This window comes from Flavobacterium nitrogenifigens (assembly GCF_003254565.1).
Taxonomy (GTDB): Bacteria; Bacteroidota; Bacteroidia; order Flavobacteriales; family Flavobacteriaceae; genus Flavobacterium; species Flavobacterium nitrogenifigens.
The window spans coordinates 1-57,671 of record NZ_QJRI01000163.1 but is presented as its reverse complement, the minus strand read 5'-3'; the positions used below and the strand labels follow the sequence as shown (position 1 = coordinate 57,671).

Annotated in this window: 52 protein-coding genes, 2 tRNA genes and 1 pseudogene; 29 read left to right on the top strand and 26 right to left on the bottom strand. The window is 32.5% G+C overall.

The annotated features are described in order from the left end of the window. The first annotated feature begins 152 nt into the window (after positions 1–152). From DM397_RS04300 to DM397_RS04240, 13 genes are all read left to right on the top strand, one after another. The gene (locus DM397_RS04300; protein WP_111376360.1) at positions 153–914 is read left to right on the top strand and encodes a Rossmann-like and DUF2520 domain-containing protein; all 762 of its coding nucleotides are present in this window, start codon (positions 153–155) and stop codon (positions 912–914) included. Beyond that, positions 898–1,425 (top strand): KdsC family phosphatase, encoded by a 528-nt coding sequence (locus tag DM397_RS04295; RefSeq protein WP_111376359.1) that lies wholly within the window; start codon positions 898–900, stop codon positions 1,423–1,425. The genes DM397_RS04300 and DM397_RS04295 overlap by 17 nt, the downstream gene beginning before the upstream one ends. Before the next feature lie 82 nt (positions 1,426–1,507). Next, positions 1,508–2,434 carry a geranylgeranylglycerol-phosphate geranylgeranyltransferase gene (locus DM397_RS04290; protein WP_111376358.1) on the top strand — a complete coding sequence of 309 codons (927 nt, stop codon included), beginning with the start codon at positions 1,508–1,510 and terminating at the stop codon, positions 2,432–2,434. Then, positions 2,427–3,011 carry a Maf-like protein gene (locus tag DM397_RS04285; RefSeq protein WP_111376357.1) on the top strand — a complete coding sequence of 195 codons (585 nt, stop codon included), beginning with the start codon at positions 2,427–2,429 and terminating at the stop codon, positions 3,009–3,011. The genes DM397_RS04290 and DM397_RS04285 overlap by 8 nt, the downstream gene beginning before the upstream one ends. Positions 3,012–3,021: 10 nt before the next feature. Further along, complete coding sequence (locus tag DM397_RS04280; RefSeq protein ID WP_111376356.1) at positions 3,022–3,552, top strand: mechanosensitive ion channel domain-containing protein; 531 nt, start codon at positions 3,022–3,024, stop codon at positions 3,550–3,552. A gap of 102 nt (positions 3,553–3,654) precedes the next feature. After that, positions 3,655–4,755 carry an AI-2E family transporter gene (locus tag DM397_RS04275; protein WP_111376355.1) on the top strand — a complete coding sequence of 367 codons (1,101 nt, stop codon included), beginning with the start codon at positions 3,655–3,657 and terminating at the stop codon, positions 4,753–4,755. Positions 4,756–4,833: 78 nt separating this feature from the next. Further along, positions 4,834–6,666, top strand: coding sequence for a hypothetical protein (locus DM397_RS04270; protein ID WP_111376354.1), 1,833 nt, complete (start codon positions 4,834–4,836; stop codon positions 6,664–6,666). A 190-nt stretch (positions 6,667–6,856) separates the two neighbouring features. After that, on the top strand, positions 6,857–7,369 hold the full coding sequence (locus DM397_RS04265) for a hypothetical protein (RefSeq protein ID WP_111376353.1): 513 nt from the start codon (positions 6,857–6,859) through the stop codon (positions 7,367–7,369). Between the two features lie 207 nt (positions 7,370–7,576). Next, positions 7,577–9,202, top strand: coding sequence for an LVIVD repeat-containing protein (locus DM397_RS04260; RefSeq protein ID WP_111376352.1), 1,626 nt, complete (start codon positions 7,577–7,579; stop codon positions 9,200–9,202). Positions 9,203–9,373: 171 nt separating this feature from the next. Next, a complete protein-coding gene (locus DM397_RS04255) occupies positions 9,374–11,905 on the top strand; it encodes a PIG-L family deacetylase (RefSeq protein ID WP_111376351.1) in 2,532 nt (843 codons plus the stop codon). Between the two features lie 115 nt (positions 11,906–12,020). Further along, a complete protein-coding gene (locus DM397_RS04250; protein ID WP_111376350.1) occupies positions 12,021–13,745 on the top strand; it encodes a sodium:solute symporter in 1,725 nt (574 codons plus the stop codon). 252 nt (positions 13,746–13,997) lie between these two features. Continuing rightward, entirely contained in the window at positions 13,998–14,600 is a 603-nt protein-coding gene (locus DM397_RS04245; RefSeq protein ID WP_142479068.1) for a hypothetical protein, read from the top strand. A 22-nt stretch (positions 14,601–14,622) separates the two neighbouring features. Beyond that, positions 14,623–15,252, top strand: a complete 630-nt coding sequence (locus DM397_RS04240; protein WP_111376348.1) for an MCP four helix bundle domain-containing protein — start codon at positions 14,623–14,625, stop codon at positions 15,250–15,252. Between the two features lie 9 nt (positions 15,253–15,261). On the opposite strand, the gene DM397_RS04235 is transcribed toward DM397_RS04240, so the two are convergent. From DM397_RS04235 to DM397_RS04205, 7 genes are all read right to left on the bottom strand, one after another. Further along, entirely contained in the window at positions 15,262–15,675 is a 414-nt protein-coding gene (locus DM397_RS04235; RefSeq protein ID WP_111376347.1) for a nuclear transport factor 2 family protein, read from the bottom strand. Between the two features lie 5 nt (positions 15,676–15,680). Beyond that, complete coding sequence (locus DM397_RS04230) at positions 15,681–16,202, bottom strand: TetR/AcrR family transcriptional regulator (RefSeq protein WP_111376346.1); 522 nt, start codon at positions 16,200–16,202, stop codon at positions 15,681–15,683. Positions 16,203–16,338: 136 nt separating this feature from the next. Next, positions 16,339–17,181 (bottom strand): DUF2911 domain-containing protein, encoded by an 843-nt coding sequence (locus DM397_RS04225; protein WP_111376345.1) that lies wholly within the window; start codon positions 17,179–17,181, stop codon positions 16,339–16,341. Positions 17,182–17,250: 69 nt separating this feature from the next. Further along, a complete protein-coding gene (locus tag DM397_RS04220; RefSeq protein WP_111376344.1) occupies positions 17,251–17,913 on the bottom strand; it encodes an HAD family hydrolase in 663 nt (220 codons plus the stop codon). A 190-nt stretch (positions 17,914–18,103) separates the two neighbouring features. Beyond that, complete coding sequence (locus DM397_RS04215) at positions 18,104–18,817, bottom strand: tRNA threonylcarbamoyladenosine dehydratase (protein WP_111376343.1); 714 nt, start codon at positions 18,815–18,817, stop codon at positions 18,104–18,106. A 98-nt stretch (positions 18,818–18,915) separates the two neighbouring features. Further along, positions 18,916–19,563, bottom strand: coding sequence for a TatD family hydrolase (locus DM397_RS04210; protein ID WP_111376342.1), 648 nt, complete (start codon positions 19,561–19,563; stop codon positions 18,916–18,918). Continuing rightward, positions 19,563–20,162, bottom strand: coding sequence for a DUF1684 domain-containing protein (locus DM397_RS04205; protein ID WP_111376341.1), 600 nt, complete (start codon positions 20,160–20,162; stop codon positions 19,563–19,565). The genes DM397_RS04210 and DM397_RS04205 overlap by 1 nt, the downstream gene beginning before the upstream one ends. Before the next feature lie 99 nt (positions 20,163–20,261). Between DM397_RS04205 and DM397_RS04200 the strand changes: the two genes are divergently transcribed. The 7 genes from DM397_RS04200 (at position 20,262) to DM397_RS04170 (ending at position 27,076) form a co-directional block, all read left to right on the top strand. Then, positions 20,262–21,479 (top strand): MDR family MFS transporter, encoded by a 1,218-nt coding sequence (locus tag DM397_RS04200; protein WP_111376340.1) that lies wholly within the window; start codon positions 20,262–20,264, stop codon positions 21,477–21,479. Between the two features lie 166 nt (positions 21,480–21,645). Beyond that, complete coding sequence (locus DM397_RS04195; RefSeq protein ID WP_066034576.1) at positions 21,646–22,014, top strand: BlaI/MecI/CopY family transcriptional regulator; 369 nt, start codon at positions 21,646–21,648, stop codon at positions 22,012–22,014. Positions 22,015–22,022: 8 nt separating this feature from the next. Further along, positions 22,023–23,624, top strand: a complete 1,602-nt coding sequence (locus tag DM397_RS04190; RefSeq protein ID WP_111376339.1) for a M56 family metallopeptidase — start codon at positions 22,023–22,025, stop codon at positions 23,622–23,624. Positions 23,625–23,651: 27 nt separating this feature from the next. Continuing rightward, positions 23,652–24,020: a BlaI/MecI/CopY family transcriptional regulator gene (locus tag DM397_RS04185; RefSeq protein ID WP_008468912.1), complete on the top strand. Its 369-nt coding sequence runs from the start codon at positions 23,652–23,654 to the stop codon at positions 24,018–24,020. 10 nt (positions 24,021–24,030) lie between these two features. Further along, positions 24,031–25,881, top strand: a complete 1,851-nt coding sequence (locus tag DM397_RS04180; RefSeq protein WP_111376338.1) for a M56 family metallopeptidase — start codon at positions 24,031–24,033, stop codon at positions 25,879–25,881. 142 nt (positions 25,882–26,023) lie between these two features. Beyond that, positions 26,024–26,167 (top strand): SsrA-binding protein, encoded by a 144-nt coding sequence (locus DM397_RS04175; RefSeq protein WP_111368963.1) that lies wholly within the window; start codon positions 26,024–26,026, stop codon positions 26,165–26,167. 63 nt (positions 26,168–26,230) lie between these two features. Then, positions 26,231–27,076 (top strand): EamA family transporter, encoded by an 846-nt coding sequence (locus DM397_RS04170; protein ID WP_111376337.1) that lies wholly within the window; start codon positions 26,231–26,233, stop codon positions 27,074–27,076. An 84-nt stretch (positions 27,077–27,160) separates the two neighbouring features. Here the strand turns inward: DM397_RS04170 and DM397_RS04165 are convergent, their stop codons facing one another. Further along, the gene (locus DM397_RS04165) at positions 27,161–27,715 is read right to left on the bottom strand and encodes a fasciclin domain-containing protein (RefSeq protein WP_111376336.1); all 555 of its coding nucleotides are present in this window, start codon (positions 27,713–27,715) and stop codon (positions 27,161–27,163) included. Positions 27,716–27,930: 215 nt separating this feature from the next. On the opposite strand from DM397_RS04165, the gene DM397_RS04160 reads away from it, so the two are divergent. The 3 genes and pseudogenes from DM397_RS04160 to DM397_RS24210 all read left to right on the top strand — a co-directional run bounded on the left by DM397_RS04160 (position 27,931) and on the right by DM397_RS24210 (position 29,555). Continuing rightward, on the top strand, positions 27,931–28,455 hold the full coding sequence (locus tag DM397_RS04160) for an ExbD/TolR family protein (RefSeq protein WP_111376335.1): 525 nt from the start codon (positions 27,931–27,933) through the stop codon (positions 28,453–28,455). A 34-nt stretch (positions 28,456–28,489) separates the two neighbouring features. Next, positions 28,490–29,014 (top strand): ExbD/TolR family protein, encoded by a 525-nt coding sequence (locus DM397_RS04155; RefSeq protein WP_111376334.1) that lies wholly within the window; start codon positions 28,490–28,492, stop codon positions 29,012–29,014. Between the two features lie 12 nt (positions 29,015–29,026). Continuing rightward, positions 29,027–29,555 (top strand): annotated as a pseudogene (locus DM397_RS24210) (ExbD/TolR family protein). Positions 29,556–29,675: 120 nt separating this feature from the next. Here DM397_RS24210 and DM397_RS04145 read toward each other — a convergent pair. The 8 genes from DM397_RS04145 to lon all read right to left on the bottom strand — a co-directional run bounded on the left by DM397_RS04145 (position 29,676) and on the right by lon (position 41,811). Further along, a complete protein-coding gene (locus DM397_RS04145; RefSeq protein WP_111376333.1) occupies positions 29,676–32,369 on the bottom strand; it encodes a DUF7619 domain-containing protein in 2,694 nt (897 codons plus the stop codon). 141 nt (positions 32,370–32,510) lie between these two features. Beyond that, a complete protein-coding gene (rpsA, locus tag DM397_RS04140; protein WP_111376332.1) occupies positions 32,511–34,286 on the bottom strand; it encodes a 30S ribosomal protein S1 in 1,776 nt (591 codons plus the stop codon). Positions 34,287–34,686: 400 nt separating this feature from the next. After that, positions 34,687–35,214, bottom strand: a complete 528-nt coding sequence (locus DM397_RS04135; RefSeq protein WP_142479069.1) for a hypothetical protein — start codon at positions 35,212–35,214, stop codon at positions 34,687–34,689. 65 nt (positions 35,215–35,279) lie between these two features. Next, the gene (locus DM397_RS04130; protein ID WP_111376330.1) at positions 35,280–36,656 is read right to left on the bottom strand and encodes a nucleoside permease; all 1,377 of its coding nucleotides are present in this window, start codon (positions 36,654–36,656) and stop codon (positions 35,280–35,282) included. A 70-nt stretch (positions 36,657–36,726) separates the two neighbouring features. Next, a complete protein-coding gene (gene cmk / locus DM397_RS04125) occupies positions 36,727–37,419 on the bottom strand; it encodes a (d)CMP kinase (protein WP_111376329.1) in 693 nt (230 codons plus the stop codon). A 42-nt stretch (positions 37,420–37,461) separates the two neighbouring features. Further along, positions 37,462–38,067 (bottom strand): murein L,D-transpeptidase catalytic domain-containing protein, encoded by a 606-nt coding sequence (locus DM397_RS04120; protein ID WP_111376328.1) that lies wholly within the window; start codon positions 38,065–38,067, stop codon positions 37,462–37,464. A 106-nt stretch (positions 38,068–38,173) separates the two neighbouring features. After that, positions 38,174–39,193, bottom strand: a complete 1,020-nt coding sequence (porQ, locus tag DM397_RS04115; RefSeq protein ID WP_111376398.1) for a type IX secretion system protein PorQ — start codon at positions 39,191–39,193, stop codon at positions 38,174–38,176. Positions 39,194–39,357: 164 nt separating this feature from the next. Continuing rightward, positions 39,358–41,811, bottom strand: a complete 2,454-nt coding sequence (lon, locus tag DM397_RS04110) for an endopeptidase La (protein WP_111376327.1) — start codon at positions 41,809–41,811, stop codon at positions 39,358–39,360. 274 nt (positions 41,812–42,085) lie between these two features. Here lon and DM397_RS04105 point away from each other — a divergent pair, with 274 nt between their 5' ends. Genes DM397_RS04105 through DM397_RS04090 form a run of 4 tightly spaced genes read left to right on the top strand, consistent with a single transcriptional unit; the run spans position 42,086 to position 44,972 of the window. Next, positions 42,086–42,640, top strand: a complete 555-nt coding sequence (locus DM397_RS04105) for an RNA polymerase sigma factor (protein WP_111376326.1) — start codon at positions 42,086–42,088, stop codon at positions 42,638–42,640. Positions 42,641–42,654: 14 nt separating this feature from the next. Then, complete coding sequence (locus DM397_RS04100; RefSeq protein WP_111376325.1) at positions 42,655–43,188, top strand: anti-sigma factor; 534 nt, start codon at positions 42,655–42,657, stop codon at positions 43,186–43,188. Continuing rightward, positions 43,172–44,230: a hypothetical protein gene (locus DM397_RS04095; RefSeq protein WP_111376324.1), complete on the top strand. Its 1,059-nt coding sequence runs from the start codon at positions 43,172–43,174 to the stop codon at positions 44,228–44,230. The genes DM397_RS04100 and DM397_RS04095 overlap by 17 nt, the downstream gene beginning before the upstream one ends. 19 nt (positions 44,231–44,249) lie before the next feature. Continuing rightward, positions 44,250–44,972 carry a head GIN domain-containing protein gene (locus DM397_RS04090; RefSeq protein ID WP_111376323.1) on the top strand — a complete coding sequence of 241 codons (723 nt, stop codon included), beginning with the start codon at positions 44,250–44,252 and terminating at the stop codon, positions 44,970–44,972. Between the two features lie 88 nt (positions 44,973–45,060). On the opposite strand, the gene DM397_RS04085 is transcribed toward DM397_RS04090, so the two are convergent. The 6 genes from DM397_RS04085 to DM397_RS04060 all read right to left on the bottom strand — a co-directional run bounded on the left by DM397_RS04085 (position 45,061) and on the right by DM397_RS04060 (position 54,691). Further along, positions 45,061–46,386 (bottom strand): MFS transporter, encoded by a 1,326-nt coding sequence (locus DM397_RS04085; protein ID WP_111376322.1) that lies wholly within the window; start codon positions 46,384–46,386, stop codon positions 45,061–45,063. Between the two features lie 150 nt (positions 46,387–46,536). Further along, positions 46,537–47,346, bottom strand: a complete 810-nt coding sequence (locus DM397_RS04080; protein ID WP_111376321.1) for a M48 family metallopeptidase — start codon at positions 47,344–47,346, stop codon at positions 46,537–46,539. An 84-nt stretch (positions 47,347–47,430) separates the two neighbouring features. Further along, positions 47,431–49,830, bottom strand: a complete 2,400-nt coding sequence (locus DM397_RS04075) for a glycoside hydrolase family 31 protein (protein ID WP_111376320.1) — start codon at positions 49,828–49,830, stop codon at positions 47,431–47,433. A gap of 187 nt (positions 49,831–50,017) precedes the next feature. Next, positions 50,018–51,925, bottom strand: coding sequence for a 1,4-alpha-glucan branching protein GlgB (gene glgB, locus DM397_RS04070; protein ID WP_111376319.1), 1,908 nt, complete (start codon positions 51,923–51,925; stop codon positions 50,018–50,020). Positions 51,926–51,993: 68 nt separating this feature from the next. After that, on the bottom strand, positions 51,994–53,274 hold the full coding sequence (locus DM397_RS04065; protein ID WP_111376318.1) for a glucose-1-phosphate adenylyltransferase: 1,281 nt from the start codon (positions 53,272–53,274) through the stop codon (positions 51,994–51,996). Beyond that, complete coding sequence (locus DM397_RS04060) at positions 53,264–54,691, bottom strand: glycogen synthase (protein WP_111376317.1); 1,428 nt, start codon at positions 54,689–54,691, stop codon at positions 53,264–53,266. Before DM397_RS04060 ends, DM397_RS04065 begins: the two co-directional genes overlap by 11 nt. A 116-nt stretch (positions 54,692–54,807) precedes the next feature. Here DM397_RS04060 and DM397_RS04055 point away from each other — a divergent pair, with 116 nt between their 5' ends. Both DM397_RS04055 and DM397_RS04050 read left to right on the top strand, forming a co-directional pair. Then, positions 54,808–55,674, top strand: a complete 867-nt coding sequence (locus tag DM397_RS04055) for an alpha/beta hydrolase (protein ID WP_111376316.1) — start codon at positions 54,808–54,810, stop codon at positions 55,672–55,674. A 48-nt stretch (positions 55,675–55,722) separates the two neighbouring features. Continuing rightward, the gene (locus DM397_RS04050) at positions 55,723–56,367 is read left to right on the top strand and encodes an endonuclease III domain-containing protein (RefSeq protein ID WP_111376315.1); all 645 of its coding nucleotides are present in this window, start codon (positions 55,723–55,725) and stop codon (positions 56,365–56,367) included. On the opposite strand, the gene DM397_RS04045 is transcribed toward DM397_RS04050, so the two are convergent. From DM397_RS04045 to DM397_RS04030, 4 genes are all read right to left on the bottom strand, one after another. After that, a complete protein-coding gene (locus DM397_RS04045; protein ID WP_111376314.1) occupies positions 56,368–56,802 on the bottom strand; it encodes a nuclear transport factor 2 family protein in 435 nt (144 codons plus the stop codon). Positions 56,803–56,814: 12 nt separating this feature from the next. Beyond that, positions 56,815–57,267, bottom strand: a complete 453-nt coding sequence (locus tag DM397_RS04040; RefSeq protein WP_111376313.1) for a DUF1569 domain-containing protein — start codon at positions 57,265–57,267, stop codon at positions 56,815–56,817. A gap of 106 nt (positions 57,268–57,373) precedes the next feature. Beyond that, positions 57,374–57,459 (bottom strand) — tRNA-Leu (locus DM397_RS04035). Between the two features lie 6 nt (positions 57,460–57,465). Continuing rightward, positions 57,466–57,538: transfer RNA gene (locus DM397_RS04030), tRNA-Phe, on the bottom strand. Positions 57,539–57,671 lie beyond the last annotated feature (133 nt).

Here is a 57,671-nt window from a genome sequence, read left to right as displayed (position 1 = left end):
TACAAAACCAATATGCTTTTTTTTATTAATTGCTTTTATAAAAAAAGTGTTAGAATTCTAACAGAAAATACCAGACAATAAAAACTTCAAAAAAGCATTATCAATATGGATTAGGCTCCCTGCATTAAAAAAATAATACTAATTTTGCTTTCATGATTCAGATAACGATAATTGGTTCCGGCAATGTTGCACAACATTTGATAAAGGCTTTTTCTGCCAGCAAAATTGTTGAAATTAAACAGGTTTTTTCGAGAAAGAAAGAAGCCTTAATCCATTTAATTGATTCTGAAAAGATTGTAACCGATTTTGCAGCATTAGAACCAACCGATTTACATATTATCTCAGTTTCTGACAATGCTATTTCAGAAGTTTCAGAACAGCTACCGTTTAACAATCAGCTAGTGGTTCACACTTCTGGAACATCTTCAATTGAGCTTTTAAACCCTAAAAATAGACGTGGTGTTTTTTATCCGCTTCAAACATTTTCTAAGAATAAGGAAATAAATTATTCGATAGTTCCTTTCTGTTTGGAAGCAGAAAATACAGCCGATTTTAAACTTTTGGAGACAGTTGCTAAAAGTATTTCTACTGCGGTTTATTCTATAAGTTCAGAACAGCGAAAAGCGCTTCATGTAGCAGCTGTTTTCGTTAGTAATTTCACAAATCATTTGTATCAAATAGGACAAGAAGTCTGTGAAGAAAATCAAGTTCCTTTTGCTGTTTTACGACCATTGATTCAGGAAACCGCTGATAAAATCAACACACTCGATCCTATTGATGCACAAACGGGTCCGGCCATTCGCCATGATTCAAATACAATTGACTCGCATTTGGCTTTTTTACAAGACGAAAACAAAAAAAATATCTATAAAATCCTAACACAATCTATACAGCATAATGGCAAAAAGTTATAAAGAATTAATGAATGACATCACAACCTTTGTTTTTGATGTAGACGGCGTACTTACAGACAGCTCAGTTTTTGTTACCAATGAAGGCGAAATGCTAAGAACAATGAATATTCGTGATGGTTTTGCAATGAAAGCTGCAATCGAAAGTGGTTACCATGTTTGCATTATTTCTGGCGGAAGCAATGAAGGCGTTCGCATTCGTCTTCAAAATCTTGGCATTAATGACATTCATTTAGGAACTCCAGATAAAGTGAAAACTTTTAAAGCTTATACCGAAACTCATAATATTAAACCTGAAAATGTGCTGTATATGGGAGACGATATTCCAGATTTTCACGTGATGAAATTAGTTGGACTTCCTACTTGTCCTCAAGATGCAAGTCCAGAAATTAAGAATATCTGCCGCTATATTTCACATGTAAAAGGCGGACGTGGCGCTGCAAGAGACGTTATCGAGCAAGTAATGAAAGTGCAAGGGAAATGGATGGAATACTTTAACGGACAACACGATTAATTTAATTGTGAATTGTTAATTATAAATTGTTAATTAAAAAACTTAGAACCTTAGCATCTTAGCCCCTCAGAACCTTAAAAAAATGAAATTCCTCAAACTCATTCGTTATAAAAACCTTTTAATGCTTGCTTTTATGCAGCTGCTTTTTCGTTATGCCTTTTTAAAACAGCAGGAAATTCCGCTGGCATTATCAGACTGGCAATACGGATTACTTGTATTAAGCACTGTTTTATTGGCTGCTGCAGGTTACGTTATCAATAACATTTACGATGTAGGAACCGACAGCATCAACAAACCAAATGATGTAGTAGTCGGAAAAGGAATTACAGAAACTATGGCCTACAATATTTATATTGGTCTGAATATTTCTGGAGTTGCCCTTGGTTTTATTCTGTCGAATATTATCATGAGGCCAACTTTTGCTTCGCTTTTTATTTTAATCGCATCGTTGCTATATTTTTATGCAACAACGCTAAAACAAATTATGATTTTAGGCAATTTTGCTGTGGCATTGCTTTTGGCTGTGAGCGTTTTAATTATTGGAGTTTTTGACCTTTTTCCTGCTACAACAGGCGAAAACCAGGCACAAATGGCAAGTCTTTTTTCCATTTTAATAGATTATGCTTTATTTGCTTTTATGATTAATTTCATACGCGAAATTGTAAAAGATATTGAAGATGTCAATGGCGATTATAATATGGGGATGAACACATTACCAGTTGCAATTGGAGTTAACCGAGCTGCAAAAATAGCTTTAGGTTTTGCCGTTATTGCCTTCATTCTATCTGGATTGTATTGCAATACTTATTTCATGCAAAATAAGCTTTATATTGCTGTATTTTATGCTTTTGCAACAGTTTTAGCACCTTTACTATATTTTATTGTCAAAATATTTAGTGCAAAATCTCAAAAGGAATTTCATCATTTAAGCAGTATTTTAAAACTTATTTTGTTCTTCGGAATTTTATCAATCTTGGTTATTGCCTTAAACATTAAATACAATGCTTAAAGAAAAATTAAAAAAATATAAAATCATTTTAGCTTCGGGTTCTCCGCGCAGACAGCAATTTTTTAAGGATTTGGATCTTGATTTTGAAATTCGTTTAAAAGACGTTGAAGAAATCTATCCTCCAGAATTAAAGGCCACAGAAATTACCGATTATCTTGCTGAATTAAAGGCTAATGCATTTGAAGGCGAATTGAAAGAAAATGAAATTCTAGTGACAAGCGATACTATTGTATGGCATCAGAATAAAGCTTTAGGAAAGCCAAAAAATGCCGAGGAAGCTTTTGCTATGATCAAATCGATGTCTAATGCAACGCATGAGGTAATTACTTCGGTTTGCTTTAAAACAGCCCACTCTTCTACTCTTTTGCATGATATTACTAAAGTAACTTTTAATGATCTGTCAGACGAAGCTATTTTATACTATATCGAAAACTACAAACCTTACGACAAAGCTGGTGCTTATGGCATACAGGAATGGTTTGGTTTTATGGCAGTTGCAAAAGTAGAAGGCTCTTATACCAATGTAATGGGACTTCCGACAGCTAAAGTTTATGAATTTTTGACTACATTAGTGTAAAAATTTATTTATGTTTTCCTTTAAAGAGTATAGTCGAGAAATAATAGCCACAATCATTCTTATTGGTATTTTGATTGTGCTTCGTATCGTAATTGCAAAATTAATACGACGTTTTGCTGCTACAAGCCAATTATTTGAACATCGTACCAATTTGGTTATTAAGTATATTAATATTTTAATGAATATACTTGTTGTCACAACTTTGATCCTAATTTGGGGCGTTCAAACCGAAGACATTTTTATTACAATTTCTTCTATTGCCACTGTAATTGGAGTTGCGATGTTTGCTCAATGGTCTATATTAAGCAATATTACTTCTGGAATGGTTTTATTCTTTTCTTTTCCTTTTAGAATTGGAGACACCATTAAAATTCATGACAAAGATTTTCCAATCGAAGCCGAAATTGAAGACATTAACACCTTTCATGTAAGCTTAAAAACAAAGGAAGGAGAGAAAATTGTTTTTCCAAATAATCTATTACTTCAAAAAGGAATTTCTATTATTCCTGCAAAGTATGAAGAGCGTGAATTTTTCGACTAAAATTTGATGGGAATTTTATAACGGGCACGAGAAAAGCTAGAACGTAAAAAGACAAATAAATCGTAATATTTGTTATATAAATTCAGCTAAATAAAAATAAAAATGACTCGGCCTATAACATTACCATTTTATGCAAAACTTTCCTTTATTCTTGTTACTTTAATCTGTTTTGCATTTATTTTTTGCATCGGAAAAGATATTCTTACACCCGTTCTAATGGCATTCTTATTTGCTGTTTTATTGCTTCCGATTTTTACTTTTTTAAATACAAAATGTAAGTTTCCAAGACATCTCGCAGCAATTGTTTGTCTTGTCCTTTTTATATCTTGCATTGTCGGAATCTTAGTTTTTATCTCTTACCAAGTCACTTACATAGCAAATGATTTTGAAACTATAAAGAAAAATGCCAACTCCTTTATTGTTGAAATCCATAAATTTATAAGAGAAAATTTTCAGGTAAGTATTGGAGAACAGAAAAAATATCTTGATTCTGTCACAAAAGATTCGGTTAAAACGGGTCAGGCTAAATTAGGCTCGTTTATAATTTCGATAAGCGATGTTCTTTTGGATAGTACCATTATGATTATTTATACGTTTCTGTTTTTAATTTACAAAGAGCATTTTAAATTGTTTTTTGCGAAACTAATCAAACAGGAAAATCATGCTGTTTTGCAAGATATATTATCTCAAATAAAAGTTTCGATCAATAATTATATAGTAAGTTTGATTATCGAAATGATTGTCGTTTCAATACTAACTAGTCTTGGTTTGTGGATTATTGGCGTAAAATATTTTATCCTTCTCGGATTAATCACTGGAATTCTGAATCTTATTCCTTACATTGGAATTTTTATTGCTGGAGTAATTACGGTTCTGGCATCGCTAACAGGATCTGGAGAAATTTCAGTTATTCTCGGAATTCTAATTGTAAATATCATTGTTCAGTTTATCGATAATAATCTGCTCGTGCCTTTAATTATAAATTCAAAAGTAGAAATAAACGCCTTTGTTTCAATAATGGGAATTATCGTGGGAGGAGCTGCTGCTGGAATTTCCGGAATGTTTTTAGCTATTCCGCTTCTTGCTATTTTAAAAATCATTTTTGACCGAGTTGAATCACTCTCAGCTTGGGGTTATCTCATGGGAAATCATGTTCCGAGAAAATTTGTCTGGAGAAAAAGAAAAATTACAACAGAAAATTAAAAATAACGTTATGCTAGCATAGCATTTATTAATTCCTTATATTCATAAAGCTTAAATTTGTTTGAAGAAAACTACCGAATGTCTTTAAATTATAAAATACTTTTTTTTATTCTGCTTTGCTTTTGTTTACAGAGCGGATATGCTCAGGTAGATAAAAGTAAAAAAGAGCCCAAAAAAGAGAAGGACACTACAGAAATCTATACTAAGATTAGAAATTATTCTAAAAAAAATAAGTTTACGCAGACGATGCATAAATTGTTTTTTAAATCTAAAAAGCCAAAGAAAAGAGATGAATTGCTTGTTCCTATAGATTCTACGAATTACGAAGGAAAAATTATTCGAAAAATAAACATTATCACTTTGGATCCTTTTGGTCATTCTGTTGCTGATACAACACAAATGCCTAGAAACTGGGGAGAAAGAATGGGAAATAGACTTCACTTGAAAACTAAAAAGTTTGCGATTTATAATTTATTGCTTTTTAAGAAAAACACACCTTATAATACCTATAAAGTTCTTGAGAGCGAGCGTTTAATTCGTGCACAACGATATGTTACAGCGGTTCGATTTTCCAATCAAAGTGTTGGGCAAGCTTCAGACTCTGTAGATATTACGATTCGTGTTTTAGATTCATGGAGTACCATTCCTAGATTTTCAATTTCAAGTAGCCAAATGTCGATTGGTTTTAAAGAAAAAGACTTTTTTGGAACAGGGCAGCAATTAGAATACCGTTTCACCAATCGTTTTGATGATGGACGAAATGCCAATGAGGCAACCTATACAGTTCCAAATATTAAAAATACTTATATCGGTACTGTCTTTCATTACAATATGGATTTGGACAATAACTATATTAAAAGTATAAATATTAAACGAGACTTCTACTCTCCTTTGACTAAATGGGCAGGTGGATTTTATATTGATGAAAGTTTTAGAAAAGATACACTACAAGCACCTGATCTGACATTTGCCTCTCAGCCAAAAAAATATACGTCACAAGATCTTTGGGCCGGATATGCTTTTAAAATGCATGAAGACCAAAATAAGTCAATAACAAATTTGATCACAACAGCACGTTTTCTGAATGTAAATTACAGCGAAACGCCTTCAGAAATTTATGACCCTGACCATTTTTATTCTTCAGAAAAACTAATCCTCAGCGGAATTGGATTGAATACTCGTAGATTTATAAAAGACAGTTATATTTTTAGAAATGGACAGACAGAAGACGTTCCGATAGGACGGATTTATGGAGTAACTTTTGGCTATCAGTATAAAAACACTTTTTGGAGGCCTTATGTTGGGGCTCAATTCTCTTTTGGAAATTATTATCGATTAGGTTTCTTGAGTATGAATTTTGAGGCGGGAACTTTTTTTCATCAATCCAAAACCTATCAAACCTCGTTCTTGTTTGAATCCAATTATTTTACAAAATTATACAGTATTGGAAATTGGAAAATAAGACAATTCGTAAATCCGAAAGTGGTTATTGGTATAAATCGGGATGATATTATTGGTGACCAGTTAAATATAAATGAAGAAAATGGACTAGCAGGGTTCAATAGCTATTTGTATGGAACCAGCAAAGCCATTCTATCATTACAAACACAGACATATTCACCTCACTCTTTACTTGGATTTCGTTTAAATCCATTTTTTAATTATTCAATTGCAGTACTAGGAAGTCCAGAAATGGCAATGACAAAAAGCAAACCTTATTCTAAACTCACTGTAGGATTATTAATTAGCAATGACTATTTGGTTTTCAGTTCATTCCAGCTTTCACTATCCTATTATCCAAGTATTCCACAGCAGGGAGATAATGTTTTCAAGACAAATACTTTTGAAACTACCGATTATGGACTGCAGAGTTTTGAGTTAGCAAAACCTAGAGTGGTTAATTACAAGTAATTTTTTTTATTTTTTTTAAGAAATTTTTAAAAGCAATAAAAACTCTAAATATCAACAGATTAAAGCTATTGCCGATTTTAATTTATTCGACGAAATGCATTTTTATCCGACAAAATACATCGTAACATTTTTTTTGGCACAGTATATGAATATCCCTATTCAAGATTAACATTTAAAAAAAACAAAAAAGATGAAAACGATAAAATTAGCAATCGCCGGATTATTTCTACTGGTTGCAAACGCCACACAAGCCCAAGTATCGATAAACGTAAATATTGGAAATCCACCAGCTTGGGGTCCAGTGGGATATACAGATATGGAATACTATTATCTGCCAGATATTGAAGCTTACTACGATGTTCGTGCTGCTCAATTTATCTATTTCGGAGGAGGAAGATGGGTAAGAACAACTTACTTACCTAGACAATATAGAAACTATGATTTGTACGGAGGTTATAAAGTAGTTTTGACAGATTATCACGGTAGAACTCCTTATACATACTTTGACCGTCATAGAGTAAAGTACTATAAAGGATATCACGGAGGTCCACAAAGACCATACAGATCAAGACCAGTATATGGTTATGATGATAGAAGAGATTACAAACGTTATGACAAACACTACGATAAGCACCATAACAAACACGATCGTGATGACCACGATGATGATCATGATCATGGTCACGGACATGGAAGAAGATAAATACTAAATTATTAACAATCAAGGCAAGAGAGTATCATTTATTTGATACTCTCTTTTTTTGTGGCAATTTAATTTTGAACTTTTGTTAAAAAACTGTAATTTGTGTATAAATCACTGAAAAACAACTTGTTTTACTAAAATTAACCTTTGTTTAATGTGATTATGATATATATTTGCGCCGAATTTTAAAATCCAAAAAAGAAATTTATGAAAAAGAATGTTTATTTGCTTTCATTTTTAGCAATGTCACTGTTAATAGGATGTGACGATAACAATGACAACAAAAACGATGGACAATCGTCAAATAACATTACTATTACCTCAGATCAATCTGCTTTAAATCAAAGACTTGACTTGACTAATTCGGGGGTAATTTCGATCGAAAATGGTTCTCTAACGGGAAAATCTGCAGAGACAGCTAACACTTCTTTTCCTTTAGTTCAAATTGCTGAAGTAAAACCTCCAGTTGATGCCAACGGAAGAACGCTACAAGCCAGCCACGTTACAGTAAACGGAAATTATGCCTATGTTTCTTATATCACGAGAGGCGATGCCTATTCTGGAGCAATTGATGTAATTGATGTTTCAGATCCTTATAAACCAAAATTGGTTACTTCTGCTTTAATTCCAAACACTGATATTACCTCTCTTACTTTTTCTGGGTCAAATTTAATTATCGGAGCTGCGAAAGATGTAGACAAAGATCCGCTTCTTTCTACAAATCCAGCTATTGTTCTTAACATGGAATTAAGCTCTGGCTTGCTTACGGATAAATTCAAAACCAATTATTTAGAGAATAGAGTTACAACAGATGTGGCAGCAAATACTTCTACATATTTTGCTGTAACTGGAGATAATGGAAGTTTATTCAAACTTAGCGGTTCAACTAAAGAAATTACTGGAAAAACAGCTGTAGCCGATTTGAGATCCATAGCCTTAACAAGTGATAAAGTGGTAACTTTAAGCGGAACGAAAGGTGTTAATGTTTACAATCAGTCAACTCTTGCTTTGCAAAAGAGCTTTACAACCTCTACTGATGTTAGCGGTGCAAAAAGAACAATGGATATTGACGGATCAAAACTTTTTGTTTCTGAAGGTCCAAACGGCCTTGGTGTTTACGATATTAACAGCGGATCTAAATTGCAGAGTATTGCAATTACAACAGCTGGAGAAGATAATGTAACAAATGCTGTTTCTTTTAATGATGGTTATGCTTTTGTGGCAAACGGTGCTCTTGGCTTAAACGTTTATCAATCAACAACACAACTTAATTTGTTAGGTTCTGTTGGAATTGCTGGTTCATCAAACTATGTAAAATCAAGCGGTAACTATATTTATGTTGCGAGCGGAACTGGCGGTTTGAAAATCATTAAAATGGAAAAACCAAATACCACTTTTGCAAACTGTACCTCTTACATTGTATACAATCAAGGTAAAGATTTGATTTTGAATTCTAACGACATAAAATCATACCAAGGAGCAACTGCTATTAATTCGGTAATTATTAATTCTAGTGCTGTTTTAACGCATTGTGGTTCTATTGCAATTCAAAATGGCCTGATTTTAAACAGTGGTGGTACTTTTAATATGACAGGAAGTTTATCACAAGGAAAATATCAGCAATCGAATCCTACAGAGTTAATTATCAATAATAATGCTCTTTTACAGATTGAAGGTTCTGTTGTAATCTGGGGAGATTTAAGATTAAACAGTGGTGCTAAAATTAATTTCATTGGAAGCAATTCTTCTATCACCATTTACGGAAAGGTTACTAAAGGAAGCAATGTAACGATTACAGGAACTTACAAAGACACTGAGAATAAATTGAAATAAACACTTCAAAACTCTTAAAGAAAAGCTGTTAGATTAAGTTCTAACAGCTTTTTTTGTTGCTTTTGTTTACAGAAAGGTATAATTATTGAGCGTTAACAATTCATTTAAATAATCTTACATAAAATAATTACTATTTTTGGAATGATTTCAAAAAAACACCTAACATTTACCATGCGAAAAATACAGATCCAGATCTTTCTTTTATTTTTTATCGGTTTTCAGGTTTCGTTTGCTCAGCAGCCACAAAAACCAAATTCAGTTGAAATTTACAATCAAATCAAAAAGTTAAACTTTTTAGGTTCTGTATTGTATGTTGCCGCACATCCTGATGATGAAAATACCAGAATGATTTCGTATTTAGCCAATGATATGAATGCTAGAACAGGTTATTTGTCATTGACTCGTGGTGATGGAGGACAAAACTTAATCGGACCTCAATTGCGTGAACTTTTAGGTGTAATAAGAACTCAAGAATTGATTGAAGCTCGAAAAATTGATGGAGGAGAACAATTCTTTTCTAGAGCAAATGATTTTGGTTTTTCTAAAAATCCTGATGAAACTTTAGACATTTGGGACAAAAACAAAGTCCTTGCCGATGTGGTTTGGACAATACGAAAATTCCAGCCAGACATTATCATCAATCGTTTTGATCACCGTTCGCCAGGTACAACTCACGGGCATCATACTTCGTCTGCTATGTTAAGCGTTGAAAGTTTCAAACTTACAAACGATCCTAAAATTTATCCTGAACAATTAAAATACGTTTCGCCTTGGCAGGTAAAACGCCAATTCTTTAATCCGTCTTGGTGGTTTTATGGAAGTCAAGAAAAATTTGATGCCGCTGACAAATCAAAGTTTACAAAGCTTGAAACAGGTGTTTATTACACGGGAATCGGAAAATCAAATCAAGAAATCGCAGCTTTAAGCCGAAGCCGTCACCAATCGCAAGGTTTTGGAAGTACGGGTGTTCGAGGTGAAGAAACTGAATATTTGGAACTTATAAATGGAGAAACTCCAAAAGAACGCGATAATTTATTTGACGGAATAGATACAAGTTGGAACCGTGTTAAAAACGGAAAACCAGTTGGCGATTTAATTGCTGCAATTATTTCAAAATACGATTTCAGCCATCCTGCTGCAAGTATTCCAGATTTAGTTAAAGCATATGCCATGATTCAAGCATTAGACGATACACATTGGAAAGAGATTAAATCGGCAGCTATAAAAAACATTATTGCCTCTTGTTCAGGTTTATATCTTGAAGCTGTTGCCAGTGAACAAGAAGCGACTCCAGGAAGTACAATTAAATTAAGCTTAGAAGCTATCAACAGATGTTCTGTAGGAATGGAATTAATGAGTGTAACTACACTTCCAAACAATCAGACAACAGCTCAAAATATTGTTTTAAAAAACAACAATGATCAGAGAATCAATTTGCAATTGCAACTTCCTAACAATATAGAATACACACAACCATATTGGCTAAAAGAAAAAGCTACAGTTGGAATGTATACCGTTTCGAATCAAGAAAACATTGGTATTCCAGATATTATACGAGACACAAAAGTGATTTTTAATGTAAAAGTCAATGATGTCGAAATTCCGTTTGAACGTACTGTTGTGTATAAATACAATGATGGCGTGAAAGGCGAAATGTATAATTTCCTTGATATTGTGCCAGAAGTTACAACTTCAATATTAGAAAGAGTTTTGATTTTTGGAAATACTAAAAGCAAAATGGTCCCAGTAAAAGTTCGTGCAGGAAAAGACGATGTGAAAGGAAACCTACAATTAGAATTACCAAAAAGCTGGACGGTCTCACCAAAAGAAATTCCGTTTGCTTTGGATAAAAAAGGTACAGAACAAATCTTTTATTTTGAAGTAACTCCTCCTGTAAATCCAGAAGAAGTTACTGCAAAAAGTGTAGCAATTGTAGACGGAAAGCGTTTTGACAAAGACGAGACAATTATTGATTTTCCTCATATTACCAAACAAATGGTTTTGAAACCAGCCGAATCAAAATGCATTAGAATTGATTTGAAAATTTCTGGAGATGCCATTGCTTACATTATGGGTGCTGGAGATGAAGTTCCTGAAAGTTTAACCCAAATGGGATATAAAGTTTCTATCTTAAAACCAGAAGAAATTACGCCTCAAAAACTAGATTCTTTCAACACTGTAATTACAGGAATCCGTGCCTATAATACTGTGAATGCTTTAGCAAACAAACAGAATATACTTTTCAATTTTGTCAAAAGCGGTAAAAATATGATTGTTCAATACAATACAAACGGAAAACTGGTTACGGATAAAATTGCACCATATTCGCTAAAATTATCAAATGACCGTGTGACAGAAGAAAATGCTAAAATTACATTCTTAGCGCCAAATCATCCTGTTTTAAATACGCCAAATAAAATCTCTGAAAAAGATTTCCAAGGTTGGACACAAGAGCAAGGTTTGTATTATCCAAATGAATATGATCCTGCCTTCACTCCTATTATTTCATCACATGACAAAGGAGAATCTGCAAAAGATGGCGCTTTATTGGTCGCTCCATACGGAAAAGGATATTATATTTACACTGGTTTGAGTTTCTTTAGAGAATTACCAGAAGGTGTTTCTGGAGCATATAGATTATTATCTAATATTATTTCTCTAAAACAGCCGATTGAAGCTCCAAAACAAGATTTAAAGCAGTAAAAATATGGAAGCCAAAAAGACAAAAAAATGGAAAAAAAGCTACACTTACGTCTTAATCGTTAATGCGATTTACATAGCTATTTTTCTTTTAATCATGCAATTATACTCATAACCTATGCAGCTATTTGACTGGATCGTACTTATTGTAACACTATTATTTATTGTTGGATATGGCTCTTGGAAAACCCGAGGGAGTAAAAACGTTGAAGATTTCATTTTAGGAAACAATGAAACACCTTGGTATACTGTAGGACTTTCTGTAATGGCAACGCAAGCCAGCGCGATTACCTTCTTATCTACACCTGGACAAGCATATCACGACGGAATGGGTTTTGTTCAGTTTTATTTTGGTTTGCCAATTGCCATGATTGTCATTTGTTTGACTTTTATTCCACTTTATCATAAAAGTAAAGTTTTTACTGCATACGAATTTTTAGAACGAAGATTTGATGTCAAAACACGTTCACTAGCCGCCATTTTATTTTTAGTGCAAAGAGGTCTAGGAACCGGCTTAACCATTTATGCTCCAGCTATTATTTTGTCTGCTCTCCTAGGATGGAACTTAACCGGAATGAACATCATTATTGGAGTGATGGTAATTATCTATACTTTTTCTGGTGGTACAAAAGCAGTTAACGTTACGCAAAAACAGCAGATGTTCGTTATCATGTCTGGAATGTTTATTACGTTTTTCTTGATACTGCATTATCTTCCAAACGATATGACTTTCAACAGCGCGTTGCATATTGCAGGCGCAAATGATAAAATGAATATTGTTGATTTTTCTTTTGATCCCGAAGAAAAATATACTTTCTGGAGCGGTATTACAGGAGGTTTCTTCCTTGCCCTAGCCTATTTTGGTACAGACCAGTCTCAAGTTGGACGTTATTTATCTGGTAAATCAGTTCGTGAAAGCCAAATGGGTTTAATAATGAATGGATTGCTGAAAGTGCCAATGCAGTTCTTCATTCTTTTGACAGGAGTTATGGTTTTTGTTTTTTTTCAATTCAATCCAGTACCTTTAAATTTTAATCCGAATAACAAGATTGCTATTGAGAAGTCTCCTTACAAACAGGAATATCATGTCTTAGAAGAAAAATTGGTAAAGCTTTCAGAAGATAAAAAAGTAATAAACTTATTATATATCGATCAGCTAAACCAAGATTACGACAATCCAATTTTGCGTAAAGAATTGGTTGCCTTATCAAACAAAGAAAAAGATCTTCGCGATAAAGCTAAAGAAATCATTTCGAGAGCAGATAGTAATTCAGAAACTAATGATAAAGATTATGTATTCTTTCATTTCATTTTGCATTATTTGCCAAAAGGTCTCATCGGATTGCTATTGGCAGTTATTCTTTCGGCTGCGATGTCTTCTACAGCTTCTGGATTAACCGCTTTGGCTTCAACTACAGCAATTGATATTTACAAACGAAATCAGAAAGAAGAAAAATCAGAAAAACATTATTTGCATGTTACTAAGTTTTTTACTCTTTTCTGGGGAATTGTAGCAATACTTTTTGCTTGTGTCGGAACTTTATTTGAAAATTTAATTCAGCTTGTAAATATTATTGGTTCAATTTTCTACGGAACTGTTCTAGGAATATTCCTTGTGGCTTTTTATACTAAAAAAGTTCAAGCAAAACCAATGTTTATAAGCGCTATCATAAGCCAGCTTACTATTTTTGTGATCTATTATTTTATGATTTATAGCCAGGAAAAATTGGGTTATTTATGGCTTAATTTCATTGGAGCTATTTTGACAATTGTACTGGCACTTTTACTTCAGTTTTTGTTTTTCAGGGGAAAATCAGATGATAATGAATTAATTCTTGAATAAATTATAAATAAGGACATTTGTTAATTAAAATGGATTCTTCCAAAAAAATGCTGATGCCCTAGCCCTGATGGTAGCGGCATCCTTTTGTGGTGGCGTTCACCACAAAAGATATAGCGTACAGCAGGAATTAGCTCCAAAAAATTTATAAATGCAATTTCATTAGAATATAATTCTCCATTTATTGTAAGTAAAAAAGACTATTTTAGTAAGTTGTAAGACTGACCAAAACTAAACCAATCTTAAACTAGATAAATGAAGATTTCAGACGACTTAGAAAAGCTATTGCCTTTTGGATATCTATTTCTGATTTTAATGGGAATACTAAAGGATAGTATATTTTACTACCAATTCGGGATTAATATATTGAGGTATTCTACAATAATGGATATATTAATTAGTCCAATCGCTGAATTTACTTCGAATCCGATTATTTTAGCAGCAATCACGATACTTTTTTTAGCTCATTTTTATCTTCCTTCCTTCTTGGCGAAGAATAAAGATTTGGCATTTGTAAAAAGATCTTTCGAATTAAAATCAACTGACGAATTATCTCCAGAAGAAACTAAAAGCTACTATAATGGTATTGCCATAAAATCTCTTGTAGTTTTTCTATTGTCCTTTTTTTTAGGTTACGGATTAGCTGGCGGATACTTTACTACGAAAAAGCTAAAAGAAAACAAATTAGATTACAGCTATCAGCTGGATTTTAATGAAGGCGAATCTAAAAATGTTTTTATCATTGGAAATAATAGCTTGTATTATTTCTACCTTGTTAAGGGAGACAAAAAAATAAAAATTACTCCTTTAGCATCCATAAAAAACATTGCGCTCAATGAGAACAAAATGATTGACTAAATTTTAGTTTCCTAAAAACGTTATGAAAGATCAAAAAAGATACAGCAACAAAACTAAAGCTGCTTTTATATTACTAATCGTAATGCTTATCATTCTGCTTGGTAACTTTAATACGCTGCGAAATTCCAAAAATGTGAACGATAATATCAATGCGATTTACAAAGACCGATTGGTTGTTGCGCATTATATTTTTCAATATTCAAAAGAACTCCATTTTATAAAGGCTGAAGCTGAAAAGCTGAATTTGAGCGACGTTATCAAAAAAGATGAAATTATTCAAACTCTTGATATTATTCATAACATTGACGATTTATACGCCAAAACAGTTTTAACAGACAAAGAAAAACAGTATTTTGATGCCTTTTTGCTTTCCTGCAAAGAAATAAACAAGCAAGTCGAAAGCAAAAATTGGAATAAAATTGCCTTTTCTAGCGCTGAAGCTTTAAAAACACTTGAATCTCTTTCAGAAATTCAGATTGAAGAAGGAAAAGCAAAACTTGCAGTTGCAAATGCGATGTATAGCAGAAATAATGTACTAGGCCAGCTCCAGATTGCACTTCTTATTATTTTAGGAGGAATTACTTTCTATCTTTTGATTGTAAAGAAAATTAAGCAAAAAATTAAGATTCCAGAACCGCCTAGCATGAATTAGTTTAAGGGTTTATTTAAATTTCCTAGTTTCTTCTGAGATAAGAAGATCGTTTATGCTGGCAAATCTTTTCTGCATTAATCCATTTGCATCAAATTCCCAGTTTTCATTCCCATAGGCTCTAAACCAGTTTCCATCAATATCCTGATATTCGTACTCAAATCGAACAGCAATTCTGTTTTCGGTATGAGCCCAATACTCCTTTTTTAATTTGTAATTTCTCTCTTTTTTCCATTTTTCGGTTAAAAAAAGAATGATTTCATCACGCCCGTTTACAAATTTATCTCTGTTTCTCCATTCGCTGTCTATAGTATACGCTTTTGAAACCCTTTCAGGATCCTGACTGTTCCAAGCATCTTCTGCTAATTGAATTTTTTCTATTGCTGTTTCATGCGAGAAAGGTGGCAATGGCAATTTCTGTTCCATAATAATTAGATTAAAGTTTGAATAATTTTCTTAGTTTGCTCAATAAGTTGATTTGATTTAAAAAGTTGACTTTCTATAATACAACTCTCAAAAAGCAGATACACGTGGTCTGATAAAAGATTATCATTTAAAATTTCATTAAAATAGACACGTAGATCAGCTTTATGATTTTGAATGACATCTAAAATTTTAATATTATCTGATTGAATCTCTGATAGAATATTTAGAAAACTGCAACCTCTATAATTTTCCTTTTTATTCATATAAATTAAGAAATCAAAAGAAGCTAAAATTTTTAGTTTCCTATCCTCTTCTTTTGATGTAAACTTTTGTAATTCTTCAAACCAAAAGAAATGACGCTGATTTAAAAAAGCCACACACAAATCTTCTTTAGATTTAAAGTGCTGATAAAAACTAGCTTTAGCCACTTTTGCCTCTTCAATAATCTGATTTATTCCTGTGGCATTATAACCTTGCGTGTGAAATAAAGTAAATGTTTTTTCTAGTATTCTTTCTTTTGGCAGCATAGCATGGCAATTTATGTTTACAAAGATAAAATATTTTACAAACAAACAGACAAGTCTGTCTATATTTATTCTAAAAAAAATTCCAAAACCCGAAAGTCTTGGAATTTGGAATTTTATATGTTGAAAATTTACAAACTTATCTGCTCCACTCAGCGATACTGTCTTTGTTCAATTTTACGTAATCAGCGTTGTTTGCCGCTTCTGCAGATGCTAAAGAAGCTTTTGCAGTTTCGATTGCGCCTTTTTTATCACCTTGTTTTGCTTGGATTAAAGATTTTAATCTTGAAACATAATAAGGTTTGTCTGAACTCATATCAAGAGCTTTGTCTACATAATTTCTAGCAGTTTCAATGTTTCCGTTTGATTGGAATAAGTATTGAGATGCTGCAAAATAATCATTCCAAGTTGGACCAGCCAAAGCTTTGTCGATACTTGCTGTAGCAATTTTAGCAGTTGGAACTTCAAATTTTAAAGCAACATGAGAGTTTTCCCAAGAAATATCTAAATAACCAAAATTTGGATCTAAACCGTTAATTCCGATTGTAAATGTTTCAACAGGAGTTGGCAAAGCCTCTTCTTTTACAGTAGTTTTTAAAGCTACGTAAGCGTCACTCCAGTTTTCCGGCAACCCCCAGTTGTCTGTAGAAAGATAAAAAATGATATCCCAGCTTTCGATTCTAGGAACTGTATAGATTGCATATTTTCCTTTCTTTAGCGTTTTTCCGTCAATTATAACATCATCGCTAAAGTTAATGATTGTATTCTCGTTAGCTCCAGTTCTCCATAGTTTTCCAAATGGAACTAAATTTCCGAATACAGCTCTTCCTCTTGCTCCCGGTCTTGAATACGTAACTTCAACATCGGTTAAACCAACAGTTTGTTTAATATATCCTTTTGGACTTGCTTGCGGTGTTTTTACTTGTGCTTCTGATGCTAATGGTCCTAAGATCAGGGCTAAAGCAATAAGTATTTTTTTCATTATTTTAAGTTTTATTTTTATTCAAATTTACAAATTCAATCAGGGAACAAATGTTAAATTTTCTATAATTCAACCCTTTAGCTGTGATATTTTTTCAGCATTTAATTCGTTAAAATGTTCTATAACTAAATCAGCTTCAGACAAATCTTGAAGATGAGAATGTTCGCTTTTGTATCCTACACAATAAATTCCGGCACCTTTTGCTGCTTTTACCCCATTTGTACTGTCTTCAATGATAATACATTCTTCTTTTGGAGCAACAGACAATGAAGCTGCGTGAATAAATATAGCTGGATTTGGTTTTGACTGCGGAAAATCTTCACCGCTCACAATATGTGTAAAATATTGATGAAGATTAAATCTCGTAAAAACGCGATCAATAGTAACTTTTGATGCCGATGAAGCTAAAATCAATTGTATGCCATTGTTATACAAATCTTTAATCAGATCTTCCACACCTTCTAAAAGATATAAATCTTCTTTAGTATCAAAAGCATCATTAAAAATGGTTCTTTTTCTCTGAATCAGATCTTCAACTTCCTGCTCTACAGTAGGAAAATAACTTTTTAAAGTCTGAAATGTATTTCGAGTTGAAAATCCTGTAAATGTGGTATACATTTCTTCAGGAACTTCGATATTCAATTCTGAAAATTGTAAATAATAGGCATAACGATGAACGGGTTCCGTGTCAACGATCACGCCATCCATATCAAAAATTACTGTTTTAATCATTTTTTTTTAAAGGTGCTAAGGTTCTAAGAGGCAAAGGCTCTAAGGTTTCTTTCTTTTGTGTTTAACTTTGTCAAAGTTTAAAACTTTGACAAAGTTCGTTTTCAGTTGTATTATTTAAGGTTCAGAAAAATAAGATTCAGTCTAGCTGCTAAAAAACCTTAGCACCTTAGAATCTTAGCATCTCAGAACCTTACTTTTTAAGCAAATATCTAATCACCGTTTCTGCGGCATGCAAACCAAATAATCCTGGCATATAGCTGTTTGTTCCGTAGAATGACTTTTTGAAGTTTTTACCGTCTGTTAATTTTAAGCTTTTCTCGTCTTGAATTTCAGAAGAGAAAACTACTTTCAGTTTATTAATTTTTACTTCTTTTAAACGCTTGCGAATTGTTTTAGAGAAATAGCAATTAATTGTTTTTGAAATATCCGCTACTTTTACTTTTGAAGCCTGCATTTTTCCACCAGCACCCATACTGCTAATGATTTTTACTCTTTTGCGTTTTGCAGCAATAATCAGATTTAATTTTGGAGTAATACTGTCAATGCAATCCAAAACATAATCAAATTCTGGAGAAACAATCTCAAAAGCACGTTCTGGAGAAAGAAATTCTTGAACACGAGTTAGATTTAATTCTGGATTAATATCCATTAAACGATCTCCTACAATTTTAATTTTTGGCTGACCTACTGTTGAATGCAAAGCTGGCAATTGACGGTTAATGTTGGTAATATCCACAACGTCTCCGTCTACAATTGTCATGTTTCCTACTCCTGCTCTTGCTAAAAATTCAGCTGCAAAAGATCCAACTCCTCCTAGTCCAACGACTAAAACATTAGACTTTTGTAAATTTTCTAATCCTTCTTTAGTAAACAAAAGCTCAGCTCTTTCTGTCCATTCTGCCATATATTCTTTTTTGTTGTTTTTATTCTTTTTGTTTCAAGTTTAATGTTTCAAGTTTAATGTTTCAAGTTTTTCTTGTTGTCAGCCTGACAAATCATGTTTTACAATTCGAACACACTTCTATAGTTACTTGAAATAATCTCTTCTAATTCTTTTATTTTTAGTCCTTTATATTCAGAAGTCAATTCGTAAACTTCTTTAATTGATTCTTCAATAGTATCCGTTTCTAAGAAAAAACGATCATTTGGAACATTTTGAAAAACCGACTTCAAATCTGGATTTTTCAATAAATATTTTCCAAATGAAAGATAAAATCCAGCAGCTATTAATTGCTCAGCCAATTGATTATTTTTAGAAAAACCATGAATAATCATGGGAACATTTATCTTCATTTTTTTCTTAATTGCCAAGACTTCCTGAAAAGCGGCAACGCAATGAATCACTACAGGTTTTTTATATTTTTCTGCTAATTCCAATTGTTTTTCAAAAATAGAAACCTGTAACTCAAATGAGACTTCTATTCTTTTATCCAATCCGCATTCGCCAATTGCCAAACAGTTTTTGGTTTGCAGTTTTTCCTCTATAATTTTCAAATCTTCATTAAGCCTATTTTCGTCAATATACCAAGGATGAATTCCTATCGAATAAAATGGAATTGACGCATCAAAATCTTTTGGATATTGATTAACCAATTCTAAAACATCTGATTGATTGGTAAATTGATGCGTATGAAGATTAAAATATTCCATTAATGAAAGGTCTTTACACCAGCTTTAATTTCGATTTTCAGATCATTCTCCTGCGGTACAAGCGGGCAAGAATATTTGTAATTATAAGCGCAATACGGATTATATGCTTGATTAAAGTCTACTGCAATTGTATTTCCTTTTGGAATTTCTAAATCAATATAACGACCGCCTATGTAACTTTCTTTACCAGTTGTTAAATCTGAAAAAGGCAAGAATAAATGATTCTTATATTTTTCCTGAACTATAAGATCTAAACTTTGGTAAACGGCAAGTTGAAACGCTTTTCCGTTTATTTTGAAGTTTAAGGTTCCATATTTAATGTACTTTGGAGTATATTTTCCCGAAGTTTTCATTTCAAAAACTTTTCCCCCTTTAGCTTTTACTAAAGTCGCATTAACAAAATACGTTTCAGAAATAGGAAAAAAATCTAAGCTTTTAAAAGTTTTTAGATCTTCAGCCATCAACGGACTTGTCTTAGGGTCAGCAAATTCCGAATTGATTTTCTTTTGAAATTTTTGTACATCAGCTTTATTAAACTTTTTTTGTGCAAAAGCAAAATTAAAAACCAACAATAAAGCTACGGCGTTTATAGTTTTCATTTTAGAAATTTTATGCAAAAATAGTTCAAAAGTAACAAAACAACAACCACTTAACGAGACAAAGTTTCCTAACTTTGTGACGATAATCTATCACTCAAAATGCTTAAAAACGCCCTAACTCACTACATTAACAACTTTCGAGGTTTTACCAGAGAAGTTTGGATTCTTGCCATCATCACTTTTATCAACCGCGCTGGAACAATGGTTCTTCCTTTTTTATCAAAATATTTGAAAGAAGATCTTCACTTTTCGTACAATCAAGTGGGATGGATTATGGTTGCATTTGGTTTTGGGTCAATGTTGGGATCGTGGCTTGGAGGTAAACTATCAGATAAAATAGGGTTCTATAAGATTATGATTTTTAGCTTATTTACAAGCGGTGTTTCTCTTTTCTTCGTACAATATATTACTACTTTTTGGGCACTTTGCGTAGCAATGTTTGTTCTTATGACCATTGCCGATATGTTTAGACCTGCAATGTTTGTTTCTCTTGGAGCTTATGCTAAACCAGAAAATAGAACTCGCGCTCTAACACTTGTACGCCTTGCTGTAAATTTAGGTTTTGCAGCGGGACCTGCCCTTGGCGGTTTAATTATTATGGGAATGGGATATTCAGGTTTGTTTTGGGTCGACGGTGCTTCTTGTATTATTTCAATCTCTATTTTCGCTCTGCTCGTAAAGGAAAAGAAAAAAGCTACTCACGACGATAAAGCAGAAAGCGCTACCGATGTAAAATCGGTTTTTCATGATAAAATTTTCTGGGTTTTCTTATTCGTTAGTTTTATTACAGCTATGATTTTCTTCCAGTTATTTACTACTCTACCTTTATATCATAATGAAAAATTTGGCTTAAGCGAATTTCAAACAGGTCTTTTAATGACTTTAAACGGTCTTTTGATCTTCTCTCTAGAAATGCCAACTGTTGGATTTTTAGAGCGAAAAGCTTTTCCTAAAATTAGAATTATAATAGTTGGCTCTTTTGTAATGGCATCGAGTTTCTTTTTACTTCTTATTAATTTCTGGGCAGGAATATTGGTTGTCAGCATGGTTTGTATTTCTATTGGTGAAGTTCTCACTTTCCCGTTTTCCAATGCATTTGCGCTAAGTCGTGCACCGCGCGGACAAGAAGGACGATACATGGCACTTTATACCATGAGTTTTAGTCTTGCTCATATTGTGAGTTCTAAACTCGGCTTCGAGATTATTACCCGATTTGGCTATCAAACCAACTGGCTTTTTATGGCCTGCATGGGTGTTCTTGCGACAGGATGCTGTATCTGGATTAAAAATGCTTTACTTAACCCAAAAGCTTCCTAAACAACTTTTAACTTTTTAAAACACTATAATTCAATTTATTACCATTAAATTTGAATTGCTTTTTTGCGTCTAAAATCGAAATCAAACTTAATTTTTAGTTAAATAACTATTTTTATAGTTGCGTAACTAAAAAAATAGTTGTAGGTTTGAATTAAAATTAAAGAAGATGCAGAAGTTAACAAACAAAGAAGAAGAAATTATGATGATTTTATGGAAGCTGAAAAAAGCTTTTGTAAAAGAAATTCAAGCTGAAATAACTGAAGACCAGCCACATTACAACACATTATCTACTATTGTGCGTAATCTGGAAGAAAAAGGATACGTTGGGCACAATGCCTTCGGAAACACACATCAATACTTTCCGATTGTACCAATTGAAGATTACAGAAAAGGATTTATGAAAACCGCAATCGATAATTACTTTAATAGTTCTTATAAAAGCATGGTGTCCTTTTTTGCTAAAGAAGAAAAAATTTCAGCAGATGAATTACGCGAAATTTTATCGATGATCGAAAATAAAAAAGAAGATAAATAATTCAGATTATGGAAGCACTTTTCATCTATATTATCAAATCAAGCAGTTTAATGCTTTTGTTTTATTGCGCATACTATTTCTTACTTCGCAAAGAAACATTCTTTAATAGCAACAGATGGTTTCTTTTGTCTGGTTTAATTGTATCAGCAATCTTACCATTAGTAACTTATACGAAGGTAATATGGATAAATGCGGCTCCACAATTTGATACCGATTTTCAGAATTTCGTATCAAACACATCTCAAGACGAATCTTCAGAGTTTAATTGGAACTTTTTCCTTCTTGGGATTTACGCTTTAGGTCTTTTAATTTTTCTAATAAAATTGGCAATCGATTTTTATAGTTTGAATTCCATTATTAAAGGAAAAAAAATCAAACAGCAAGCCGATTTCAAATTCATAGATATAAACGAAAACATTGCTCCTTTCTCCTATTTTGAATATATCGTGTACAACTCATCACTGTACACAGCTTCAGAATTGGAAAACATAATTGAACACGAAAAAGTGCACAGCGATCAAAATCATACATTCGATGTGCTGATTTCGAGAATATTCAGCATTATTTTCTGGTTTAATCCAATTGTTTGGTTTTACAAAAAAGCAATAACTCAGAATTTAGAATTTATTGCCGACAGCGAGGCAGCGAAAAAACTTTTAGACAAAAAAGCTTATCAATATACGCTTTTAAAAATAACAACACACGAGAATTGTGTTGCAATCACTAATCATTTTTATCAATCATTAATCAAAAAACGAATCGTCATGTTAAACAAAAATCAATCAAACAAAAGAAATTCTTGGAAGTATTATGCGGTAATCCCAGCACTTGCTGCATTTGTATTATTATTTCAAATTGAAGTAATTGCAAAAGAAAGACCACAAACTGTAAAATCAGCATCTACCGAAATTGAAGCCGTTGATGTTTACACCATTCAAAAGAACACTACTGATTTAGAGCTAAAAAGAATCAAAACGCAATTAAAAATGTTGCACAATGTTGAATTTGAAGCTTCTAGAGTCAAAAGAAACTCAGCAAATCAGCTAACTTCACTTAAAGTTGAAATAGCTTATGAGAATCAAAAATCTCAATCTATCCAAACAGGCGGAAAAGTTGCCATTAAAGATTTCGGGATAGTTGTTGTTACTGGAAAAAATGGCGCAAAAAGAACTGGTATCAAAACCTATGATGAAAAAAGCGCTGTAAGTCAAAAAGTTGCTTTAAATGAAAAGGCAAACAATTCAGAAGTTAAAAATACAATTACTAATACAGAAACCCATGTTAACACTAATTCTATTACTAGTACAAAAACTGACAGTAATACTAATTCAAATATTAGCACTACTGTAATCATAAATAAAGATAATAACACTAAAGTTATTACAACTGGAGGCACAACTGTTGCTGTTTCAAATGGCACGAAAACGAATGTTAAAGCATCTAGCCCACTTGTAATTGTTGACGGTGAAGAAATGCCTTCTGGTTTTGATTATAATAGCATTAAACCTAAAGATATTGAATCTGTAAATGTTTTAAATGGAGTTAATGCGACTGAACAATATGGAGATAAAGCTTCAAACGGAGTAATCGAAATTGTAACCAAGAAATAATTCGTTTCTAATTTTTAAATAGAAAAAATGCAAAAACTAACCAACAAAGAAGAAGAAATCATGCATATTTTATGGAAGCTAAAAAAGGCTTTTGTAAAAGAAATTCAAGCAGAGATTTTAGAAGATCAGCCGCATTACAACACTTTGTCGACCATTGTTCGTAATCTGGAAGAGAAAGGTTATGTTGCGCACAATGCTTTCGGAAATACGCATCAGTATTATCCAGCTGTAAGCATTGAAGATTATCGAAAAGGCTTTATGAGTACTGCAATTGATAATTATTTTAATAGTTCTTATAAAAGCATGGTTTCTTTTTTTGCTAAAGAAGAGAAAATTTCAGCAGACGAACTACGAGAAATCTTAGATATGATCGAAAATCCAAAAGAAGGTAAATAATCAGAATAATATGGAAGCACTTTTCATTTTTATCTTAAAATCAAGCGGGTTATTAGCAATGTTTTATTTTGCTTACATTTTTTTACTTCGCAAAGAGACTTTTTTCAACAGCAGCCGATGGTTTCTAATTGCTGGTTTAATTACTTCTATTGTACTGCCTTTTGTAGTTTACACCAAAGTGATTTGGATTGAAGCACCTCCTGCACTTGCTCCTGCTCCAATTATAACAACTACGGAAAATGCTATAAAAAACATTCCAATTTCAAGTCAAGATGCCATTGTTTACACACCTCAATACAAACCAACGACGGTTACGGTTGTTGAGGAGGAAAATTTTGAAATCAATTGGAGTTTAGTTCTTGCTGTAGTTTATGGAATTGGTTTCTTGGCTTTTCTAATCAAATTTGCACTAGATTTTTACAGCTTAAACTCTGTTTTGAAAGGAAAGAAAATTGAACATCAAAATGATTTTAAATTCATTGATGTAGATGAAAACATTGCTCCCTTCTCCTATTTCGATTACATTGTATATAACTCATCACTATATACAGCTGCAGAATTAGAGAATATTCTGGAACATGAAAAAGTGCACAGCGATCAAAAACACACAGTCGATGTTTTGATTTCGAGAATCTTCTGCATCCTATTTTGGTTCAATCCAATTGTTTGGCTTTATAAAAAAGCAATTTTGCAAAACCTAGAATTTATTGCTGACAGTGAAGCTTCTAAGAAAATTGCAGACAAAAAAGCGTATCAGTACACACTTTTAAAAATCACAACGCATGAAACTTGTGTTGCAATCACCAATCATTTTTATCAATCATTAATCAAAAAACGAATTGTCATGTTAAACAAAAATCAATCAAAGAAAAGAAACTACTGGAAATATTCGGCAGTAATTCCTGCTCTTGGTGCATTTGTTCTTTTATTTCAGATAAAGACCATTGCACAGGAAAAGAAACAAAATGAAGCTGTTATTCAAAGAGATACCATCAAAGATTCTGATGAAACCATCAAAATAACAAAAAATACAACCGACAAGGAATTAAACGAACTTCCTGGAAAGTTAAAAACAAATCATAATCTTGATGTTGAGATTTCTGATGTAAAAAGAAATACTAAAGAAGAATTAACTGCAATTCAGATCAAAGTAAAATCGGATTCTGGCAAAAAACAAACTATAAAGATCGACGGAGACGAAGCCATAAAAGATTGTGAGTTGGCTATTGGAACAGATGAAAATGGAGCCAAAGCTATTGTTATCAATACTGATAAAAATTTTAGAACACCAATAATTATCAGAAACGAAAAAGTTATCGTTCGTAATGGAGATATCGTTCCTCCAACACCTCCAACACCGCCTTCATTTCCTTCAGGACCACTGCCTCCTGCTCCTGCAGTTGACATGTCAAAAATGCCAAAACCTCCAGTTGCTCCTAAAAATCCAAAAGATAAAATTGCTATGGCTAAATTTGAAAAAGACATGGAAGCTTTTGAAAAACAAATGGAAGCATGGGGACCTCAGATGGATGCATATGAGAAACAAATTGAAACTATTATGTCTCAAAGAGAAGCTATTTATGAGAAAGAAATGGCTAAGTATGAAATTGCTATGGAAAAGTTTAGTGCAAACATGGAAAAATTTAACTATGACTTTAAATTTAACTTTGGAGATGATTCTAAAGACTATGAAAATAGCATGAAGCAATACGAACAAGACATGAAACAGTATGAACTTGATATGAAACAGCATGCCAAAGACATGAAGCAACATGCAAAAGACATGAAACAACATGAGAAAGATATGAAACAGCATGAAAAAGACATGAAAGAAATGGAAAAACAAAACAAAAAAGCATAATCGCATTATTTTGAAACATAGAAAAAACCAGCACTCAAAAACGCTGGTTTTTCAGAATTTAAATACTTTACATTTTACTGCTAAAAGACTTTGCTTCAAACACAAAGTCTTTTTTTTGTATCTTTGCCGAAACAAATCTACCATGTATAAATTATTAGCTAAACTAAATAAACTACTTTTGCCAAGCTTTACCAAACAAGGTCTGGATATTTCTAAAGCAAAGAAATGGCAAATGGCAATTATTGGTTATCGCGCCTATGTTACAAAAAAGGCATTGGGCAATTAATTTAGAATACATTTTTATTTATCCGACAGAAATAAGCTTTTTAGTATTCTGTCTTATTTTTTTATGAAAAACAGAGAAATCAGTCTATCTCCTGTTCCAGCAGTATTATTAGCAATTATCAGCGTTCAATTCGGTGCGGCCATCGCAAAAACACTTTTCCCAACAATAGGCTCAGCAGGCACAGCATCAATGCGTATTGGCATTTCAGCATTAATTTTATTATTAGCTTACAGACCAAATTTAAAAATCATAACAGCAAAACAGTGGAAAATTGTAATTCCTTATGGTTTATCATTGGGTGCTATGAATTTAATTTATTATCTCGCTATAGAAAGAATTCCAATTGGCCTAGCTGTAACCTTAGAATTTGTTGGCCCGCTAATACTTGCAATAGTAGGTTCTAAACGCTTGGTTGATTATTGCTGGGTATTACTTGCAGCAATTGGCATCTTGCTAATTGCACCTTGGACAAATAATCGTTTAGATTCTTTTGGAATCTTATGCGCTCTTTTGGCTGGAGCTTTTTGGAGTGCTTACATCGTCTTAGGAGGTAAAGTTTCAAAAATAATGAATGATGGCGATGCTGTAACTATAGGAATGTTATTTGCTGCGCTTCTAGTTCTTCCTTTCGGTTTTCTAGAAAATGGACTAAACAACCTTACGCCAAAACTATTTGGAATGGGTATTGCTCTTGCCCTTTTATCAAGTGCTATTCCGTTTACCTTAGAAATGAAAGCTTTAGGAAAACTTCCGCCTCGTACTTTTAGCATTTTAATGAGTTTAGAACCAGCAGCAGCTTCTATCTGTGCTTTTATTTTTCTAAAAGAGAGTTTAAACTTTTATGAAATTCTCGCTGTAATCTGCGTTGTTATTGCTTCTGCAGGAAGTACTTTGACTGCAAAAAAATAAGTTTAGAAAATAATCAAAAATGAAATTCCAAATTCCAAATGTAAATCTTGGAATTTGGAATTTTATACTTGTAATTTCAATTCGTTATTTTTTAGGAAGTAAAACCGCATCTACAACGTGAATGACGCCATTTGACTGATTTACATCGGCAATGGTAACTTTAGCTTTATTTCCGCTCTCGTCGCTAATATACAAGTCTTTTCCCTTCATCCAAGCTGTTAATGTTCCTCCGTTTACCGCTTTTATAGTTGCTTTTCCTTTGCCTTCTTTTATTGCTTTTGCAATATCCGAAGCATTCAATTTTCCTGCAACAACATGATAAGTCAGAATATTTTGAAGCATTTTTTTATTCTCTGGTTTAAGTAATGTTTCAACAGTTCCTTTTGGCAATTTATTAAAAGCTTCATTTGTTGGAGCAAAAACGGTAAAAGGACCTTTTCCTTCTAAAGTCGTAACTAGATCGGCTGCTTTTACTGCAGCAACCAAAGTCGTATGATCTTTTGAATTGACAGCGTTCTCAATAATATTTTTATTTGGATACATCGCTGCACCACCAACCATTACCGATTTTTGCGCATTAGATGTAAATGCAAATCCTAAAGCTAAAATTGCTACGGTTAAAAATTTTCTAGTTTTCATATATAAATGATTTTAAGTTATAAGGTCATTTACGGCGATAAACTTGTTTTGGTTTTCAACTAAAAATTTATTCAATATAAAAAACGATAGTCTAGCACTCAAATCCTAGGCAAACCAAGACATTAGAACATTCTAATATATTTTCAAAAAATATTAAGAACACATTAATTTTGCTTTGATTTTATTATTAAATTTAAAAACAAAACTGTATTACCATGAATAATCTTTCAAAAAAAATTAGAAGTAAAAAGCTAAATTCTAGAGTTGATTTAACCGCAATGGTCAGTGTATGTTTTTTATTGATTGTATTTTTTATGGGTGCTAAGAAATTATTAAAGCCTGAAACGATGAATCTTTCTTTCCCCGAAAATTATGTCTATTTAGAAAATATCGTATGTGTCAAAACGGATCGATTGTATACCATATTGTTAGATAAAAATGGAAAAATAATAACTTATTCAGGTTTGTTAGAATTTCCAATCGAGGAGCCAAAAGAGTTTAATTTTGAAAAAAATGAGATCAGGCAAGAGATCTTCCGTAAAAAGAAAGAAGTTCATGATTATATGACCTCCGAAGGAAAACCAACGAGTGAAGTAATCGTTATTATAAAACCGAGTAAAAATTCAAATTATGGAAGCTTAGTAAATATAGTAGACGAAATGAAAATTGCCAATATTGAAAACTATTCAATAGTAAACGATTTTACTATTGAAGAATCAAAATTATTGGCCTCAAACTAATTCAATTGTGTCACAACTCTAACTCAAAAAAACTATGAAAAATCTACCTCAAAAAGTCAGAAGCAGAAAATTAAATTCAAAAGTGGATTTAACTGCAATGGTTAGTGTATCTTTTTTACTGATTATCTTTTTTATGGTTGTTGGAGAATTATCAAAATCCAAAGTAATGGATCTCGCTTTACCTGAAAAAGATGTATGCAGATGGAGTCATGCATGTATCAAAGCTGATCGGGTTTATACTATATTATTAGACGAAAACGATAAAATAATAACTTATTCTGGAATATTAGAATTTTCAATGGAGGCACCAAAGGAATTTAAATCTGGGAAAAATGAAATCACCCAAGAAGTATTCCGTAAAAAGAAAGAAGTTCATAATTATATGATTTCAGTAGGAAAGCCAATGAATGGTATAATTGTAATAATAAAGCCGAGTAAAAAATCAAACTACGGCAATTTAGTAAATATACTCGATCTAATGAAAGTTACCAAAATTGAAACCTATTCAATAGTTGATGAATTTAGCACAGAAGAGTCAAAATTATTAGCTTCAAATTAATAACTAAGCCTTATGAAAAACCTACCTCAAAAAGTCAGAAGCAGAAAGTTGAATTCTAGAGTTGATTTAACCGCTATGGTTAGCGTTTCATTTTTATTGATTATATTTTTTATGGTGGTTGGAGAATTGTCGAAACCTAAAATTATGGAACTATATTCTGGTCGTAGCGGCTGCGGTCCTGAACCAGATTGTAATAAGCCCGATGACAATCTAGTAGTGACTTTATTGCTTGACAAGAATAACAAAATAATAACTTATCATGGCTTATTAGCGTTTCCTAATACAAGCACCTAAAGAAACTAACTACGGCAAACATGGAATTCGACAAGAACTAATGGAAAAAAATAAAATGAGCTTAGAATATTCAGCAAGACTTGGTAGGCCAGGAAGAGGAATAACGGTCATTATAAAACCAACACAAAACTCAAATTATGGCAATTTAGTAGATATATTAGATGAAATGAGAATTGCTAATATAACTTCTTATGCAATTGTCCCTCAGTTTACACCAGAAGAATCAAAATTATTAGCTTCAAATTAACATCACAAAATATTTTTTTTTCAAAAGATTTTCGATTCCTCTCGAAGTGGCAATAGTGAAATAACTCTAATCTAAATCATTACAAACAAAAAAGTCCCGCATTTCTGTGGGACTTTCTATTTAATTCTTAATAAATTTCATACTCGCGCTTCCTTTATCTGATTTTACTTTTATAAAATAATTACCTGCTCTAAGCCTAGAAATATCAATACTAGAAGTTATTTTTGCATTTGGAATCGCAAGTACTATTTGTCCTAAAACATCATAAATTTCAAATGACTGTATATCTATATTTTCAGTTTTTGAAATATTTAAAATCTGACTACTTGGATTTGGATATAAAGCAAAATAATTAGAAAAATCAAAATCCTGAGTTGTCAAAGTACTTTTAAAAGTCGAAGTTGCTTTATTAGTTAAAATCGGGAAATTATAGTCAAAATAAATATTTGCGTCGTTAGTAAACGAATCGTCCACTTTTAAGGTGGGTTTCGTCTTTATTTTAAAAGCAATATAACCATCATTAGTAGCGTCATCAAAAGGCAGATTAATTCCTTCAAAAATAAACTCCACTTTGTTCCCTTCTGAAATTTTAGTAACAAATGAATGACTTGAACTCGTTGGAACTAAAGTAGAAATATCAAATTTAGATAAATCGATCATATCTTTCACTACGATATTTTGTGCTTTATATGTTCCTGTATTTTCAAAACGAATCATATAATGCACATACTCGCCTATTAAACTTGGCGTGATTACCTCACCTTCTAAGCAAATCTTGTCATTTGGATCATAAGAACCTACTACTGTTTGATTTAAAGTAAAGGTATTATCATTAGGTGTTTCATCATTACTTTGTGATAAAATTTCGGCTGTAAAATTTAAAACGTCTCCGCTATTTAATGCTGGTGTATCTGTCGGCTTATTAAGTCTAAATGTAACGTCAATTTCTCTACTTTCAAATGGAAGTAAGTTAGAAAAGTTCCATGAAATATCATTGCCAACGTGAGTCGAAAAAATAATATTTGTGGAAATATAATCCAGAACAGCATCATTAAACTTAAATTTAACCGTACCCGATTGGGTAAAATTCCCTTTGTTTTTAAAAACAATTTTAAATTTACTATCAAAACCAGGAACTGAAGTTGTAACCGGTAAAATAGAAATTTCTAAATCAGTATGAGAGCCTTTTGAAATCACACAAAAGCTTTGTTTAAAAGGACTTACTTGACTAGGAAAATCTATCACTACACTTTCGGGCGAAACTGTATAATAATCGGGATTTTCTAAAATAGGAGTCAACGTATAATTTCCCTCTGGAACAGGAATTGAGCTAGTACCTAAATTGTTGTAAAAATAATTATCAGAACCTATTTCACCTGAAACTTTTAACTTGAGATTTGGAAATACAATATCTAGTTCATCACATCCATTATTATTGGTGTCAAATCTATTTTTAGTATCAATTATATATATTTTCCCTCCAGGAACAAATGAACAATAGCTATTAACAGTACAATTTTTATATCCATATTTTTGAATCTGGTCTTGTACTAAATAGATTTCATTATCATCTTGACAGATATAGTTTAAATTTGGGTTGTTTGAAAAGTCAAGATTAGTGTCATTATCAGGATATTTTCCTCCATTTTTAATATTAATAGTTTCTAGTAGGGGATTATATGGACAGTAGAGACTTGAAATACGTTTTAAGCTACTTAAATCTAATGTAGAAAACTTGTTTTGAGCGCAAAATAATACAAAATCATTATATTCACTATTCATACTTTTGAAATCTAAACTTGTAATTTCATTTTTACTACATTCAAGACGTGTGAGCTTAACTAAATTTGTTAAATCTAATGATGTAAGTTTATTTTGAGTACAATCGATGACCCCAAGATTCGTTAAATTGTTAACAAACAATGTTGAGAGTAAATTATCGCCACAATAAAAGTAAGATAGGTTTGTCAAAGATGTTACGTCTAATGAAATTAACTTATTTACACTGCAATTAAAAGTCTGAAGATTTTTTAGCTCCTTAATATTAATAGAAACTAATTCATTTTTTGAGCAGTATAAATATTTAATTTTACTTAACATGCTAACATCTAATGTTGTCATACCATTTTCTTCACAATACAATGTTTCGATATTGGATGTGTTTCCAAAATTAAAAGAACGTATTTTATTCTGATTGCACGAAACCTCTTTAAGATAAGCCAATCCTTCTACATTTAATGAAGTGAGTAGATTACTCGAGCAGTTTAAATTTTCTAACTTCTCACAACTACTTACATCCAAAGTTGATAAATTATTACCATAAATTGTTAGTTCCTTCAATGCGTCGCAACTATTTAAACCAATATTACTTATGCCGTTTAATGGACATCTCAATCTAATAAGTTTTTTTAAACCACTAACATCTAAAGAGCTAATACTAGAATCGTATAAAGACACTTCTTCGAGATCAAGCAATTCTCTCAAATCAACTGTAGATGCCCAAATCTTTCTAAAAGATAGGACATGTAATGATGTAAATTTATTTATTCCTGTAAAATCAAGGATATTCGACAAACTAGTATTGGAAAAATCAAACCGTAACATAGAGACCTTCAACGCCTCTTCAACTTCTATTTCACCATTATTATTCGTGTCAATTTTAATATTTTGGCCACTTGAATTCATTGCAATGCTTTGATATTCATTTGCGCTAAGCAGCATCTTCTTAATTGCAGCATCAGGAATATTAATAACTTGCGAATTCAAAAAGTTCGAAAGACTAACTAGAAGAATCAAAAAGTAATGTTTTTTCATAAAAAGTCAATTTTAAAACAAAAATAGTTTTTTAACAGAATAACACAACTTTTTTTGTTAAAATATTCTAAAAACAAAAAGTATGAAACAAAAAAAGTCCCACATTACTGTGGGACTTTCTATTTATAAAAAAGCTAAGAATTATTTTTTCTCAGTTTTTTCCATTTTAGCTTTTAAAGCAGCTAATACATCATTGTTGTCACCTAAAGTCGCAGCTGGTGCGTTTGTAGATGCAGATGTAGTAGTTTCAGCAGCAGCTTTCACGTTTTTCTCTTCTTCTTCTCTGAAGATAGCAGTGTGAGAAGCAACTACTCTTTTGAATTCTTTGTTGAACTCAATTACTTTGAAATCAGCTGTATCACCTTTTTTCAATTTCTTTCCGTCTTCTTTTTCAAGGTGACGAGTAGGAATGAAAGCAACGATATCATCTCCGAATTCTACAGTAGCTCCTTTGTCAACGATTTCAGAAATCTCACCGTTGTGGATAGTTCCTACAGCGAAAGAATCTTCGTACTGATCCCAAGGATTAGCAGTAGTTTGTTTGTGACCTAAAGATAATTTACGTCCTTCAACATCTAATTCTAATACTACAACATCAAGTTTTTCACCAACGTTTACAAACTCAGATGGGTGTTTAATTTTCTTAGTCCAAGATAAGTCAGAGATGTAAATTAATCCATCAATTCCTTCTTCTAATTCTACGAAAATACCAAAGTTTGTGAAGTTTCTAACGATACCTGTATGTTTAGAACCTACTGGGTATTTAGAAGTAATGTCAGTCCATGGATCTTGAGTCAATTGTTTGATACCTAATGACATCTTACGATCTTCTCTGTCAAGAGTTAAGATAACTGCTTCAACAACATCTCCAACTTTCACGAAGTCCTGAGCAGAACGTAAGTGAGTTGACCATGACATTTCAGAAACGTGGATTAAACCTTCAACACCTTCAGCAACTTCGATAAATGCACCGTAATCAGCGATTACAACTACTTTACCTTTAACTTTATCACCAACAGTTAAGTTAGCATCTAAAGCATCCCATGGGTGAGCGTTTAATTGTTTCAATCCTAATTGAATTCTTGTTTTCTCATCATCGAAATCAAGGATTACAACGTTTAATTTTTGGTCTAATTCAAGAACTTCACTTGGGTGGTTGATTCTGCTCCAAGAAAGGTCAGTAATGTGAATTAATCCGTCAACACCACCTAAGTCAATGAACACACCATAAGAAGTAATGTTTTTAACAACACCTTCTAATACTTGTCCTTTTTGTAATTGACCGATGATCTCTTTTTTCTGTACTTCAATATCAGCCTCGATAAGAGCTTTATGAGATACAACTACGTTTTTGAATTCGTGGTTGATTTTTACCACTTTGAATTCCATCATTTTGTTTACATATACATCGTAGTCTCTAATTGGCTTAACGTCAATTTGAGATCCAGGTAAGAACGCTTCGATACCGAATACGTCAACAATCATACCTCCTTTAGTTCTACATTTAACAAAACCGTTAACGATTTCTCCAGTTTCATTAGCTGCAATAACTCTATCCCAAGATTTGATAGTACGTGCTTTTCTGTGAGATAATACTAATTGACCTGTTTTATCCTCACGGATGTCGATTAATACTTCTACTTTGTCACCTACTTTTAAATTTGGGTTGTAACGAAATTCGTTTAAAGAAATAACACCTTCAGATTTAGCATTGATATCAACGATAACGTCTCTATCTGTAATTCTAACTACAACTCCTTCAACTACTTCTTCTTGATCTGTAGCGATGAAAGTTTTTGATACTAGTTCTTCAAACTCTTGTAAGTTTTTTTCATCTACTGCATCGATTCCTTCTTGGAAGTTGTGCCAGTTAAAATTTGCTAAAAACTCTTCTTGTGATTTTGTTTGTTCAGACATGCTGATAAAAAAATTTGTATTCTGTTTTTCTCGAGTTTCTCTATGCGATAGAAAATACAGAAGTTGTTTTACATAAATGGTTGATTCCTAATGGAAACTCTTCTCTGCCAAAAGGACTGCAAAATTAATACATTTTTCTGAATTAACAAAACAAAACCGATATGATTATCAGTTGATTATTAAGAAGCAGAAGATTTGAGGTTCCAAAAGACGTTTAGTCCCGCTATCCGTTGCAATCTTTTGTGCCTCCCGATAGCTATCGGGACCGTCACAAAAGGATTTCCACTTCTATCGGGGCTAGGTTAGAATTTTTTGTTTTCATAAGAACCTTAAAAAGCGAAACCCGACAAGTTTTAAAAACCTGTCTGGTTTACTATGTGTAACTATCTTTGATAAAGATTTATACGATTTCAATTTTCTTCTCAACAAATGAAATTATTTTCTGAAAATTTTCTTTCCCAACTTCGATTTCATCTAAAATATAAGGCATGTAATCTTTCGTAATTAATATTAAACTCTCATCTTTTATTACAAAAGTCACAAACTCATTCCAATTAATAATTTTTGATTTTTCTTGAATTGTAATTATCAACGAATCATCACTAAGCTCAAAACTAGAGTTCATAGAATCATTTAAAATTTCAATTTCTTTTATTTTAGCATCTCCTAGTTTTTTATATTCATTTTTTATCTTAAAAAAATAATACACAAATGGCAAAAGATTAGATAAGCCAAAAAAGAGAAAAAAATAACCAGCTCCAAAAACATTTGGTCTATTAAAAATCAGAAGAACACCAATAATCATTAAAACAACGCCAAGATATTGAGTGTTTTTATAATAGTCTTTCTTTCTTTTCCAAGCAAGATCAAACAATAAATCCATTTGTTTATTGTAGACATCTTTATCAAACGCTATTTCAAATTTCATAAATTTATTTCCAGAAGTTATAAAAAACAAACCCAACAAATTATTGTTGGGTTTGGCATATCTTTTTAATGACTCAAATTCTCAATCTCCTTAGGATCATGTTTATGTTTAAACAAAACAGCAAAAGCAATTGCAATCACCAAAGCATAAAGCGCAAACGAAAGCCATATAGTATGCCAGTCTTTCATTAAAATCGGATTTGTAAAAATTCCATCTGCAGAAATTGAATTTCCTTGGCTTTTTACAAATTCTACCATCTTTTCATTTGAAGCATCCGTTTGTAAAAATCCAGCTAATTCTGTTGTATTAGCAAACGATTTTGTAAAAAAACGATCAATTGCCCAGCCAGAAGTCAAACTTCCTAAAACCGCTCCTACTCCATTGGTCATCATCATAAATAAACCTTGCGCAGAAGAACGAATTTTAGAATCTGTATTGCTTTCTACAAATAAAGAACCTGAAATATTAAAGAAATCAAATGCCATTCCGTAAACGATACACGAAAGGATAATCATCCATAAGCCATTTACAGGATCTCCAAAAGCAAACAATCCAAAACGTAAAACCCAAGCCAGCATACTAATCAACATAACCTGTTTGATACCGAAACGTCTCAAGAAAAACGGAATAGCCAAAATAAATAACGTCTCAGAAACTTGAGAAATCGACATGATAATAGTCGAATATTTAATTACAAATGAATCTGCGTATTTTGGAAAATGTTTGAACTCATCCAAAAATACATCTCCATAAGCATTTGTCAATTGAAGTGCTCCTCCTAAAAACATAGAAAAAACAAAAAACAAAGCCATTTTGTAGTTTGCAAACAGCTTGAAAGATTCTAAACCAAAAGTTTCAATCCAAGTCGCATTTTCTTTAATCAAACGCTGCGGCTCACATTTTGGCAATGTAAAAGCATAAATTCCCAAAATTAAGGCTCCAACTCCTGCAATATAAAATTGATATTCCGTGGCCTTACTTCCGCTTAGGTTAGTAATCCACATCGCTACAATAAAACCGATTGTTCCCCAAACACGTATTGGCGGAAAATCTTTTACAATATTCTTGTTATTCAATTTAAGCGAAGTGTAAGAAATAGAGTTACTTAAAGCAATTGTTGGCATATAACAGCACATTGCCAAAAGCATTACAATAATAAAAGTGTCTGGTGTTGTAACTTGTGCAATTCCAAATAAAACAGCTGCGTACAAAATATGAAGAATTCCATACAGTTTTTCAGCGTTTACCCATCTGTCGGCAATAATTCCGGTTAATGTAGGCATAAATAAAGAAGCAATTCCCATGGTTCCAAATACTAAACCAAATTGTGTTCCTTCCCAATTTTTGGTTCCAAACCAATAATTTCCAATTGTTATAAGCCAGGCTCCCCAAACAAAAAATTGAAGAAAGCTCATAAAGATTAACCTGTTTTTAATTCCCATATAGTGAAATTGTCTTTAAAGTAAAAAATGAAGCGGTAAAACTACCATTAAAAATAATATCTACAAAAAATTATATTGTTTTAACAACATCATTCACTAATTCTAAAACAGCTGCAAATTGTTCCTCTTTATTTAAGTAAGAATTATCAATTTCTATTGCATCATCAGCAATTACCAAAGGAGAATCGGCACGGTGTGTGTCCATATAATCTCTATCTACTACATTTTTTAAGACTTCTTCATAGGAAACATTATCACCCTTAGCCTGTAATTCATCAAAACGTCTTTGAGCACGAGTTTCTGCACTTGCAGTCATGAAGATTTTAAGTTCTGCGTTAGGAAAAACTACGGTACCAATATCACGGCCGTCCATTACAATGGCTTTGTTTTTTCCCATTTCCTGCTGTTGTTCTACTAATTTGGCACGAACTTCAGAAACTGCCGCCACAGTACTAACAAAATTAGAAACTTCAATAGTTCTAATTTGTTTCTCCACATTTTCACCATTTAAATACATTTCTGCAAAACCTAAATCAGCATTAAATCTAAATTCAAGTTTAATATCTGCTAATGCCTCAATTAAGGCTTCTTTCTTAAAAAATTCTGCTCCAATCAAATTATGCTGCATAGCAAAATACGCAACGGCACGATACATCGCTCCTGTATCTACGTAAACATATTCTAGCTCTTTTGCCAATTGTTTTGCAAGAGTACTTTTTCCCGTAGATGAAAATCCGTCGATAGCAATGGTAATTTTTTTCAATTTTTTATTTTTAAATTTTTATTCTTTTAAAGCTTTTTTGTTCTAATAATAAATACTCATTAAAATATCCGATTTGGAACCATCAATTAACCGAGCTATTCTTTCAAAGTATTTCTTATTAACCATAGGACAGCCATGGCTATTGCAAATGTAGCCATCTTTCTCTTCATATGGAACATCATAATAGTAATGAAAAACAATATCTCGTTTAAAAGCATTATTATTTGTTTCATCTAACCCGTACAACCTATATGCCTTTCCGAACTTTCCGTAATAATGGTTTCCGATAGAATATCTTCCCAATGAAGTGCTTAATGAATTTGGAATGTTGCTAAAGCGAAGTTTTCCTTCTTTCCCGGTTTCAGAACCAGAACCATGTGCAACCAAACCTTTGCCTATAATTTTATCTGCTTTTAAATCATAAACAAAAAAGCGATTCTTACCCGAAGGAATCTTCATATCTATAAAAAAAGCAATTTTATCATTGTATTTCGTATTCGCATGAATTAGCTTCTTTATATCGGCAACATGAGTTTCAACTCTTTTGTAGTCAGAAGCTGGTAAATCAACTTTATTTTTATCCGAAACTATAAAATACCCTACTAAAATCACAAGAGCAAAAAGACATATGATAATTACTTTTTTCATTAAATGATTATTAGAGATTTTTCTTCCTCTTACTTAAAAGAAAGTTTTGATTCTATAAAAAAAACTTACCGCCATAAATAAGACCAAATAGAATTGTTTTTTGTAATTATTGGAAATTTAATGTTAAACCAAAAAGGCTTGTATTAGCAGCTAATGTATATCTTGAATATGAATAATTAAACTTTAATTTATTCATTCTTAAACCAAAACCTAATGAGACACCCGAAAAATTGCGCTGTTCTTCTACTCGCAACTCTTCTCCTCTTCTAAAATTATATCCTATACGAAAATTGAATGCTTTCTTAGGAAAAAGCTCCACACCAAAAGCAACGTGCCTCAAAGCATTATTTACAAAAGAAACCTTTTCTGGATTTGTACTTCCGTCAATATTAGTTTCTCCGCGATTAGGGTTCGAAAAAGAGATATTCCATTGTTGAAGATTTTCCAACGAAAGATGCCAGCGAATAGGAACATGTTCTAATTCTTGTGAAATACCAGCTACGATTTCAAATGGAAGATTTTCTTTAATTCCCGAATACGTCGTAAACTGCGTTCCCATATTCCTAAATACAAGAGCAAAATTTATATCATTCATTTCATTCACGTACAAAAAGCCCAAGTCAAGAGCACCTCCAATCGAATTATAACTTTCAAGAGACGATGTTATCAATTTAGCGCTTGCCCCAATATAGAAGTCTGTATATGGAACATTATAAGCATATCCAAATGATAATGCACCTTCGCTTCCTGTAAAATTAGAAGTAGCCTGACCGTTTTCGTCATAACCTTCAAATGTACCGTAATTCACGTAAGTAACGCCGGCATAAAAAGTCTGAAGATGCCTATCATAAGTATAAGCATACGATGCTGTACCATAAGAGGCCTCACCATAATAACTTCCATAATTTAATGCCAAATGATTATCCATGTCTGCATTTATAAGTGCGGGATTCGACATGGCCTGATTAACGTCTTCGTCATATATTGTAATAACATCTCCTCCTAATGCGGCCTGTCTTGGTGAAGTGGTGAGATTTAAAAATTGATAGGTGTAACGCCCTCCAACTTGTCCGAAAGAGTACGAACAAATTAAGATTACAAAAAATAAAACAACTTTTCTAAGCATTTGTTTTTTTGGCGCACCTATTTGGGAATAACGCAACTGCAAATATAAAATTATATACCTCTTAAAATAAAACTATGCACTAAATAAATTCCAATAAAAAATTCCAAACTCCAATAGGAAAATTGGAATTTGGAATTTAAGTATTTTAGAATTTTAAATGACGTTTATTTCAAATCTTTAGCATTTTTAACTTTTTGATCAGTCAAAGCGATTGCTAGAACTTCGCTCATTTCTTTTACATAATGAAAAGAAAGACCTTCTAAGTATTCAGCTTTAATTTCATCAATATCACTTTTATTTTCGTGGCAAAGAATAATTTCTTTAATTCCAGCTCTTTTGGCAGCTAAGATTTTCTCTTTGATTCCGCCAACTGGAAGTACTTTTCCTCTTAACGTGATTTCTCCTGTCATCGCCAGACTTTTCTTCACTTTTCTCTGAGTTAAAAGAGAAACCAATGAAGTAAGCATTGCAATACCAGCACTTGGCCCGTCTTTTGGAGTTGCTCCTTCCGGAACGTGTAAGTGAATGTTATATTTTTGAAATAATTCTGTACTAATGCCCAATTTCTTAGCGTTTGCTTTTATGTACTCTAAAGCAATTGTAGCAGATTCTTTCATTACAGTTCCAAGATTTCCTGTAATAGTCAATGAACCTTTTCCTTCAGAAATTAAAGATTCAATAAACAGAATATCTCCTCCAACACTTGTCCAAGCTAAACCTGTTACCACACCAGCAACATCATTATTTTCGTATTTATCACGCTCTAATCTTGGTACTCCCAAAATTGCTACAACATCTTCATCTGTAACTTTTTTGTTATACTCTTCTTCCATTGCAACAGATTTCGCTGCATTTCTGATCACTTGAGCAATTTTAGTTTCTAAGTTACGAACACCAGATTCTCTTGTATAACCTTCAATGATTTTTTCTAATTGTTTTTTGCCAATAGTCAAATCTTTTGCCGTTAAACCGTGAGCCTCCAATTGTTTTGGAAACAAATGTCTTTTAGCAATTTCAACTTTTTCTTCAATTGTATAACCTGACATTTTAATCACTTCCATTCTGTCACGTAAAGCAGGCTGAATCGCTGACATATTATTTGAAGTCGCAATAAACATTACTTTAGATAAATCATACCCCATTTCAAGGAAGTTATCGTAGAAAGCATTGTTTTGCTCTGGATCTAAAACCTCTAATAAAGCAGAAGATGGATCACCACTATTTCCGTTTGAAAGTTTATCAATCTCATCTAGAATAAACACAGGATTTGATGTTCCTGCCTTTTTCAAGCTCTGGATGACACGCCCTGGCATCGCTCCGATATACGTTTTTCTATGACCGCGAATTTCCGCTTCATCACGTAAGCCTCCTAAAGAAATACGAACATATTCACGGCCTAATGCTTCTGCCACAGAACGCCCAATAGAAGTCTTACCAACTCCCGGAGGCCCTGTTAAACATATAATTGGTGATTTCATGTCATTTCGCAATTTCAAAACTGCCAAATGCTCAATCATTCTTTTCTTAACTTCATCAAGTCCGAAATGATCTTTATCTAAAATTTTCTGAGCATGTTTTAAATCGAATTTATCTTTAGAATATTCGCCCCAAGGCAATTCTAAAAACAACTCTAAGTAATTTCTTTGAATTCCAAAATCAGGAGATTGCGGATTCATACGACGCATTTTAGACAATTCCTTTTCAAAATGTTTCTGAGTTTTCTCATCCCATTTTTTAGTTTTCGCCTTCTGCCCCATTTCGTCCATTTCCTCTTCCTGAGAAACACCACCCAATTCTTCTTGAATGGTTTTCATTTGCTGGTGAAGGAAATATTCTCTTTGCTGCTGATCTAAGTCGAAACGAACTTTTGACTGAATGTCATTCTTCAATTCTAATTTTTGAAGTTCAACATTCATATAACGTAAAGTCTCTAAAGCACGTTCTTTTAATCCATTTATCGATAAAAGTCCTTGCTTTTCTTTTACAGATAAATTCATGTTTGAAGACACAAAATTGATTAAAAACGACTGGCTTTCAATGTTTTTAATCGCAAAAGTAGCTTCAGAAGGAATATTTGGACTTTCTTTGATAATTTGAATCGCTAATTCTTTTACAGAGTCTAAAATAGCTGTAAACTCAGTGTCATTTTCATCTGGACGATCTTCAGCAACTTCTTTAATTGTTGCTGTCATATATGGCTCTTCAGCAACAACTTCGTCAATTTCAAAGCGTTTTTTACCTTGAAGAATAACCGTAACGTTTCCGTCAGGCATTTTAAGCACACGTAAAATACGCGCTACAGTTCCTACTTTATGAATATCATCTTTTGACGGATCTTCGTCTTCTTCATTAATTTGAGATACAACACCAATAATTTTTCCGCCTGCGTTAGCATCATTAATTAGTTTAATAGACTTATCTCTTCCAGCAGAAATTGGAATGACAACTCCTGGAAATAATACAGTATTACGTAAAGGTAGAATTGGAAGCGAAACAGGAAGTTCTTCATTGTTCATTTCCTCCTCGTCTTCTGGCGTCAACAATGGAATTAATTCTGCCTCTGAGTCAAATTCTTGAAGTGACAGATTGTCAATAGTAAGTATTTTATGGTTTGACATAATAAAATATAAGTCGTTTTGTCATTAAAATTGTTATGCTATCTGTAAAAGGAGTATTGCTTATTGAAGTTTTTACTGAAAACGAGTTTCGTCTTTCAATTACAAGATAGGGCATAAAAATAGACAATCATTATGCCAAAAGCAAAAGAAGTCAGTTCTAAAAAATTATATTTTCACTTTCTACCAGATAAGATAAAAAAAAATAAAATTAATTTTATAAAAGTGTAACAAACAAAAAAAAGTGCCGTCCTTATAAAAAACCAAAAGCCACTACTTGAGTACAAACAACCAAAATATCGAAGAACTAATTGCGCTTTGCAAAAACAACAATCAAAAAGCGCAATTTGAAATATACAATCTTTATTGTAAAGCGATGTATAATGTGGCTTTTCGTATTGTAAAAGACGAACATTTTGCACAAGACGTCATGCAGGAAGGTTTCTTAAAAGCTTTTACAAAAATCAATGACTATAAACAAGAAGTGGCTTTTGGAGCATGGTTAAAAAGAATAATCATCAATTATAGCATCGATTTTTACAAGAAAAATAACTCTTTTCACGTAGAAGATTTAAGTAAACAGCTTTATAAAATCGAAGAGAACGACGGAATTATTTCTGAAAACATTGACTTAAACTCTCTAAAAGTAAAACAGGTTTTGGATACTATTCTGCAGCTGAAAGATAATTACAGAATGGTGCTGACACTTTTTTATATAGAAGGTTATGATCAAGAAGAGATCTGCGAAATTTTAAACATCACATACGCAAATTGCAGAACGACTTTGAGCAGAGCCAAAGATAGTTTGAGAAAAAAATTGGAAGAGATATAAAATGAATTGGAATTATGAAAAATGAAAAAGACAACTTAGAAGAATTATTTAACAGATTTGAAAACCAATGGGATATTCAGGAGTTAAATCCGGATCATCAGATGGATTTTCTTCAAAAACTAAACAAAAAAGAGCCTAAGAAACGATATTGGTTCGTAACTGCTATTGCCGCTTCGATTGTATTGATGCTTGGAGTCTCTCTTTTTTATAAAAATGAAAAACCAAAAGAATTCAAATTTGCCTCTAAAGAAACTAAACGTACCGATTCTATTTTTAATATTCTAATTGATAATGAACTGGTTAAACTGAAAGAGAAAAATTCGCCAGAAAATCAGCAGATTATTGATGATGCAATGAAACAGATGAAAACTTTCGATGCTGATTATCAAAAAATCATCAATGAATTGCAAAAAAATGGAGAAAACAAACAGATTATTTATGCGATGATCAGCAATCTCCAAACGCGTATTTCTTTTTTACAAACCGTTTTGAAAAGAATTGAAGACAATGAAAAACTAAAAAACACCTCTAATGAAAAAACACTATAATTTACTAATCTTACTTCTTTTGATTCCTTTCTTAGGATTTTCAAATGATGACACTTATATAACGAAACAAAAAAACATTAAAAAAACCTATATCGTAAATTCGAACGCTGGAATCGATATTGACAACAAATACGGAAGCATCACTGTAACAACTTGGGATGAAGATAAAATTGATCTTGACATTACGATTAAAGTGAATGGACCAAATGAAAATTGGGTAAATGAACGCTTGAACAACATTGATGTAAATATCACTGCTCTTAAAAGTTTGGTAACAGCTGTAACATCGCTAGGAAGTTCTAATGTTAAGAGTAAAGGAAGCAATAATAGTTTTGAGATCAACTATGTGATTAAAATTCCAAAAAACGGAACAATTAAACTAGCCAATAAATACGGAAATATTTCTATTCCAAGTGCAGAATCTTCTACAGATATTGAATGCAAATACGGAAAAGTTACTTTGGGAAAATTAAACGGAACTAATAATCAAATATCAATTCAATATTGCCAAAATTCAAGTATTGATTACATAAAAGCAGGAAATATCGACGCTAGATATTCTGGATTGAAAATTAATGATTCTGGAAATCTTAATATCAATGCGAACTATACAGATGTTAATCTAAATGACGGTCAAAATATTAAAGCTGACTGTAATTATGGCACGTTTAAATTTCAAAAAATCAATTCTTTAAGTGGTTCTGGAAATTACATGACTTTTATTATTGGAGAAGTATCAAGCAACTTTAGTTATGACACCAATTACAGTAAAATCAGTATCGGAACTGTGACTGAAAAAGCTGGAAATATTAGCATAAACTCAGGATATACAGACATTACAATCGGTTATGTTCCAAACTACGCTTTTGATTTTGATATTTCAGCAAAATATTCAAATATCAAACATGACAATTCTTTAGAAGTTTCTGTTTCTGAAGTCAAAAGTAACAGCAAAAGAATCGCAGGATTTTACAAGAAAAAAGGCCAGAATAAAATCAATATCAATTCGAACTATGGAAATATTTCACTAACAAAAAATTAATCATCTAAAAATCAAAACAATGAAAAAGTCAATTTTACTTACAGTATTAAGCTTGTTTTTAATTACCGTAAATTCTAATGCGCAAACAAAAATAAGCGGAAATGGTAATATCACTACCGAAACAAGAACAACTGGAGACTATGACGGTATAAGAATCTCTGGATTCTTTGATGTAGATTTAGTAGCCGGAAAAGAAGGAAAAATCACCCTTAAAGGAGAAGAAAATTTATTATCTAAAATCAAAGTTGAAGTTGAAGGAAACGAATTGAAAGTTTATGTAGAGAAAGGAATACAACTACGCACCAGCATGGGCAAAAAGATAGAAGTGACAGTTCCATTCGAAAAAATATCGGCAGTTACTTTATCTGGATCTGGCGATGTAAAAAGTAAAAACAAAATCAACAGCGATAGTTTTTCAGCAAAACTTTCAGGATCAGGAAATTTTGACTTAGATGTTGATTCTAGAAATTTTGATTTAGCCCTAAGCGGTTCTGGCGATATTGTTTTAAAAGGAAAAGCAGATTCTTTTACAAGCAAAATATCTGGATCAGGAAATGTTAATGCATCTAATTTAAAATCGCAAGCTGTAGATGTAACTGTTTCTGGTTCTGGAAATAGCGTAGTAACCTGCGAAACAAGTATTACTGGAAGAGTTTCTGGTTCTGGAAATATTAAATATTTAGGAAATCCAGAGAAAAGAGATGTAAAAGTTTCTGGTTCTGGAAAAATCTACAAAGGTTAATTAGTTAAATAAAATATCGCAAATTACATAACTATCATCAATCAATAATTAATTGCAATTTGTGATATTATTATTAAAGACGTTTCAATTAATTTGAAACGTCTTTTTTATGCACTCTTCTCAATAAAAATATTGATGTAATAAAGAATATTGCCAAGATTACAATCGCCGCACGCGGACTTCCCGTAATCTGATCGATAATTCCGTAAACACACATTCCAATTACAATTCCGATTTTTTCTGCTACATCATAAAAACTAAAAAATGATGCCGTATCTTCTGTTTCTGGCAATAACTTAGAATAGGTTGAACGAGATAATGCTTGAATTCCTCCCATTACAAATCCAGCCACTGTAGCCATTACATAAAAATGCGTTGGTAATGTTATAAAGTAAGCTAAAGCACAGAAAACTGCCCAAATCGCGTTGATAAAAATCAAAGTTGGAACGTTGCCAAACTTTTCAGAAGCTCTAGAAGTTAAAACCGCACCCACAACAGCTACTAATTGAATTATTAAAATACAAATAATCAAGCCAATTGTGCTTTGCTCTTTGGTTTCCCATTGAATTTCTTGAGCTCCAAAATAAGTTGCTACAAGCATTACAGTCTGAACAGCCATACTAGAAACAAAAAATCCGCCCAAATAACGTCTTAAAGGAATATTATCTTGTAATAGTCCCCAAACCTTTTTTAATTCTTTAAAGCCATTAAAAATTACAGATTTTGTTAGCTTCTGCCCTGTTTCTTTACTTCCTTTTGGCAAATAATAATAAGTGTATTGACTGAATAAAATCCACCAAACTCCAACCATTACAAAAGAATAGCGCATTGCTTTCATTGCAGCTTCCCCTTCAGTTCCTGATATTCCGAAGATTTTTGGTTTCATTATCATTGCTAAATTTATGATTAACAAAATAACACTTCCTATATAACCTAAAGAATATCCTTTTGCACTAATTCTGTCTTGCTGCTCCTCAAAAGCAATATCTGGCAGATAAGAATTATAAAAAACCAAACTCCCCCAGTACCCTAATAATCCAAGGAAATAGAATGCTAATCCGACATAAATATTTTCAAGATCAAACCAATATAATCCCATACATGATAAAGCTCCCATGTAACAGAAAAACTTCATAAACGATTTTTTATTCCCCACATAATCGGCAATTCCAGACAATAAAGGAGAAATAAAAGAAACTACTAAAAACGCCGCAGCGGTAATAAAACTAATTAAGGCAGAGTTTTTAAGATGCATTCCAAAAACATCGATATAATGATCACGATCGCTGAATAACGCTTCATAAAAAATTGGAAATACTGCCGAAGCGATTGTAAGTGTGTAAACTGAATTGGCCCAGTCATAAAATGCCCAAGCATTTAAAAGCTTCTTATCTCCTTTTTGTAGGTTTTTCATAGAAATGGTTTTGTTAATAGGCTACGAATTTATCCATTTTTTACGATAAACAAATAGAATTTATTCAAATCGTACATTATTAAATCATGAAGTGTACTAAAACAAAAAAAGCTACTCCAAAGAATAGCTTTTAAATATATTTTTCATGTATTACTTTATCGTTCCAACTTTAAGCGCAATAGCTTTTGCTTCTGGAATTAAGGCTTTAATATTAGCAATCCTTGTAGCATCAGAAGGGTGTGTACTCATAAATTCTGGTGTAGAAGTCCCTCCAGATTTAGCCGCCATTCTGCTCCAGAAAGCAACAGCATCATCTGGATTGTAACCTGCAATTGCCATCAAAGTCAAACCGATTTTGTCGGCTTCACTTTCATTGCTTCTGCTAAATGGGAGCATAACTCCAACCTCAGAACCAATTCCGTAAGCTTGTGCAAATATCTGCTGTGTTGCTTCAGATTTTCCGCTTGTTGCTGCTCCTAGTGCTGCTCCACCAATTTGTTGCAATTGTGCGGCAGACATTCTTTGCGCACCGTGATTTGCTAAAGCATGAGAAACTTCGTGCCCCATTACCGTTGCCAAACCAGATTCATTTTGCGTAATGGGCAAAATTCCAGAATACACTACAATTTTACCTCCTGGAAGACACCAAGCATTTACTTCCTTATTATCGACCAATTTATATTCCCAGCGATAATCTTTTAAGTATTGCGTCTGACCTAAATAATTTAAATATTTTTCTACAGCAGCTTTAATCTTAAATCCTACAGTTTCTACAAGTTTTGCATCTGCTGTTCCCGTAATAACTTTGTTCTCAGTTAAAAACTGGCTATATTGCTGAAAAGAAGATGGAAATAATTCGCTATTCGAAACAAAATTCAAGTTTTGTTTCCCAGTAATCGGATTTGTTGCACACCCCATCATAAGTGCTCCAAAAACCCCTAAAAACACATACTTTTTCATAATTTGAGCTATTTTAGTAACAAAAATACGATTAAAAAAGATAAAATGTTTTATACATTACGGCAAAAAAATATCAAAATTTAACTAGTCTCCAATAATATGCAACTCATTAAACTCTTTATCAACAATCAAGAAATGATTTAAATCAAAATTAATTTTATCAAATTCAATTTTTTCATTGTCAATTTCAATTTCTGTAACTTTAAATGGAAGTCCAATTAAATTGATTTTATATTTAGAATAAGGAGTTTCATATTTCCCTTCTTTGTGAAGCTGAATAATAAGCTCTTTTTCTTTTCCTATATTTCTAAGTGACAAATAGCTGTAACGCCCTTTTTTATAATCATAACCGTCTTGGGCATCTTCATAAACCGCCGATTGCTCTTTGCCATTTTTATAGTAAACGTCAAGTGTCAGTTCATCAAATTCTAATTCGCCTACATATTGCTGAACCGGATACTTAGGAATAATAGCACCCGCTTTTACAAAAACCGGAATCTCATCAAATTTACTATCAATCCAGATTTCTCTTCCTCCAATAAAAAGCTCATTTGTCCAGTAGTTATACCATTCTCCTCTAGGAATATACATACGTCTACCTACAGCGTTAGGTTCAAGTATTGGGCAGACCAAAATTTGGTTTCCAAAGATAAATTCATCGTTTCGATAATGGGTCTGCGTATCGTCCTGATCAAAATAAACTAGTGGTTTTAACATCGGAACTCCTTCTTCAATATATTGCCAAAACATGGTATATAAATAAGGTAATAATTGATAACGAAGGCTAACAAATTTTCTAGTGATATTAATTACTTCTTCATCAAATGACCACGGTTCCTGATTTCCATGATCTCCAGAAGAATGTGTTCTACAAAACGGATGAAAAACGCCTAACTGAATCCAACGTGCATATAACTCGCCTGAAGGCTGTTCTGCAAATCCTCCGATGTCAGAACCTGTGAATCCCATTCCGGAAATAGACATTCTCTGCACTTGTATGTTTGCAATCCATAAATGTTCCCAAGTAGCCACATTATCTCCTGTCCAAGAAGAAGTATATCGCTGCGCTCCAGAATAAGCCGATCTTGTAATTACAAATGGACGTTTCGGATAAGCAAATCGTTTCACACCATGATACGTTGCCCTTGCCATTTGCGTTCCGTAAATATTATGTGCTTTTCTATGACTGCAAGGATTTCCATCGTAAAAGTGGCGAACGTCCATCGGAAATGTTTTATTTGGAACTTCCATTACTGCAGGTTCATTCATATCATTCCAAACTCCTTTTACGCCAATTTCTGAAACTAATTCTTTAAATAAACCAGCCCACCATTCTCTAACTGCAGGATTTGTATAATCAGGAAAATTACATTCCCCTGGCCAAACTTTTCCTTTCATATAAGGTCCGTCGGCTCTTTTACAGAAATAATCTTTTTCTAAAGCTTCCTTGTAAACCCAGTAATCTTTGTCAATTTTAATTCCTGGATCGATGATTACAACGGTTTTAAAACCATCCTCGGCTAATTCAGCGACCATTTTTTTTGGATCTGGAAAATAGTTTTTATTCCAAGTAAAACATCGAAAACCATCCATATAATCAATATCTAAATAAATGGCATCACACGGAATTTGAAGTTCCCTGAATTTTGAGGTGATTTCTTTTACTTTACTTTCTGGATAATAACTCCATTTGCATTGATGATAGCCTAAAACCCAAAGTGGTGGCAATTCTGGTTTTCCTGTTAAATCGGTATAAGTAGTTACAACATCTTGCATTTGCGGGCCATAAATGAAATAATAGTTCATTTCGCCACCTTCAGCCCAAAAACTGGTAATATTTCTTCTCTCCTGACAAAAATCGAAGAAAGTTCTAAAAGTATTGTCAAAAAATATTCCGTAAGACTGTTTGTTGTGCAAGCCAATGTAAAACGGAACCACTTTATATAAAGGCTCCTGATCTTTTTGGTAAGCATATTGGTCTGTAGCAAAATTTTCTACTCTCTTGCCCTTAAGATTCATTTGAGTGGCTTTATCTCCAAGACCGTAATAACATTCACCATCTTTAGAGTATTTGCTCATTTTTACAATATTTCCGCCATATTCGTAGCTTTCTTCCCAATGAAAACCAAGCTCATCTTCTAGAATTAAAAAATCGTTTAAATCATAAATGGAGAGACGAAGATCTGCTTTTTGGATTTTACATTTTACTTTGCTTGTTCTAATTTGGAAATACGTTTCTTCTTCAGTAAGTTCCAAAAAATTATAACCGTGAAGCTGCGTTTTATCAATAGCGTATGAGAAGTCGTTACTGAAATAGCCTTTTGTAGTAAAACGAAATCGAATTAAACTATCTCGAAGAATAGTAACTTTTAAAATTACTTTGTTATCCGTGTTAAAGAAAATAGAATCTCCTTCATGTTCATAAGAGACAATTTTTGATGGGTATAAATCGCCTTTGTATTCTAATGATGTGTTTGTAATCATATCTCGAATGAATTAATTTAATATTTTCCTCCTATTCAAACATACAAAAAAAGTTCGTAACACCCTATGAATAAAAGGTTTATTAACGAAAACGTTTTTTCTGAATGAGTTTCAAATTACAAAAGAAAAAATCAGCAATTTGACAATTTTGAAACGATATAATGACAAAATCTCACTTCAAGATTTTTTATTCAACCAAAGAATATACAGTAACACTTAAAGGCGGTAAAATTAATGCCGCAGAAAAATCTCTCCCATCATAAGCAATTGTTTCAGTTTTTAATGCTTTAGAATTTCCGACACCGCCTCCACCATAAATTACAGCATCACTATTAAAAATCTCTTGCAATTTTCCTTTTTTAGGAATTCCTATTCTGTAATTCTCTCGAACAACTTGAGTAAAATTACAGACCACAATTAAATTCTCATCAGGATTATTTCCTTTTCGGATGTAAGATAAAATCGCATTTTGATGATCTGAATAATTAATCCATTCAAAACCATCACCTCTAAATTGCTTTTCATACAAGGCAGGTTGAGACTTATACAATTGATTCAAATCTGTAATCAATCTTTTTATTCCAGAATGAAAGTCATATTGCAACAAATGCCAGTCTAAACTTTGTTCAAAATTCCATTCAGAAGTTTGACCAAATTCGGCTCCCATAAACAAAAGTTTTGTTCCTGGATGTGTAAACATATAACCGTACAACAATCTCAAATTTGCAAAACGCTGCCATTCGTCGCCAGGCATTTTATAAATAAGCGAATTTTTTCCATACACCACTTCATCATGCGAAAACGGAAGCATGAAATTCTCAGTAAAGGCATAAGTCATCGAAAAAGTCAATTCATTCTGATGGTATTTCCTATAGACCGTCTCTTTTTGAAAATATTTAAGAGTGTCGTGCATCCATCCCATCATCCATTTCATTCCAAAACCTAAACCACCTACAGAAGTGGGTCTTGAAACCATAGGAAACGAAGTACTTTCTTCTGCAATAGTCTGAACTCCATCAAAATTAGAGTAAATTACTTCATTAAATTCTTTAAGAAAACTAATTGAGTCCAAATTTTCTCTTCCTCCAAAAATATTAGCTTCCCATTCGCCATCTTTTCTAGAATAATCCAAATAAAGCATAGACGCTACAGCATCGACTCGAAGTCCGTCTATATGATAATTTTGAAGCCAAAAAACAGCGTTACTAATTAGAAAAGCACGAACCTCATTTCTTCCATAATTAAAAACCAAGCTCTTCCAATCTGGGTGATATCCTTTTCTGCGATCAGGATGTTCATACAAATGAGAACCATCAAAAAAACCTAAACCGTGCGCGTCATCTGGAAAATGAGACGGAACCCAATCTAAAATTACTCCAATTCCTTCCTGATGCAATCGATCCACCAAAACCATAAAATCCTGTGGTTTGCCAAAGCGTGAAGTCGGTGCAAAATAACCCGTTAATTGATATCCCCAAGAAGGATCGTACGGATATTCCATAACAGGCATGAACTCAACATGTGTAAAACCAGTTTCTTTTACATATTTGACTAAATCATCTGCAAGTTCCAAATAAGTCAAAAACCGATTATGTTCTGCTCTTTTCCAAGATCCTAAATGCACTTCATAAACTGAATATGGTTTATCTAATGCATTATATTCCTGACGCTTCTGCATCCAATTTTGATCTTTCCACTTATAATCCAAATCCCAAACTACAGAGGCTGTGTGAGGAGGTTTTTCGCAATAACGAGCAAAGGGATCGGCTTTTTCGGTAATTACACCATTGATATTGGATTGAATTTTATACTTATAAAGCGCTCCTTTCGAAATATCAGGAATAAATCCTTCCCAAATTCCCGAAGAATCCCAGCGTACATTTAAATTATGTTCGCCCTGTGTCCAATAATTGAAATCGCCAACTACAGAAACAGACTGAGCCGTTGGAGCCCAAACAGCAAAATAAACGCCTTTAACTCCATTCACCTCAATTAAGTGAGCTCCTAATTTTTCATATAATCTGAAGTGTTTGCCCGCTTTGAATAAATCTATATCAAAATCAGTAAAAAGAGAATGTGCGATTACTTTTGTCATATTTGGTTTTTATGGCGATTGGAATTTGGATTTTGGAATAGAGATTTTTTATATTGTTTTTTCAGGTTTTATTCAATTCTAAAATTATCAGAAAGAGTAACTCCTTTTTTAATAACTACGATTCCATCTTTTATGCTGTACAATTCATTCGTAAAATTGTCCAAATGTTTGCCTCCGCTAATATGAACATTGTTTCCAATACGCACATTTTTATCAATCAAAGCGTTATTTATAAAGCAGTTTTCGCCAATTCCGACATGAATTTTATTAATACTGCTTTCATGGTTCATTTCATCAAGATCTTGATAAAAATCGTTCCCCATAACATAGCAATTTTCTAAAACAGTTCCTTCTCCAATTCTTGAACGAATTCCAATAACCGAACTTTTTATTTCTTTTGCATTGATAATACAACCTTCTGATATCAAAGATTGGTTGATAATTGAATTTCTAAATTTAGATGGTGGCAGTAATCTCGGTCTTGTAAAAATTTTATTCTCATTATCAAATAAATTAAACTCCGGAATATCTGCTGTTAGACCAATATTAGCTTCAAAAAACGATTCAATATTTCCGATATCAGTCCAATATCCTTCATATTGATAACTTAATATTTTATGTTTTCCAACAGATTGCGGAATAATTTCTTTACCAAAATCTTTGGTTTCTTGGTCAGCCATCAATTCTTCCAGCAATGACTTATTGAAAATATAAATTCCCATCGAAGCCAGATATTTTTTGCCTTTTTCCTGCATTTGCTCACTCACTTCAGATTCCCATTCTGGCAATAACGAAGCATGCGGTTTTTCTATAAAAGCATGAATATTATTCTCGTGATCGGTTTTAAGAATTCCAAATTCTGGCGCATCCTTAGCATTTACAGGTAAAGTTGCAATAGAAATTTCGGCATCTGCAGCAATGTGCGCTTCCAGCATTTCATTAAAATCCATTTGATACAATTGATCCCCAGAAAGAATTAAAGCATGATCGAAATCGTGTTTCAAAAAATGAGACATACATTGCCTTACAGCATCGGCCGTACCTTGAAACCAAGTTGGATTATCAGGAGTTTGTTCAGCAGCTAAAATATCAACAAAAGACTGGCTGAAAATACTAAAATTAAAAGTGTTTTTAATGTGAGCATTTAGAGATGCCGAATTAAATTGTGTCAAGACAAATATTTTAAAAATATCAGAATTGATACAATTCGAAATAGGGATATCAACCAAACGATACTTTCCACCAATCGGAACCGCCGGTTTTGATCTTGTTTCTGTCAATGGAAATAAACGTGAACCTTGTCCACCTCCTAAAATAATGGCGACTACATTTTTCTTTTTAAATTTCATCTTGCTGAATTATTAAGTTGTATATTTCGATATATTCTTGGCAAACTCTTTCCCAGGAATGATCTGCTGACATTCCTCTTTTTAAAACTTTATTGAAATTTATTTTATCCTCATACAACCTAACCGCACGATTTATTGAATAGCATATATCAGCCACAGAAGCTTGATCATGACAAACTCCGTTTCCTTCATCTCCAAAATCAATAACCGTATCTCTCAATCCTCCCGTTCTTCTAACAATCGGAATTGTTCCGTATCTCATCGCATACATCTGATTTAATCCGCATGGCTCTACCCTTGAAGGCATTAAAATATAATCTGAACCCGCATAAATCAAATGTGCTAATTCTTCATTATAACCTATAAAAACATTGTAATTTCCTTTATAATCATTCCTTAACTGAGTCAACTGTGATTCAATTTCAGCATTTCCAGAGCCTAAAACCAAAATATTAATTTCTTCGAAATGTTCTGACAAAACCAAAGCAGAAGCATGCGGAAGCAAGTCTCCTCCTTTTTCCTCAAACAATCTACCAATAAAGCTAAACAGTGGTTTTGAAGGATCTAAATCAAATTCTTCACACAGTTTTTCTTTATTTTTCTTTTTTCCTACTTCAAAATCTTCAATCGAGTAATTTTCTGCAATCATTTGATCTTTCATCGGATTCCAAACTTCAATATCAATTCCGTTTAAAATTCCTCGTGATTTGTTTCGTACAGAATTAAACAAAGATTCTAAACCATTGGCAGAAATATTAATTTCATTTAAATAACTTGGAGAAACGGTAGTTACTGCGTTCGCACATTTGATACCTACTGCCAAAGAATTTATCGAATTATTCCATTCTAAAAATCCAACATGCCTCAAATCAAATTCTGGCAGATAATACAGCTTATCAAAACCAAACCATCCTTGATACAAACCATTATGAATTGTTATGGCAGTTTTCACATCTTTTAAATTCTCATATTTATAAGCAAATTGAAGCAAAAATGGAATAACTCCAGTATGGTGATCATGGCAATTGATAATATCTGGAATTTTATTTCGTGCTATAATCCAATCGAGTGTTGCAATTTGAAAAGATAAGAATCTTTCTATATCATCTTCGTACCCATAAACATTCGGACGATTAAATAATTCATCAATTTCTATTAGGTACAGTTCATATCCTAATTTATCAGTGGTTTCCTTTAAGACGCTAAACGGAAAATGAAAATTTCCTAATTTAACTGTTCCCCAATGAACACATTCAAAATCATTTTCACGTTTAAACTTTGTGTCATAACAAGGAATTACAACTCTAACATCATGTCCTGAAGATTGCTGATATTTAGGCAATGCACCAACTACATCTCCCAAGCCTCCAACCTTTGCCACAGGATAACATTCTGCACTAATATGAAATATTTCCATTCAAGAAATTAATTTATGATTATAGATAAGAAGCAATCATTTAAATGCTATTTTTATGCTTTTTAAATTTAGCAAAAAAACAAGCAAAATCCTTCTTTTAAATCAGTTTTATTGAAATGGCAAAAAAGGCAATTAATCCTACTAAATCATTAAAAATTCCGAAGATTATTATAATTTCTGCGAAAATTTGTGCTTTTATATCAACAAAATTAGTTACAAAATTTGCCGCAAAAATTTTTACAAGTCCAATAAAGCATAAAGTTCCAAAACGCGAGTTGGAAATGGATTCGCAAAGTCAGCAAAAATTAGTTTATGTTCCTGCTATTGACAAAAGTGTAGTCACTTATATATATGGTAAAAGCCAACGAAAAGTATTACTGGTTCACGGCTGGTCAGGAAGAGGAACTCAACTTTTTAAGATTGCTGATGAACTACTAGCAAATGGCTATTCTACAATTAGCTTTGATGCGCCTGCTCATGGAAAATCAAAAGGACAAACCACAATAATGTCTGAATTTATAGCTTCTATATTAGAAATAGAAAAACAATTTGGTCCTTTTGAAATTGCAATAGGACATTCTTTAGGCGGAATGTCTGTCCTTAACTCTATCAAAGACGGACTTAAAGTAGAAAAAGCAGTAATAATAGGAAGTGGTGATATAGTTCAGGATATTTTAGATGAATTTATATTTAAATTAGGATTGAAGAAAGAAATTAGCATACATCTAAGAGATTATTTTGAAAGTATGTACCAAGTTAAAATGGATGATTTTTCAGCTTATAAAGCTGCTCAGAAAGTAGAAATCCCCGTTTTGGTTATGCATGATAAAGACGATCCTGAAGTTTCAGTTAAAGCAGGAATACATATTCATGAAAATCTTAAAGATGGCACTTTGTTTTTAACTGAAGGACTTGGACACCGAAAAATCTTAGGAAATCAGAATGTTATTAAAAAGATTTTAGATTTTATTAAAAATGCTTAAATTTATTCATATAAAAAACTAATTATCAACATCTTAAATTTCAGCCAAATGAATCTATTTAGTGAAGATGAAGATTGGGAAGCTAAATTGAAGCCTATTTTAAGAAAATACAAAGGCAAGAAGCATCCGCTTGAATATCAAAATACTTATCAATTATTAGTGATGGTTATTCTCTCTGCGCAAGATTCTGACGCCAATATAAATACAATAGCACCAAAACTATTCGAAAAATATCCAACATTAAAAAGTATATCGCAAACAGATATAGAAACTTTTACATCACACATTACTAAAGTTCGAAATTATACCACAAAAGCACAATGGATTCTAGATATAGCAAAAACTATTAAAGAAGATGCAAATATTCCTTTAACAATGTCAGGTTTGACAGCGCTAAAAGGCGTTGGAAGAAAATCTGCGAATGTTATACTAAGAGAAACAAATAAACCCGCAGAAGGAATTATTGCTGACTTACACGTTATTCGTGTTGCACCGAGAATCGGAATTATAAAAGAAAGTAAAGATGGAAATAAGGTAGAAAAAGATTTAATGCAAATTCTTCCTAAGAATATTTGGTCGGAAATAGGAATGGCAATTTCTTTTTTGGGAAGAGAGACCTGCAGACCAAAACCGAAATGTATTGAATGTCTTTTAGCAGATATTTGTCTTTATTATAATACAGAAGTAATCTAACTACTTCCTTCTAGTATCAATTAAATAAATAATCTTCCAAGAATCTTTTTCTTTAAATAATGTGAAGGCATTCACTCCTGTATGACTTAATTTATCATTGATATAAAATTCATATGGAGTCCAAACATGTGCCATACTCCCATCAATCTGAATATTATAGCTTAAAATCTTCTCTTGAAATTTCATGCTTACAGGAATTGAAGCAATAGATTTATAAAATTCTTTTGCGCTTTCATTAGACAATTTATTCCCTTTTACAGTGCTTTCGCTAATGGATTGCAAAATTATTTTATCTCCACAAACTAATTTGATCTTTGCAGAGTCTCTCTGATGAAATCCATCAAAAAAAGATTCAATACATTTCTGAATTTCTTGTTTTTGAGCATTACATGATAATCCAAAAAGAAGAAATAAAATAATTACGTAAGTCCTCATAACTCTTAGATATTAAACACCAAATTGAGAAAAATGATGATCCAGATGTTTTGCAAACATATTATTCCACTCTTTAGATGATAGTTTACCAAATGAAAGAGATTCTTTCCCTTCAAATTCTTTTTCTCCTAATTCTTGCGTTTTTTGAATATAAGAAATCAATCTGCTTTTTTCCAGATCAAAATCACGATCTCCTTTAATAATAAATTGCGGAGCCGTACTAAGATTTCTTGGATAAGGAGATTCGCTTACTACTTTATTCTTAGCCAATAGTTTTAAAAGAAGTTTCATAACAACATTTGGTTTAGGATGAATATTATCATAAACCATTTCATACGTTACATTGCAATGAGCTAACATTTGATCAACAGACATCTTACCCCAAAGTGGTCTTGAATCAGATTTAAGCTGATTCGCTCTATTTACAAATTGATCACAATCTTCTTTCAGAAAAACATTTTGCATAGTTTACAAATATTATAATAACAAAGTAAAAATATAAAATTTAGAGGCTGCTCTCAATTTAATCCAAAAAAAAACTTCAATTAGCAAAAGCTAATTGAAGTTTTAGTACTCAGAGCGGGACTTGAACCCGCACGAACATTGCTGTTCACTGGATTTTAAGTCCAGCGTGTCTACCAATTTCACCATCCGAGCATTATGTGGTACCTCCAGGGATCGAACCAGGGACACATGGATTTTCAGTCCATTGCTCTACCATCTGAGCTAAGGTACCATTATCACTTATATTTCTATAAGTGAAGATTAGAATAAAAAACCCCGTTAATGTAAACAGGGTTTTCAAAAGAAAGGCGACGACATACTCTCCCACAATGATGCAGTACCATCTGCGCAGGCGGGCTTAACTT

What these genes read in the sequence shown, in the direction of transcription:
- DM397_RS04295 (WP_111376359.1), top strand. Translation starts at nt 898, where the DNA reads ATGGCAAAAAGTTATAAAGAATTAATGAATGACATCACAACCTTTGTT.
- DM397_RS04220 (WP_111376344.1), bottom strand. Translation starts at nt 17,913, where the DNA reads ATGATTAAAACAGTAATTTTTGATATGGATGGCGTGATCGTTGACACG.
- DM397_RS04175 (WP_111368963.1), top strand. Translation starts at nt 26,024, where the DNA reads ATGTATAAATTATTAGCTAAACTAAATAAACTACTTTTGCCAAGCTTT.
- porQ (WP_111376398.1), bottom strand. Translation starts at nt 39,193, where the DNA reads ATGCTTAGAAAAGTTGTTTTATTTTTTGTAATCTTAATTTGTTCGTAC.
- DM397_RS04230 (WP_111376346.1), bottom strand. Translation starts at nt 16,202, where the DNA reads ATGCTGCCAAAAGAAAGAATACTAGAAAAAACATTTACTTTATTTCAC.
- DM397_RS04130 (WP_111376330.1), bottom strand. Translation starts at nt 36,656, where the DNA reads ATGGGAATTAAAAACAGGTTAATCTTTATGAGCTTTCTTCAATTTTTT.
- DM397_RS04145 (WP_111376333.1), bottom strand. Translation starts at nt 32,369, where the DNA reads ATGAAAAAACATTACTTTTTGATTCTTCTAGTTAGTCTTTCGAACTTT.
- DM397_RS04225 (WP_111376345.1), bottom strand. Translation starts at nt 17,181, where the DNA reads ATGAAAAAAATACTTATTGCTTTAGCCCTGATCTTAGGACCATTAGCA.
- DM397_RS04065 (WP_111376318.1), bottom strand. Translation starts at nt 53,274, where the DNA reads ATGAAATTTAAAAAGAAAAATGTAGTCGCCATTATTTTAGGAGGTGGA.
- lon (WP_111376327.1), bottom strand. Translation starts at nt 41,811, where the DNA reads ATGTCAAACCATAAAATACTTACTATTGACAATCTGTCACTTCAAGAA.
- DM397_RS04300 (WP_111376360.1), top strand. Translation starts at nt 153, where the DNA reads ATGATTCAGATAACGATAATTGGTTCCGGCAATGTTGCACAACATTTG.
- DM397_RS04280 (WP_111376356.1), top strand. Translation starts at nt 3,022, where the DNA reads ATGTTTTCCTTTAAAGAGTATAGTCGAGAAATAATAGCCACAATCATT.
- DM397_RS04060 (WP_111376317.1), bottom strand. Translation starts at nt 54,691, where the DNA reads ATGGAAATATTTCATATTAGTGCAGAATGTTATCCTGTGGCAAAGGTT.
- DM397_RS04180 (WP_111376338.1), top strand. Translation starts at nt 24,031, where the DNA reads ATGGAAGCACTTTTCATTTTTATCTTAAAATCAAGCGGGTTATTAGCA.
- rpsA (WP_111376332.1), bottom strand. Translation starts at nt 34,286, where the DNA reads ATGTCTGAACAAACAAAATCACAAGAAGAGTTTTTAGCAAATTTTAAC.
- DM397_RS04275 (WP_111376355.1), top strand. Translation starts at nt 3,655, where the DNA reads ATGACTCGGCCTATAACATTACCATTTTATGCAAAACTTTCCTTTATT.
- DM397_RS04085 (WP_111376322.1), bottom strand. Translation starts at nt 46,386, where the DNA reads ATGAAAAACCTACAAAAAGGAGATAAGAAGCTTTTAAATGCTTGGGCA.
- DM397_RS04075 (WP_111376320.1), bottom strand. Translation starts at nt 49,830, where the DNA reads ATGATTACAAACACATCATTAGAATACAAAGGCGATTTATACCCATCA.
- DM397_RS04080 (WP_111376321.1), bottom strand. Translation starts at nt 47,346, where the DNA reads ATGAAAAAGTATGTGTTTTTAGGGGTTTTTGGAGCACTTATGATGGGG.
- DM397_RS04240 (WP_111376348.1), top strand. Translation starts at nt 14,623, where the DNA reads ATGAAAGATCAAAAAAGATACAGCAACAAAACTAAAGCTGCTTTTATA.
- DM397_RS04165 (WP_111376336.1), bottom strand. Translation starts at nt 27,715, where the DNA reads ATGAAAACTAGAAAATTTTTAACCGTAGCAATTTTAGCTTTAGGATTT.
- DM397_RS04170 (WP_111376337.1), top strand. Translation starts at nt 26,231, where the DNA reads ATGAAAAACAGAGAAATCAGTCTATCTCCTGTTCCAGCAGTATTATTA.
- DM397_RS04245 (WP_142479068.1), top strand. Translation starts at nt 13,998, where the DNA reads ATGAAGATTTCAGACGACTTAGAAAAGCTATTGCCTTTTGGATATCTA.
- DM397_RS04235 (WP_111376347.1), bottom strand. Translation starts at nt 15,675, where the DNA reads ATGGAACAGAAATTGCCATTGCCACCTTTCTCGCATGAAACAGCAATA.
- DM397_RS04260 (WP_111376352.1), top strand. Translation starts at nt 7,577, where the DNA reads ATGAAAAAGAATGTTTATTTGCTTTCATTTTTAGCAATGTCACTGTTA.
- DM397_RS04255 (WP_111376351.1), top strand. Translation starts at nt 9,374, where the DNA reads ATGCGAAAAATACAGATCCAGATCTTTCTTTTATTTTTTATCGGTTTT.
- DM397_RS04190 (WP_111376339.1), top strand. Translation starts at nt 22,023, where the DNA reads ATGGAAGCACTTTTCATCTATATTATCAAATCAAGCAGTTTAATGCTT.
- DM397_RS04050 (WP_111376315.1), top strand. Translation starts at nt 55,723, where the DNA reads ATGAATCTATTTAGTGAAGATGAAGATTGGGAAGCTAAATTGAAGCCT.
- DM397_RS04135 (WP_142479069.1), bottom strand. Translation starts at nt 35,214, where the DNA reads ATGAAATTTGAAATAGCGTTTGATAAAGATGTCTACAATAAACAAATG.
- DM397_RS04270 (WP_111376354.1), top strand. Translation starts at nt 4,834, where the DNA reads ATGTCTTTAAATTATAAAATACTTTTTTTTATTCTGCTTTGCTTTTGT.
- DM397_RS04290 (WP_111376358.1), top strand. Translation starts at nt 1,508, where the DNA reads ATGAAATTCCTCAAACTCATTCGTTATAAAAACCTTTTAATGCTTGCT.
- DM397_RS04205 (WP_111376341.1), bottom strand. Translation starts at nt 20,162, where the DNA reads ATGAAAACTATAAACGCCGTAGCTTTATTGTTGGTTTTTAATTTTGCT.
- DM397_RS04185 (WP_008468912.1), top strand. Translation starts at nt 23,652, where the DNA reads ATGCAAAAACTAACCAACAAAGAAGAAGAAATCATGCATATTTTATGG.
- DM397_RS04120 (WP_111376328.1), bottom strand. Translation starts at nt 38,067, where the DNA reads ATGAAAAAAGTAATTATCATATGTCTTTTTGCTCTTGTGATTTTAGTA.
- DM397_RS04095 (WP_111376324.1), top strand. Translation starts at nt 43,172, where the DNA reads ATGAAAAAACACTATAATTTACTAATCTTACTTCTTTTGATTCCTTTC.
- glgB (WP_111376319.1), bottom strand. Translation starts at nt 51,925, where the DNA reads ATGACAAAAGTAATCGCACATTCTCTTTTTACTGATTTTGATATAGAT.
- DM397_RS04040 (WP_111376313.1), bottom strand. Translation starts at nt 57,267, where the DNA reads ATGCAAAATGTTTTTCTGAAAGAAGATTGTGATCAATTTGTAAATAGA.
- DM397_RS04160 (WP_111376335.1), top strand. Translation starts at nt 27,931, where the DNA reads ATGAATAATCTTTCAAAAAAAATTAGAAGTAAAAAGCTAAATTCTAGA.
- DM397_RS04055 (WP_111376316.1), top strand. Translation starts at nt 54,808, where the DNA reads ATGGCAAAAAAGGCAATTAATCCTACTAAATCATTAAAAATTCCGAAG.
- DM397_RS04265 (WP_111376353.1), top strand. Translation starts at nt 6,857, where the DNA reads ATGAAAACGATAAAATTAGCAATCGCCGGATTATTTCTACTGGTTGCA.
- DM397_RS04215 (WP_111376343.1), bottom strand. Translation starts at nt 18,817, where the DNA reads ATGGCAGAATGGACAGAAAGAGCTGAGCTTTTGTTTACTAAAGAAGGA.
- DM397_RS04200 (WP_111376340.1), top strand. Translation starts at nt 20,262, where the DNA reads ATGCTTAAAAACGCCCTAACTCACTACATTAACAACTTTCGAGGTTTT.
- DM397_RS04090 (WP_111376323.1), top strand. Translation starts at nt 44,250, where the DNA reads ATGAAAAAGTCAATTTTACTTACAGTATTAAGCTTGTTTTTAATTACC.
- DM397_RS04210 (WP_111376342.1), bottom strand. Translation starts at nt 19,563, where the DNA reads ATGGAATATTTTAATCTTCATACGCATCAATTTACCAATCAATCAGAT.
- DM397_RS04045 (WP_111376314.1), bottom strand. Translation starts at nt 56,802, where the DNA reads ATGAGGACTTACGTAATTATTTTATTTCTTCTTTTTGGATTATCATGT.
- DM397_RS04155 (WP_111376334.1), top strand. Translation starts at nt 28,490, where the DNA reads ATGAAAAATCTACCTCAAAAAGTCAGAAGCAGAAAATTAAATTCAAAA.
- DM397_RS04100 (WP_111376325.1), top strand. Translation starts at nt 42,655, where the DNA reads ATGAAAAATGAAAAAGACAACTTAGAAGAATTATTTAACAGATTTGAA.
- DM397_RS04250 (WP_111376350.1), top strand. Translation starts at nt 12,021, where the DNA reads ATGCAGCTATTTGACTGGATCGTACTTATTGTAACACTATTATTTATT.
- DM397_RS04285 (WP_111376357.1), top strand. Translation starts at nt 2,427, where the DNA reads ATGCTTAAAGAAAAATTAAAAAAATATAAAATCATTTTAGCTTCGGGT.
- DM397_RS04195 (WP_066034576.1), top strand. Translation starts at nt 21,646, where the DNA reads ATGCAGAAGTTAACAAACAAAGAAGAAGAAATTATGATGATTTTATGG.